Genomic DNA, 57,671 nt, shown 5'->3' with positions numbered 1-57,671 from the left:
CACCATCGACCGAGCCATCCTGCGCCTGCTGCGCACCGACGGCCGGGCCTCCATACGCTCCGTCGCCGAGCAGGTGCACGTCTCCCGCGCCAATGCCTACGCCCGGATCAACCGGCTGCTCGACGACGGCGTCATCCGTGGCTTCAGCGCCCTCGTAGACCAGGAAAGAGCAGGTCAGGGCGCCTCCGCCTACATCACGCTAAAGATCGTTCAGAACTCCTGGCGGACCGTGCGCAAGCAGCTCACCGCGCTGCCCGGAGCCGCCCACATCGCTCTGGTGAGCGGCGACTTCGACGTCCTGCTGCTCGTCCACACCAAGGACAACCGCGAGCTACGGGAGCTGGTCCTCACCCGCATCCAGTCGATCCCGGAAGTGCTCAGCACCCGCACCTTGCTCGTCTTCGAGGAGACCGATCTGGGGGTGGAGGAGGGATAAAGATAGGGGTGGGGGTAGGGGGTGCGGATACGGGTGGGGGTGGGGTGCTGGGCGGGTGTCGGAGGACGCTGGGCGGGCGTCGGAGGACGCTGGGCGGAACCTGCCGGACCGGTCCGGGCCCGCCACACCGGACCGGCTCGGGCTTTCCCCCGCCCTCTCCCCCTCTCCCCCTTCGGGGGAGAGGGGGAGAGGGGGTCGGGGGTGGGGGGAGGAAGCAGTCGCCGCGCTGCGACACGAACGCACGGCCATCGACACGGACGCGCGCCTATCGGCACCGGCGAACGGCTGCCGCAAACACGACAAGCACGACTGACGCCAAACACCAGACACCAGGCGCGAGGCACCAAACACCGGGGACAAGGCGCCAGGTACCAGGGGCACCAGGCACCAGCCTTCGCACCGCGCCAGCCATCGCACCACGACGCACAGAGCCGGTCAGCCGATCATCCGGCCAACCCCACCGCGGCCCCGGGCAAGCGACCAGCCCGCCCCACCAGGGCAGGCAACCAACTCGCCCCGGGGCAGGCGCTCAAGCCCACCCCACCCCTGGCGCGCGCTCAACCCACCCCACCCCGCGAAATTCCACCCGGGACGAGCATTCACCCGCCCTTCAGGCGCTCCGCAGCCCCCCGAACGCCGTGCGGACCACGGCCTCGGCGACCTCGTCACGGCTGGCCGCGTCGCCGCGTCCCGGGCGGTACCACTCGACGATCGAGTTGATCATGCCGAAGAGCAGCCGGGTGGCCAGCCGGATGTCCACGTCGTCCCGCAGGTCACCGTCGGCGGCGGCCTCCTTGAGCAGTTCGGCGACCCTGTGGTCGAACTCCCGGCGGCGCTCCATGGCCCACCGCTCGGTGTCCGTATTTCCGCGTACCCGCAACAGCAGCGTCACATAGGGGAGTTCGTCCATCAGCACCTCGGCCTCGCGCCTGGTGACGTACTCCAGTCGCTCGATGGCCCGTCCCTGGACGGCGCCAGGCTCTTCCAGGACCCCGAACAGCCCGTCCAGGGCGCGGGTTATCGCACGGCGCAGCAGCTCTTCCTTGCTGCGCACATGGTGGTAGATCGACGATTTCGAGATGCCGGCCGCCTTGGACAGGTGCTCCATGGACGTGCCGTCGTAGCCGCGCTCGATGAACACCTCCACGGAGACCGCGAGCAGCGAATCGGGCGTATAGGCGTCGCGCTTGGCCATGGTCATGATTAGAGCACCAATTCCTCGTGGTCCGCACGGCGCCGTAGCGCCCAGGACGGTGCGTAGCGTCCGCCGGCATTCTGGTGGTGCAGGGAATCCAGCAGATCCCATACCCACTGGGCGCCGAGCCGCTCGGCCCACTCCATGGGGCCGCCGGGGTAGTTCACGCCGAGCCGCATGGCCGTGTCGATGTCCTCGGGGGTGGCGACCCCGCGGGCCGCAGCGTCCACGGCGAAGTCGATGATCATCGCGACCGTACGGGCGACGATCATGCCCGGGACGTCGTCGATCACGCTGACCTCTTTACCCAGCGCCTGGAACAGGCCGACGGCCTCCGCGAGGTCCGCTTCGGAGACCGCCGCCGAGGGCGCGAGGGCGATCCGCGTCGCGGCCCGGTAGTCGAGCGAGAGATCGAAGCGGATGGAGGCGCCGCGGGCCGCGCTGGTGGCCGGGGAGCCGTTGGTCATCGCGAGGCGGGCACCGCCGGGCAGCCGGACGAAGCCCTCGGACTCCCCTGGTGCCCGGTCGCGGGTGATCTTGATGCCGGCCTCCTCGATCAGCTCGTGCAGCACCCGGGCCGGGCCGGGCAGCTTGGCGTGCAGGGCGACCGAGGCGGGAGCCGGGCAGGGCTCGGCGGTGTGCGGCGCGGGCCGGCGGGCGTCCTCGGCGTAGTCGAACCAGCCGCGCCCCGTCTTGCGGCCGTGCAGCCCGGACTCCACCAGCCGGCGCTGCGCCAGGGAGGGCGTGAACTTCGGGTCCTGGAAGAAGGCGGTCCACACGGAGTGAGTGACCGCTTCGTTCACGTCCTGCCCGATGAGGTCGGTGAGCTCGAACGGGCCCATCTTGAAGCCGCCGCCCTCGCGCAGCACGGCGTCGATGGTCGCGGGGTCGGCGGCCCGCTCCTCGTAGAGGCGCAGGGCCTCGGCGTAGAAGGGGCGGGCGATGCGGTTGACGATGAAGCCGGGGGTGTCGGCACAGCGCACCGGGGTCTTTCCCCAGGCCGCGGCGGTCTCGTACGCCGTGGTGGCGGCGGCCTCGTCGGTCGCGAAGCCGCTGACGACCTCGACCAGCGGGAGGAGCGGTGCGGGGTTGAAGAAGTGCAGGCCCACACAGCGGCCGGGGTGGCGCAGCGGGCCCGCGACCGCGGTCACGGACAGGGAGGAGGTGTTGGTGGCGAGCAGGCAGTCCGCCGCGACCACGTCCTCCAGGGAACGGAACAGCTCCTGTTTGGCCGGAAGTTGTTCCAGGATCGCCTCGACGACCAGCGCGGCGTCGGCCAGTTCGCCGAGAGACGCGGCGGGGGAGAGGCGTTCGCGTGCGGCATCCCGCTCCGCCGTCGGGATCCGGCCTTTCTCCACCAGCCGGTCGAGCCGTTGCCCGATGGCCCGGGCGGCCCGCTCCGCGCGGCCCGGGGCGGTGTCGTAGAGGCGTACGCGATGGCCCGCGACCAGCGCCACCTGCGCGATTCCCTGCCCCATGGTGCCGGTACCGACCACTGCAACCGTGCTGCTGGTTCCGATTGCCGTCATGGCAGCTGATCCTCCCCGACCGAGTTTTCCACAGGTTCGCCGGGCCCTCTTGCCCCGACCGATCGTTCGGTTACTCTAGCCCTGCTGCCCCGACAGCTCCCAGCCCTATCCACATCTCCGCCCAGCACCCGACGAGGAGTTGGTCACCGATGGCCGCCGAACCGACCGCAGCGCAGTTGATCGAGAAGCACCGCCTGACCCTCGACAAGGCGCTGGAAGCGATCCGCACCCGCGAGTACTGGTCCCCGCACCCCGAGCACCCCAAGGCGTACGGCGAGAACGCCGCGCCGGAGGGCCTGGCCGCCTTCGAGGCGCTGCGCGGCACCCGTTTCGCCGTCGACCAGCCCGGCACGGACGACTGGACGGGCGAGGAAGTCTCGCCGTACGGCCCGGAGTTGGGCATCACCTATCCGCATCCGGACGTCTCGGTGCTGCTGCCGGCCATGCGGGCCGCGATCCCCGCATGGCGGGACGCGGGCCCCGAGGCGCGCGCCGCGGTCTGTCTGGAGATCCTGGCGCGGATCAGCGCGCGCACCCATGAGTTCGCCCAGGCCGTGATGCACACCAGTGGGCAGGCGTTCATGATGGCCTTCCAGGCGGGCGGGCCGCACGCCCAGGACCGCGGTCTGGAGGCGGTGGCGTATGCGTACGCCGAGCAGACCCGGACGCCGGAGAAGGCCGCCTGGTCCAAGCCGCAGGGCAAGCGCGATCCGCTGGAGCTGGCCAAGAGCTTCACGGCCGTGCCGCGCGGTGTCGCCCTGGTGATCGGCTGCAACACCTTCCCGACGTGGAACGGCTATCCCGGCCTGTTCGCCTCGCTGGCCACCGGCAATCCGGTGCTGGTCAAGCCGCATCCGCGCGCCGTGCTCCCGCTGGCGCTGACCGTCCAGGTGGCCCGTGAGGTGCTGGCCGAGGCCGGCTTCCCCGCGGACCTGGTGTGCCTGGCCGTGGACAAGCCGGGCGAGGGGCTGGCCAAGACGCTGGCCGTGCGCCCCGAGGTGCGGATCATCGACTACACCGGCTCGACCGCCTTCGGCGACTGGCTGGAAGAGAACGCCCGCCAGGCCCAGGTCTTCACGGAGAAGGCCGGTGTCAACACCGTCGTCATCGAATCCACCGACGACTACAAGGGCATGCTCGGCAACCTCGCGTTCTCGCTGTCGCTCTACAGCGGCCAGATGTGCACCACCCCGCAGAATCTGCTGATCCCCCGGGACGGCATCGGCACGGACGCCGGGCCGAAGTCGTACGACGAGGTGGTCAGCGATCTGGCGGGCGCGGTGAGCGGCCTGCTCGGCGACGACGCGCGAGCCAACGCGCTGCTCGGCGCGATCGTCAATCCGCAGGTCAAGGAGCGGATCGACGCGGCCTCGGGGCTCGGCGAGGTCGGGCTGGCCTCCCGTGAGGTGGCCCATCCCGAGTTCCCCAAGGCCACGGTCCGCACGCCGGTGATCGTCAAGCTGGACGGCGCCAAGCCGGACGCCGAGGCGACGTATCTCTCGGAGTGCTTCGGCCCGGTGTCGTTCGCGGTGGCCGTCGACTCCGCGGCCGACGCGGTCGCTCTGCTGCGGCGCACGATCCGCGACAAGGGCGCCATGACGGTCGGCGCCTACACCACCTCGCCCGAGGTGGAGCGGCTGGTCGAGGACGCCTGCCTGGAGGAGTGCGCGCAGCTGTCGCTGAACCTGACCGGCGGGGTCTATGTGAACCAGACCGCGGCGTTCTCCGACTTCCACGGCTCGGGCGGCAATCCGGCGGCCAACGCCGTGCTGTGCGACGCCGCGTTCGTGGCGAACCGCTTCCGGACGGTGGAGGTGAGGCGGGAGGCGTGAGACCCGGGGCCCGGGCGGTACCGCCGTAACCGGGCCCCTGCCCGCGGGCCCCTGTCCGCAGGCCGCTGCTCGCGGTCCCGCAGAGCGGACCTCGGAGCCGGTCCCGGCGCGTGATCCGGGCGTGCATCGCGATGGCCGCCGCGGCCCCCGTTCGAGCGGGTCGATCCGAACCGGGCGATCGAGCAGACCGGGGAGGCGTGCCGCCGGGCCTCTTCGCCGAGCCCCGGCCCCTCCTGGCCGAAGTGCAGCACACAGCGGCGGCGCAGCTCGGTCGTCTCCAGCGGGGGGGAGCCGGGGAAGTCGTCGATCCCGATGGTCGCCAGCCCCTCGGCAGCGGCCCGGGCCGTCAGCTCGGCAATGACCGGGTGGGGGCGGACGTGCTGGTTGCGGTCCGGTCGCCATCGCGCCGCGCTGGTTCCAGCGCGGCTGCCCGACGGTGCGGACCTCCCTGGCCGGGAAGGCGTTGGCGGTCCGTACGGCCGAGCCGATGGTGAGGTGTCGGTTACCTGACGGGGTGGAGCGCCCCGCCATCCCGCCTGCTCACGGCGCTGGAGGCGGGCCTCCCCAGTGGAAGAGAGCCATGGCGACGCTCGTGGCCAGGTTGTAGCTGGACACCTGGGGCCGCATCGGGAGTGCCACGAGCCTGGTGGCCCGCTTGCGGAGTTCCGGCGATATCCCGTGCCGCTCGGATCCGAACGCCAGCAGCGCGTCGTCAGGAAGCACCACAGATCTGATGTCGTCTCCCTCCGGGTCCAGCGCGTACACCGGCCCCGGCGGTAGGTCGTCGAGCGGGAGACCTTCCACGGCAGTCGCGTAATGAAGGCCCGCTGCCGCGCGCACCACGTTGGGGTGCCACGGATCCATGTCGCCGGTCGTGACCACGCCGGTGGCCCCGAACCCCGCCGCAAGCCGGACCACGGCGCCGACATTCCCCAGGTTGCGGGGATTCTCCAGGACGACGACCGGTGCCTGCCGTGGGGCTCTCGACAAGTCGTCCAGATTCCGCTGCAGGCTGGGTCTGACCGCCAGAGCGGCCACGTGTGTGGGGTGCACCCTCGGCACAAGGTCCCGGTAGGTTTCGGCCGGCACCTCGGTCACAAGATCGTCGATGCGGTTCGTGAGGTCGTCGGCCAGCTCTTCCGCCAGTGCCAGGACAGAGCCTTTGTCGCCGGAGATCGCGAGGCGAACGTCCGCCTCAAAGCGAAGCGCGTGCTTCACGGCATGGAACCCGTCCAGCAGCACCGCCTCGGGCGCAGCGTCCCGCCACTGCCGTACGACTCTCGTGATCTCGTCCTCACTCACCACATCAGACTACGGCTCATGGCCGCTACCAGGGCCTTCGCCCAGGATCGCGCCCAACCGCCGGACAGCGCCGGAAGGGACGTCCATCAAGGCCCGGGGTGCCGCAGCAGCAGCGGACCGGGGGCCGGGGGCCGGCCGCTGGCGCCTGGGTCCGTGCTCCTCGTCGTACGGAAGGGGCTCGCGGGGCGGTGTTCTCGCTGCTCAGCCCACGACCGGCCGGCCATCGCCGGCGGAATGCGTACGGGTCTCGGGCTCGACGCCGCCGGATCCGGTGTCCGTACCGGTGCCGGCGCCGCGCGGGAACAGCCGCCGGCGCAGCCCGGAGAGTTTCCCGGAGAGCCAGGTCAGGAAGTTCGTGGGCAGGAAGACGGCGTCGGCGGTGATCATCGCGAGCGAGAAGAACGGCAGCCCGAGCAGGAACGCGATCGAGAGGTGCTCGCAGATCATCACGACGAGCAGCACGTTCTTGAGCCGGCGGTTGAAGAGCGTGAACGGGAAGGCGACCTGCACCATCACCGTCCCGTAGGTCACCAGCATGATCATCAAGCCGTTGCTGCCGAACATCTGGGACAGCGCCGGCCAGGGGGAGAAGTAGTCCAGGTGCATCGGGTAGAAGACCGCGGTGCCGTCCTGCCAGCGCGAGCCCTGGATCTTGTACCAGCCGGCGGTGGAGTAGATCAGGCAGACCTCGACCATGATCACCAGCAGTGCGCCGTTGTGCGCGAGCTTGGCGAGGGTGTCGAGGACGATCCGCGGCTCCCCCGGGGCGTGGCGCCGCACCGCCCACCACAGGCCGTGCGTCGCCCACAGACCCCACAGCACCAGGCTCCAGCCGACGTACGGGAACGGCCCGTGGCCGAACCAGGTCAGCGCGTAGCCTCCCTGCACCTGGGCCGCGGCCAGGCCGAGGCCGAGCACCGCCCACAGGACGATGCCGGGCAGGTCGCGGGGCGGTGTGGTGCCCGCCGCGCCCTCCTCGGTCGCCGCGGCGGCCGCCCGCTTGGCGCGGCGCGCGTCCAGCGACCACACCTGCCCACAGCGGGTCAGAACGAGATACATCGACATCAGGTGGATGACGTTGTCGCCGCCGTCTCCTATGAAGACGCTGCGGTTCTGCAGCGAGAGCACGCCCAACATGAACAGCACCGACATGGTGCGGGTGCGCCAGCCGAGCATCAGCAGGGCGCTGGCCACGATGGCGAGGAGGTAGACGCACTCGAACCAGCTCCGGCTGTCGGACCAGAGCAGGACGGAGAAGGCGTGGTTGCCGTGGAGGAGCTCACGCGCCATCCCGGCGTTCCAGGGGCCGCCGGGCCCGTAGAGCTCCTGGCGGTTGGGCCACTCCCGCAAGAGGAACAGCAGCCAGGTGGCGGCGAAGCCGATCCGGATGACGGCGGTCTGGTACGGGGCCATGGCCCGGCCGGTGACCCATATGAAGCCGCGGCCTATCGCGCGCTCGATGCGGGTCTCCTCGTAGGAGGTGGGGGCCTCCTGGACGGCGGCCTCCCCGGGGGTGCCGGGGGCCGGCGGGGCGGAGTGCGGCTGCTGCGGCGTCGGCGAAGTCACTTGTTCGTCGCCCCCTCGGGCAGGTCGTTTGCGGTGACCTGCCACCAGGGCAGCACGCGGTAGACGGGCTTGTCGCTGATCTTCTCGTCGCTCCACGGGGGCGGCTGCACCGCCGTCGTCTGCGACCGGACCTGGATCTCCTCGACCCGGCCGCCGCCCTTGGTCCACTCCGCGGACATCCGGAGCATCACGATCCGCCGGATGTAGCGCTCGGACAGCTCGCCGCGCCTGCCGATGGGGCGGTCCTGGGCGTCATGGGTGTTCGTGAAGAGCTCCCAGCCGCGGCGGAGTTGGTTCTGCTGGGTGTGGCTGGGCAGCGGGTTGTGGAGGATGGCTCGGCCGTCCTGGGCGGTCAGATCGGTCCAGCCGGTGGTCTGCAACGTGCCGTCCTGGGTGCGCACCCGGGCGCGGGCCTGGACCGCGATGTTCTGCTGGAGGGGGTTGGGCGCGAACAGCTTCCAGTTCTGCTCGTACTCGGGATAGACGTAGTCGCTGATCAGCTTGCTCTGCTGCTTGCTGAGCGTGTTCGACGGCGCGACGTGCAGAAACATCATGGCGAGATGCAGCGCGACGCTGACGGCGATGGCGCAGGCCGCTGCGCCTATGACGATCCGCGAGGGCAGCGACAGCGCGGCCAGTGGCCGCGATTCGTCCCCGTATGACTGCATTCCCGCCCCGTTCCGAGATTTTCCGCGGCTGACTCCGCCCCGGAACCGTACCTATGCCGCCGCACCGGGCACACCCTCCCCTGGCTTATCCACAGGCTTGACACCCGCGGTCCGGCCACTCACCATTGAACCGAACGATCGGTCGGTCGGGAGTGAGGGGGCAGTACATGACGACGATCGCGCTGGAGGAAACGGCCCGCGAGGCCGTGTTCGACGCCACCGTGGCCGCGGACGAGCGGATCGAACCACGGGACTGGATGCCGGACGCCTACCGCTCATCGCTGGTGCGGCAGATCGCACAGCACGCCCACTCCGAGATCATCGGCATGCAGCCCGAGGCGAACTGGATCACCCGCGCGCCGTCGCTGCGCCGCAAGGCGATCCTGATGGCCAAGGTGCAGGACGAGGCCGGCCACGGCCTGTATCTCTACAGCGCCGCCGAGACCCTCGGCACCGGCCGCGACGAACTGCTCGACAAGCTCCACTCAGGCCGCCAGAAGTACTCCTCGATCTTCAACTACCCCACCCTGACCTGGGCCGACGTCGGCGCCATCGGCTGGCTCGTGGACGGCGCGGCGATAACGAACCAGGTCCCCCTGTGCCGGTGCTCCTACGGCCCGTACGCCCGAGCAATGATCCGCGTCTGCAAGGAGGAGTCCTTCCACCAACGGCAGGGATACGAGCTCCTGCTCACCCTCAGCCGCGGCACCGAGGCTCAGCACGCCATGGCGCAGGACGCGGTGAACCGCTGGTGGTGGCCCTCCCTGATGATGTTCGGCCCGCCCGACGACGAATCGGCGCACTCCGCGCAGTCCATGGCCTGGAAGATCAAGCGGCACTCCAACGACGAACTGCGCCAGCGCTTCGTGGACATCTGCGTCCCGCAGGCCGAGGCCCTCGGGCTGACACTCCCCGACCCGGACCTGCGGTGGAACGAGGAGCGGGAGCACTGGGACTTCGGACCGATCGACTGGGCCGAGTTCCGCGAGGTGCTCAAGGGCAACGGCCCCTGCAACGAAGAGCGGATCGGCCGCCGGCGCCGCGCCCACGAAGAGGGCGCCTGGGTGCGCGAGGCAGCCGCCGCGCACGCCGCAAAGGCCGCGCACGCCACAACGAACGCCGGGCACACGGCCCGCACGGCCGGTACGGGAGAGGCGAACCGATGACGACAGCACGTCCCTCGGACACCCCGACGCCGTCCGCCGCAGCGGCATCCGCGGCGGCGACGGCGGACACCGGCTCCGGGGCGGCCCCCCGCCCCGCCGACTGGCCGCTGTGGGAGGTCTTCGTCCGCAGCCGCCGCGGCCTGTCGCACACCCACGCCGGCAGCCTGCACGCCCCCGACGCCGAAATGGCGCTGCGCAACGCCCGCGACCTGTACACCCGCCGCTCGGAAGGCGTCTCCCTCTGGGTGGTCCCCTCCGCCCAGATCACCGCCTCCTCACCGGACGAGAAGGACGAGTTCTTCGAACCGGCCGGCGACAAGCCCTACCGCCACCCGACCTTCTACGAGATCCCGGAGGGGGTGCACCACCTGTGACGCAGCTGACGGCCACCCCGGCCCTGCCCCTCGGGGACGACGCGCTGATCCTCTCCCACCGCCTGGGCGAATGGGCGGGCAACGCCCCCGTCCTGGAAGAGGAGGTCGCCCTTGCCAACATCGCACTGGACCTCCTCGGCCAGGCCCGCGTCCTGCTCTCCCTGGCCGGCGACGAGGACGAACTGGCGTATCTCCGCGAGGAACGGCAGTTCCGCAACCTCCAGCTGGTCGAACAGCCCAACGGCGACTTCGCCCACACCATCGCCCGCCAGCTCTACTTCTCCACGTACCAGGAGCTGCTGTACGCCCATCTCGCCACCGGAGACAGCGAGTTGGCCCCCCTGGCCGGGAAGGCCGTCAAGGAGGTCGCCTACCACCGCGACCACGCCGAGCAGTGGACACTGCGCCTGGGCGACGGCACCGACGAGAGCCACACCCGGATGCAGCGCGCACTGGACGCCCTCTGGCTCTTCACCGGCGAGCTGTTCGAACCGGTGGAAGGGCTGGAAACCGTCCCCTGGCCGGCGCTCTACGACCGATGGACCGCCCGCATCACCGCGATCCTGGAGCGCGCCACCCTCGGCGTCCCCGAAGGCCCCCAGCGCGGCGCCTGGACCGCCGGCGCCGGACGCCAGGGCCTGCACACCGAACCGTTCGGCCGGCTGCTCGCCGAGATGCAGCACCTCCACCGCAGCCACCCGGGGGCGACATGGTGACCCCCACCGCCCTCGAAGCGGAACTGCTCGCCCTGGCCGGCTCGGTCCCCGACCCGGAGCTGCCGGTCCTCACCCTCGCCGAACTCGGCGTACTGCGCGAGGTACGGCTCACCGCCCCGGACCGCGTCGAGGTCCGCCTCACCCCCACCTACACCGGCTGCCCCGCCATCGAGGCGATGTCCGCCGACATAGAACGCGTACTGCACGACCACGGAATACCGGAAGTCGAGGTCCACACGGTCCTCAGCCCGCCATGGACCACGGACGCGATCACCGACGAAGGCCGCCGCAAGCTCGCGGAATTCGGCATCGCCCCACCGCGCCCCACAGCCCCGGCCGGCGGACCGGTCACCGTCGACCTCACGATCCGCTGCCCGCACTGCGGATCGACCGACACCACCCTGCTCAGCCGTTTCTCCTCCACGGCCTGCAAAGCACTGCGCCGCTGCGAGTCCTGCCGCGAACCCTTCGACCACTTCAAGGAGTTGTGATGTTCCACCCGCTCCAGGTGCGGGAGATCGAGCGGCTCACGGACGACGCGGTGGCCGTCACGTTCACCGTCCCGCCCGCGCTGCGCACGACGTTCCGGCACACCCCCGGGCAGCACATCGCCCTCCGCAGAACGGTCGACGGCCAGGAGATCCGCCGGACCTACTCCATCTGCACCCCGGCCACCGGCGAACCCGTACTGCGGGTCGGAATCCGACTGGTCGAGGACGGCGCCTTCTCGACCTACGCGCTCAAGGAACTGGCCGTCGGCGACACCGTCGACGTCATGGCCCCGGCCGGCCGCTTCACCCTCGAACCGCGCCCCGGCCAGTTCGCCGGCATCGTCGGCGGCAGCGGGATCACCCCCGTCCTCTCCATCGCCTCCACCCTGCTCGCCGAGCAGCCGGACGCCCGCTTCTGCCTGATCCGCAGCGACCGCACGGCGGCCTCGACGATGTTCCTGGAGGAGGTGGCCGACCTCAAGGACCGCTATCCGGAACGCTTCCAGCTGATCCACGCCCTCTCCCGCGAGGAGCAGCAAGCCGGGCTGCCGTCCGGCCGCCTCGACGAGCAGCGGCTGCTCACGCTGCTGCCCGCACTGCTCCAGGTCGCATCCGTCGACGGCTGGTTCCTGTGCGGCCCCTTCGGTCTCGTCCAGGGTGCCGAACGGGCCCTGCGCGCCCTCAAGGTGCCACGTGGCCGCATCCACGAAGAGATCTTCCACATAGACAACGGCGCCGCGGCCCCGGCGCCCGCCGCCACCGCGCCCGCCCACAGCACGGTGACCGCCACCCTCGACGGCCGCTCGGGCAACTGGCCGGTGCACGACGGCGAATCGCTGCTGGAAGCGGTGCTCCGCAACCGCCCGGACGCGCCGTACGCCTGCAAGGGCGGCGTCTGCGGCACCTGCCGCGCGTTCCTCGTCTCCGGCGAGATCCGGATGGACCGCAACTTCGCCCTGGAGTCCGACGAGGTCGACGCCGGCTATGTACTGGCCTGCCAGTCCCACCCCGTCACGGAGAAGGTCGAGCTGGACTTCGACCGCTGAGAGGAGGCTCGCCGCAGCCGCAGCCCGGCCCGTGCACGCCGTCTTTCACCCACCGCGCCATTCCCCATTCCCGGAACATGTTCTACCTTGACGCTTCGTCAGATTCAGGCGGCGTGCGGGAGGACAGACCAGTGGACTTCACCTTCACCGAGGAGCAGCAGGCCGCCGTGGAAGCGGCCAAGGCCGTCTTCTCAGGCGTCGCACCGGACAGCGTGCCCAGCCCGGCACTCACCCCGGGCGCCGTCGCCGACGACTTCGACCGCCCACTGTGGCGCAAGCTCGCCCACGCCGATCTCCTGGGCCTGCCCATCGCACCCGAGTACGGCGGCTCCGGCCTGGACCCGATCGCCCTCTGCCTGGTGCTGCGCGAGTCGGCCAAAGTACTGGCCCGCGTACCCCTGCTGGAGTCCGGCGCCGCCGCACTCACCCTGCAGAAACACGCCACCGACAGCCTCCGGGCGGACGTACTGCCCCAGATCGCCACCGGCGATCTCGTCATCACCACCGCCGCGGCCGGACGCACCGGCCACGACCCGGCCGAACTCGCCGCAACCGCACGCCAGGACGGCGCCGACTGGCTCCTCGACGGCACCCACACCACCGTCCCCTGGGCCCACACCTCGGACCGGATCCTGCTGCCCGCCCACACCCCCGACGGCCACGCCGTCCTCGCACTCGTTCCGCCGACCCACCCCGGCGTCACACTCGCCCCCCAGATCTCCACCAACGGAGAGCGCCACGCCGAGATCCGGCTGGACTCCGTACGCCTCGGCAGCCGCGAAACGATCACCGACCCGGCAGCCTGGGAAACCCTGCGCAACCTGCTCACCACCGGCACCTGCGCACTCGCACTCGGCCTCGGCGAACGCGTTCTCGCCATGACCAGCGACTACACCGGCAAACGCGAACAGTTCGGCTTCCCCGTGGCCACCTTCCAGGCCGTCGCCGTCCAGACCGCCGACCGCTTCATCGACCTGCGCGCCATGGAAGCCACCCTCTGGCAAGCCGCCTGGCGCATCACCACCGACGCCGCCGGGCCACTCCCGCCCGCGGGAGACATCGCGATCGCCAAGATCTGGGCCGCCGAAGGCGTCCGCCGCGTCGTACAGACCGCGCAGCACCTGCACGGCGGCTTCGGCGCCGACACCGACTACCCGCTGCACCGCTACCACGCCTGGGCCAAACAGCTCGAACTCTCCCTGGGCCCGGCCGCCGCCCACGAGGAAGCACTCGGCGAACTGCTCGCGGCACACCCACCGGGCTGAGCCCCGGCCGAGGAGCGGAGCCGGTACCCCGTAAAGCGGAAGCAACTGCCCCGGAAGGCCGAAGGCACCATGCCCCGCGCCGACGGCAGACCGGTGAAAACGCCGGTGCGCACGCCGGGCCGACGCGCCGCGCGCGCCCGACGACGCGCGAGTCCGGCAGACGATCCGCCACCCACCGGATACCGGCCCGCCCGGCCGGACGGCCGTGGGTCGACCATGGGGACGGCTAGACGACCGTCCCCACGCCGCCCCTGCCGTCCGACACCGGACGCCCGGCCGCCTCCCACGCCTGCATACCGCCCGCGACATTCACCGCGTCGATGCCCTGCTGAAGCAGATACTGCGCCACCTGCGCCGAACGCCCACCGACCCGGCACATCACGAACACCTTGCCGCCCTCGGGCGCCGCCTCCGTCAACTCACCGTAACGAGCGACGAATTCACTCATCGGGATGTGCAGCGCGCCCTCGGCGTGCCCCGCCTCCCACTCGTCGTCCTCGCGTACGTCCAGCAGGAAGTCCCCGGGCGCGAGATCATCGACACCGACCGTGGGCAGAGAACCAAATTGCATACTCCCGACGCTACCCGACCAGCCGCGCGAGGTACGCCTCGCGTTCTGCGACGTCGGCGCGCAGCTTCTCCGCGATCTCGTCCAGCAACCCGTCCGGGTCCTCCGGCGCCATCTTGATCATCGCGCCGATGGCGCTGGTCTCCAGCTCCCCCGCGACAGCGGCCAGCAGCTCCTTGCGCCGGGCCAGCCACTCCAGCCGGGCGTAAAGCTCCTCGCTCTCGCTCAGCCGCTCCTCGACCAGCACCGGACCCGCCTCCCACTCCCGCACCAGCTCCCGCAGCGCCGCCTCGTCACCCCGCCCGTACGCGGCATTGACCCGCGCGATGAACCCGTCACGCCGCGCCCGCTCCGCATCGTCCCGCGCCAGATCCGGATGCGCCTTGCGCACCAGCTCGCGGTAGATCTTGCGAGCCTCCTCACTGGGCCGCACCTTCTGCGGCGGGCTCACCGGCTGATCCGTGAGCATCGCCTGGGCCTCCGGAAACAGCCCTTCCGACCCCAGCCAGCCGTGGAACAGCTCCTCCACCTCCGGCATCGGCAGCACCGACGCCCGCGCCTCCCGGGCCTTGCGGATGTCCTCGGGGTCGCCGGTACGAGCCGCCACCGCCTCGGCGATCTGCGCATCGAGCTCGTCCAGCCGCGCGTACATGGGGCCGAGCCGCTGATGATGCAGCCGGGAGAAGTTCTCCACCTCCACCCGGAACGTCTCCACCGCGATCTCGAACTCGATCAACGCCTGCTCGGCGGCCCGCACCGCCTTCGCCAGCCGCCGCGTGGCCTCGTCGTGCCCGCCCTGGCCGTCGGCCGCCGCGTCCGGCCCCCCCGGAACGCCCCCCTCCGGGCCTGCGGCAGCCGCCGCATCACGCCCCCCTTCGCCCCGCGCCTCCCCGCGGGCGTCCGCCGCCCGCGGTTCGGCCGGGGCACCGGGTGCCCCCGGTACGTCCGGTCGGTCCTGGCCGTCCTGCGCGTTCTCCGCGTGCGAGTTCGTCACCCGGTCAGCGTACGGCCCCCATCAGCACCGTCCCTCGGGCCGCACCGGGCGACGGAGGCGGGGGCGCGTGGGGGGGCGACCGCTTGGGGTGCCTGAGGGGTGAGGGTGGGGGGGGTGAGGGGGCTGGGACTGCGGGTGACCTTCAGGCTCTCCCCTCGGGGCCCTTCCCCTCCCCCCACCCTCCCCAGCCCCACCCCTCGCCCCCCTGCCCATGCCCCGGCCCCGTGCCCCCTTCCCCGCGCTCCCGTCCGCCCTTCGAGCCCCTCCGCCCCTCAGACGCCGCTCTCCGCCGCGATGCGTCCGCTCCGCACCGCCGCGACCAGTACCGCATGGTCCGCTTCCGTCCGGTCCGCGTACTCGACCGCGAAGCGCGCTATCGCCTCGTCCAGCTCCTCCCCCTTGCCGCAGTACCCGGCCAGCACCCGCGGATCGGCGCTGTGGGCGTGGGCGCGGGCCAGCAGCGCTCCGGTCATCCGGGCGTAGTCGTCCAGTTGCGCCGCGGAGAGCCGGGCCGGATCCACGCTCCCCTTACGGTTCCTGAACTGCCGTACCTGGAACGGCCGTCCCGGACCCCGGCCGTCCCGCGCGCCCGTATCTCCGGTACCCGGCCCGACGCCGGCGTCACCCGCGTCCGAAGACGCTATGCCCGGACCGTCCGCTTCCCCTCCGTCGTCCGGCACCGTCGCCCACCCCAGCAGCAGGTCGCTCACCACCTGCATCCGTTGCTGCCCGAGCACCACCCGACGTCCCTCGTGTGTGGCCGACGGGGCCGGGAAGCCCGCCTTCGTCACGAACGGTGCCAGCACCGAAGGGCGTGCCTCCTTCACCTGGAGCACCAGTGGCTCGCCTCGGTGGTCGAGCAGCAGCACGACGTACGACCGCAGTCCGACGCTTCCCGTGCCGACCACCCGGAAGGCCACGTCGTGTACCGCGTACCTGGCGAGCAGCGGGTGACGGTCCTCCGGAAGCGTCTCCAGATACCCGGCGAGCGCGGAGGCGACCGTCGCCGCCTCGGCGTCCGGCACCCGCCGCAGTACCGGCGGCGCGTCCACGAAGCGGCGGCCGCCGTCCGGTCCTTGCTCCGTCGACTTCGCCGCGAACCGTGCGCTGGTGTTCTTGCGGGCCTTGGCGGCGACCCGCTCCAGGGTCCCGAGCAGGTCCCGGGCGTCCGTGTGCGACACCAGTTCCTCGTCGGCGATGGCGTTCCACGCGTCGGTCACCGGCAGCTTCGCGAGCAGCCGCATCGTGCGCCGGTACGCGCCGGCCGCGTCCCGTGCCGCGGCGTGGCAGTCGTCCTCGCCGGCGCCCGCCTCCCGGCCGGCCAGCACTATCGAGGTCGCGAGGCGCTTCGCGTCCCATTCCCACGGCCCGTGGACGGTCTCGTCGAAGTCGTTGAGGTCGATGACGAGGTCGCCGCGGGCGTCGCCGTAGAGGCCGAAGTTGGCGGCGTGGGCATCTCCGCATATCTGGGCGCCTATGCCGGTGACGGGGCTTGCCGCCAGGTCCTGCGCCATGAGCCCGGCCGAGCCGCGGAGGAAGGCGAACGGGCTGGCGGCCATCCGTCCGACGCGGATGGGTGTCAGTTCGGGCAGCCGCCCCGCGTTGGACTCTTCGACCGCCGCCACGGCGTCGGGCCGGTCGGCCGCGATGCGCAGTGCGGCCTGTTCGGCGCGCGGCAGTCGTTCCCGCAGCGACCGGCCCCTGGCCTTGGCCGATGGTGTTTCCCTGTCCGCCCTGGCGAACCCCGGTACGTATGGCACACGCGACACGGCGGGCCACCTCCCCCTTCACGACGCTGCCTGCGCACGGCGTCCGGCATGCCCGACACACCCGCGCCCCCACATCCGTCCGGCTCACCGGCTGTTTCCGGTGCGCCGATCACGACGTTACCGAGACTCGTGCGAAGGCGGCAGGGCCTGTGGATAACTCTCCGTTCGCCCGGAACGGCCGGGTGGAGGTGCGGAGTTGAGGGACAGGGTGGAAAGGGGCCACGTCCGGCCCCCACGCCCGCACGTCCATGGCCCACACATCCACGCCCGCATATCCGCACACCCGCACACCCACGGCCCACACGCCCAGAGTCCCGGCCTACACCCCCACCGCTTCTTCCATCTCCTCTTCGGCGTCCGCCCGTTGCGCCTGTCGTGCCGCCGGCCGCCGCGGTGCCCGCTCCGGCACCGTTGCGGCGATCGCGGCCGCCGCCACTGCCGTCGCGTTGGCCACGGCATCGGCTTCGGCCGCGCGCCGCCGCCGTTCGGCGAGTGCGGCGACGGCGACCACGAGCAGGCCGACGAGCAGCCAGCCGACCAGCGTCCAGACGTGGCCGGCGAGGCCGTAGCCGTCGAAGTAGACGTGGCTGCGGGTGCCTTCCACGAAGCCGGCACCGTTCCAGAAGGAGTGGAGGGCGGCGAAGAACCCGTTCTGCATCTCGGGGCGGAAGATCCCGCCGGACGAGGTGAAGTTGAGCATCACGAACAGCGCCATGACTCCGAGCGTCGTCCAGCGCTTGAGGAAGGTGTGCAGGCCGGTGCCGATCAGCAGGATGCCCGCGGAGTACAGCCAGGCCATGCCCCACAGTCCCCACCTGCCGTGGTCGACGAGGTGGAAGACGGGGCCGGCGAACAGCGCTCCGATGATGCTGACCACGAAGGACGTGCCGATGGCCAGCACGGCCCGCAGCCGCATCGGGAGGGCGGCTCCGGCGCCGCCGATGACGGCGACGGAGGCGTACGAGCCGATGCTGATCGCGACGAGCAGGAAGAAGATGCCCTGTCCTGTGGGGTCGTCCTTGGTGGTCGGCGCCACGTCGGTGACCTTCAGGGGGGCGCCCTGCCGGGCGGCGAGCGGGGTGAAGATCTTCTGCACGACGGAGGCGCTGGTGTCGGATCCGGCGGTGGCGACGAGCAGTTCGGGGGCGGGCTTGGCGGCGGTGCCGCGGGGAGCCGCCGCCCCCGAGGCCGTGGTGCCCGGAGCGGTCCCCGACGCCGTGCCCGATGCCGCGGCTCCGCCGGCGGCGGGGCCGGTGCCGCCCATCACGTACGCGCCGAAGATCTCCTGGTGCTTCAGCTGCTCGACGGCCGCGGCGCGGTCGGGCACGGTGCGTGCCTCCAGGTCGCCGTGTGCCGTGTCGTTGATGGTCTGGGCGAGCAGCTGGGCGTGGGTGCCGGATCCGACGACCGCGACGGGCAGGTGGTGCGGTGAGGGGTGGGCGAATGCGCCGAGGTAGGCCAGTCCCATCCCGATGCACATCAGGAGCGGGGTGATCAGGTGTGTCAGTACGTGTCGCAGCTCGCCCCGTTGGGCGTCGCGCCGTTCGCTTCGGTGGTCGTTTCGGTGGTCGGTGCGTCGGACCGCGCTCATGGGCAAGCCTTCTCCGCTGGTCGTCTGGTCGTCGGGGGAGTTGTCGCCGGTCGGCGGCTCCGGGCGGTCGGGCCGCGCGCGGCCAGTAGGTGGCATGCGCGACTCATAAGGTTGGCAATTACAACTCTCAATCCACGTTGTACTGTACAACTACTTCTGCGAAAGGCAACCACGTGACCCACCGCGACGACTCCGTCGAGACCATCCAGCAGGAGATGACCGCCTTCGCCCGGCGTGCCCGTGCGACGGCCGCGCGGATGCACCCCGAGCTGTCCCTGGTCTCCTACACGCTGCTGGCGCACCTCGATGACCAGGGCGGATGCCGTGCCACCGACCTCGCGGCGCACTACCTCCTGGACAAGTCGACGGTCAGCCGGCAGATCGCCGCCCTGGAGAAGCTCGGGTTCGTCGAGCGCCGCGTGGACCCGGACGACCAGCGCGTCCAGGTGTTGCATCCCACAGCGGAAGGCGCCCAGGTGCTGGCCAACGTCACCGCCAGTCGCCGCCAGGCGTTCCACGAGCGGCTCGCCGACTGGGACGAGGCCGATCTCGACCGGTTCGCGTCGTATCTGGTGCGCTACAACGCCGCGCAGGAGCGGCTCGGCTGAACCCGCACGCCCTCGGGGGGCCGAGGGGCTACTTGCGGAACCGCTCCGGGCACTGCCCGCCGTCGGCCAGATAGGTCTCCGCCCAGCGCCCCAGTTCCTGGAGCGCGGACTCCATCGCGCGTCCGGCCTCGGTGAGCCGGTAGGAGACCCGCAGCGGGGGCCCGGCGTCGACCTCGCGCACGACCAGACCGGTCGCCGCCAGCTCCATCAGGCGGTCGGACAGCATCCGCTCGCTGATCCCGGGGATGGCCCGGCGCAGGTCCGCGAAGTGCACGGGTCCGGGCATCAGGGTCGCCACGATGAGGCCCGTCCAGCGCTTTCCGAACAGCTCGAAGACGCGCGTCATGCCGTCGTCGACCTTCCTGCACGTCGCCTCGCTGTGGTCCGCCATGCACCCAGGGTACCGCCCTCGGGTTGGCTGCTGAAAAAAAGTAAGCTCCTGTGCTATGAATAGTGACGTACGGATTTCAACCAGTGGCCGGGCACCGTCCGGCCGCGTACCGAAGGACGGGTCCCCATGGCCACGCTTCTGCTCATCGACTCCTCCGTGTTCCCCGAGGGCGGCTCCGCCTCCCGCTCGGTGACCGCGGCCTTCCGCAAGACCTGGGAAGAGCAGCACCCCGACGGCACCGTCATCCACCGCGACCTGGGCGCCGACCCGGTTCCGCACCTCGACGGCGTCGGCGCCTCCGCCGGCTTCTCCGACCCCGCCACCCACACCCCCGAGCAGCAGGCCGCCTTCGCGCTGCGCACCCAGCTCGCCGAGGAGCTGGAGCGGGCCGACGCGATCGTCATAGGCGCGCCCATGTACAACTTCACGATCCCGTCCACCCTGAAGGCGTGGCTCGACCAGGCGATCATCATGGGCCGTACGGCCGGTGAGAACTCGTCCCTCAAGGGCAAGCCGGTCACCGTCGTCGCCAGCCGCGGCGGTTCGTACGCGCCGGGTACCCCGCGCGAGCCCTTCGAGTACGTCCAGAACTACCTGGAGGCCGTGCTGAACGGCGGGTTCGGCCTGGAGGTCGACTTCATCGTGCCCGAGCTGACGATGGCGCCCGCCAACCCGGCGATGACCGAGCTGATCCCGCTGTACGAGGCCTCCCGCGAGAAGGCCCACGAGGAGGCGGCGACCAAGGCCAAGGCCCTCGTCGAGCGCCTCGCCGCCTGACAGGACGGCACCCCGACCGGCCGGACACCGCGCGCACATCCGGCCCTGACGCGCCCGCCCCGGGGGCCGCGGTCACGAGCCTGCCGCCCGTGCCCCAACACCCCCGGGCCCGCGCCCCGTTCAGCCCTCCCGGCCCTCCCCACCCGGTGCCCTCCCCAGAGCGACCGCCGCCGGTGCCCAGACGGCGAGCGCGCCGCCCGGCCCCGGCGCATCGACGGTCCCCCATCTGTCCACGCCCCGCCCGCCGGCCGGCACGCCCGGCGCGCCCAAGCCCGACGGCCCCGTTGAACGCCGCCACGAACAGCGCGGCGGCGGCCTCCGGGCGTCCGGCGCCGCCGCCGTCAGCCAGGTCCGCGTACCGGCCGGCACACCCCCGTAGGCCGGCCCCCGGACGGCCACCAGGACCGCCGCCCCGGCACCCACGCGTCGCGCCCCACCGCCGGCATCAGCAGCACCGCCGCCGGCACCGCTCCACCCGCGAAACCGCCCGGGGCCGCGTGTTCGGTGCGACGGTGACCGCGGCCACGGAATCCGCCGCCGGGATGCGCGAACAGCCGGGCGGCGGCACGAATGTGACGTAGGACTCAAGTTGCCCCCGTCACGCCCTGCGAGGCGGGTCGCGGGCATGACGAAAGACCCCCGGTCTCCGGATTTCTCCGAAGACCGGGGGTCTCATCTGTGCGCGAGGGGGGAGTTGAACCCCCACGCCCTTTCGGGCACTGGAACCTGAATCCAGCGCGTCTGCCTATTCCGCCACCCGCGCATGGGTGCTGTCGGTTTATTCTCTCACGCGATCCGGGTTGTTCCGTCCGGGTCTTGTGTGAGCGCCTTCCGACATGCAGAACACTAGCACGCTGTCGGGGGCGCCTTCACACGCCTTTCCCCCGGTCCCCGGCCTGCGGGGACCGGGCGGCACTCCGCGGCGTCCTCGTACGTTCGCCGGGAGGATCCCCGGCGCTGGCCGGACTCGGCCCCCGCCCCCTGGGACGGGTCGGCGGTTGCGGGACACTGTTAACGGGGCACATCTACGATCGCAGTGCACACGAGGCGACGACACGGAACGACGAGGAGGCCGGCGGGGACGACGACGGGCACCGGGCAACCCTGTGGTGGGCGACACTCGTCCTCCAGGCAGGAAAGGGGAACCAGCCGATTTCCCGGCGCGTGGATACGATCAGTAAGCAGTATCAGGACGACCCTGAGGAAGACTGAGGAAGGAGGTGCCCCGTGGGAGTACTGAAGCGCTTCGAGCAGCGACTCGAAGGTCTCGTCAACGGCACCTTCGCCAAGGTGTTCAAGTCCGAGGTGCAGCCCGTTGAGATCGCCGGCGCGCTGCAGCGCGAGTGCGACAACAACGCCACCATCTGGAACCGCGACCGCACGGTCGTCCCCAACGACTTCATCGTCGAACTGAGCACCCCGGACCACGAGCGGCTGAGCCCGTACAGCGGGCAGCTCGGTGACGAGCTCTCCGGCATGGTCCGCGACTACGCCAAGCAGCAGCGGTACACCTTCATGGGCCCGATCAAGGTCCATCTGGAGAAGGCCGACGACCTCGACACCGGCCTCTACCGCGTCCGCAGCCGCACGCTCGCCTCCAGCACGTCCCAGGACCACCCGGGCCAGGCCGCGGCGGCCGCCCGCACCGCGGTGCCCCGCGGCGGTCATGTGAGTCCGCCGCCCATGCCCACGTCCCCGCCCCCCGGCGGCGCGGCGCCCGTACCCCGTACGGCACCGCCCGGTGCGGGGCCGCAGCCCCCCGCGCAGACCAGGCGCTGGATCGAGATCAACGGCACCCGCCACCAGATCTCCCGCCCGACCCTGGTGCTCGGCCGCAGCACCGACGCCGACGTACGGATCGACGACCCGGGTGTCTCCCGGCGTCACTGCGAGATCCGGGTCGGAACGCCCCCCACGATCCAGGATCTGGGATCCACCAACGGCATCGTGGTGGACGGGCAGCACACCACCCGCGCTAGTCTCCGCGACGGCTCGCGGATCGTCGTGGGCAGTACCACCATCGTTTACCGGCAAGCCGAAGGGTGAAGCGGGGCCAATGTCAGAGCTGACCCTCACGGTCATGCGGTTGGGTTTCCTCGCCGTACTGTGGCTGTTCGTCATCGTGGCCGTCCAGGTCATCCGCAGCGACCTGTTCGGCACGCGCGTCACACAACGCGGTGCCGCGCGTCGCGGCGGGGAGCCGCGCACCCAGCGCCAGTCCGCGCCGCCGCAGCAGCGGCGCCAGGAAGGCGGTCGCGGCGGCAACCGCCAGCGGCGCGGTGCCCCCACCAAACTGGTGGTCTCCGAAGGCACGTTGGCCGGTACGACCGTCGCCCTCCAGGGGCAGACGATCTCCCTGGGGCGGGCGCACGACTCCACGATCGTGCTGGACGACGACTACGCGTCCAGCAGGCATGCCAGGATCTACCCGGACCGTGACGGCCAGTGGATCGTCGAGGATCTGGGTTCCACCAACGGCACGTACCTTGACCGGACCCGACTGACGACCGCGACACCCATTCCGCTGGGAGCCCCGATCCGCATCGGCAAGACCGTCATCGAGCTGCGGAAGTAGTACGACAATGAGCGAGCGGAGCGAGCGAGCCGTGACGGTCCACTCGGCGGACCCGGGCGTGCTCCCGACCGGAGGGTGGGCAGTGTGGCTCGACGAGACCGGCTGTACCCCGAGCCGACGGGTGAGGTGCGCATGAGTCTGTCGCTGCGCTTCGCCGCCGGATCGCACAAGGGCATGATCCGCGAGGGGAACGAAGACTCCGGTTATGCCGGGCCCCGTCTGCTCGCCATCGCCGACGGCATGGGCGGCCAGGCCGCCGGTGAGGTCGCCTCGTCGGAGGTGATCTCCACCCTCGTCCAGCTCGACGACGACGTCCCGGGCTCGGACATCCTCACGTCCCTGGGCACCGCCGTGCAGCGCGCCAACGACCAGCTGCGGGTGATGGTCGAGGAGGATCCCCAGCTGGAGGGCATGGGGACGACGCTGACCGCCCTGCTGTGGACGGGTCAGCGGCTCGGTCTCGTCCACGTCGGCGACTCGCGCGCCTATCTGCTGCGCGACGGGGTGCTGACGCAGATCACCCAGGACCACACCTGGGTGCAGCGGCTGGTCGACGAGGGCCGCATCACCGAGGAGGAGGCCACCACCCACCCGCAGCGGTCGCTGCTGATGCGGGCGCTGGGCAGTGGCGACCACGTCGAGCCGGACCTGTCGATCCGCGAGGTGCGGGCCGGGGACCGGTATCTGATCTGCTCGGACGGGCTGTCCGGGGTGGTCAGCCACCAGACCCTCGAAGAGACCCTGGCGAGCTATCACGGGCCGCACGAGACCGTGCAGGAGCTGATCCAGCTCGCGCTGCGCGGCGGCGGGCCCGACAACATCACCTGCATCGTCGCCGACGTCCTGGACGTGGACGGCAACGAGGCGATGGCCGGCCAGCTCAACGACACCCCGGTGATCGTGGGCGCCGTCGCCGAGAACCAGCACCAGCTCAACGACCCCAGCACGCTCCAGACGCCGGCCGCCCGCGCCGCCGAGCTGGGCCGCCGGGACGCTCCGCCGGCTCCCGGGGGTGCCTTCGGGCCGCCCGGAAGCGGTGGCCCGGAGGTCGGCGGGATGCCGCAGGGTTCGTTCGGCGCGTTCACCGACGAGGACTTCCTCAAGCCGCGGCGGCGCGGGCGGTGGATCAAGGCGTCGCTGTTCACCGCGCTCGCGCTGGCCGTGATCGGCGGCGGGCTCTACGCGGGCTACCAGTGGACGCAGACCCAGTACTTCGTCGGCGCCAAGGACGACCACGTCGCGCTCTACCGGGGCATCAGCCAGGACCTGGCCTGGATCAAGCTGAACTCCGTCGACGAGGACCACCCCGAGATCGAACTCAAGTACCTGCCGGTCTACCAGCGGAACCAGGTCAAGGAGACGATCGCGGTCGACAACCGCGGCCAGGCCAGCGACAAGGTCACCGAGCTCGGCAAGCAGGCCAGTGCCTGCCAGTCCATGCAGCAGCGGGAGGCCGCCGAGCGCGCCGCGGCCGCAGCCAAGGGCAAGGCGACGCAGCCCGCCAAGCCCGGCGGCAAGCCCACGGCCGGCGACAAGACGGGCAAGGCCGGCACGGGCAGCGGCCTGGCCGGGACGCTCTCGGCGACCACCACCCCCACCCCCACGCCCAGCCAGACGCCCTCAGAGGAGCAGCAGAAGCTGGAAAAGAATTGCAGCACCCAGTGAGGGCGTAGGGGGCCGTAGATTCATGAGCAGCATCACCACCACGACCACCATCGGCACGTTCGTGGCGCCGAGCCGGCGCAACACCGAAATGGCGCTGTTGGTCTTCGCGGTGCTGATCGCGGTGTTCGCGTATGTCAACGTGGGCCTGGCGAAGGACGGTTCGGTGCCGGCCGGTGCGCTGGGTTACACCGTGGGCCTGGGGCTGCTGGCGGGTGTGACGCATGTCATCGTGCGCAAGTGGGCACCGTACGCCGACCCGTTGATGCTGCCCGTGGCGACGCTGCTCAACGGCATGGGTCTGGTCTTCATCTGGCGCCTTGACCAGGAGCCTTCGCTCGGCAAGGCGATGGCGCCGAACCAGCTGCTGTGGTCGGCGCTCGGTGTCGCGCTGTTCATCGGCATGCTGATCCTCCTCAAGGACCACCGCGTCCTGCAGCGCTACACCTCCATCTCGATGGTGGTCGCGCTGGTGCTGCTGATCGCGCCGGTGTTCTTCCCCGGTGTGAACGGTGCGAAGATCTGGATCACGATTCCGGGGCTCGGATCGCTGCAGCCGGGCGAGTTCGCGAAGATCGTCATCGCGATCTTCTTCGCCGGGTACCTGATGGTGAAGCGGGACGCGCTGGCGCTGGCCAGCCGCCGTTTCCTGGGGCTCTACCTGCCGCGCGGCCGGGACCTCGGCCCGATCCTGGTGGTCTGGGCGCTGAGCCTGATGATCCTGGTCTTCGAGACGGACCTCGGCACGTCCCTGCTGTTCTTCGGCCTGTTCGTGGTGATGCTGTACGTCGCCACCGAGCGCACCAGCTGGATCGTGTTCGGTCTGCTGCTCAGCGCGGGCGGCGCGGTCGCGGTGGCCGGCTTCGAGTCGCATCTGCAGACCCGGGTCCACAACTGGCTGAACCCGCTGGAGCTGGTCAACGGCGGGGTGACCGAGACCGCGCAGGCGATGTACTCCTTCGGGTCCGGCGGCCTCCTGGGCTCCGGTCTGGGGCAGGGCTACTCCCGGCTGATCCAGGGCATCGCGCCGAAGAGCGACTACATCCTGGCCACCGTGGGCGAGGAGGTCGGCCTCGCCGGGCTGATGGGCATCCTGCTGCTGTACGGTCTGCTGATCGAGCGCGGTATCCGTACGGCGCTGGCCGCCCGCGATCCGTTCGGCAAGCTGCTGGCCGTCGGTCTGACCGGCGCCTTCGCCCTGCAGGTCTTCGTGGTGGCCGGCGGTGTGACGGGCCTGATCCCGCTGACGGGCATGACCATGCCGTTCCTGGCCCAGGGCGGCTCGTCCGTCATCGCGAACTGGGCGCTGGTGGGGATCCTGATCCGCATCAGCGACACCGCGCGCCGTCCCGCTCCCACTCCCGCACCGTCGACCGACGCCGAAATGACCCAGGTGGTCCGCCCGTGAACAAGCCCCTGCGCCGGGTCGCGATCTTCTGCGGCCTGCTCGTCCTCGCCCTGCTGATCCGCGTGAACTGGGTGCAGTTCGTGCAGAGCGACCAGCTCAAGAACGACCCGCACAACCGCCGGGTCGCCATCGAGCGCTACAGCACGCCGCGCGGCAACATCATCGTGGACGGCAAGGCCATCACCGGGTCGGCGACCACCGACGTCGGCGACTTCAAGTACAAGCGCACGTACAAAGACGGCAAAATGTGGGCGCCGGTCACCGGCTACGCCTCGCAGGCGTTCGACTCCAACCAGTTGGAGAAGCTCAACGACGCCATCCTCACCGGCACCGACGACCGGCTCTTCTTCAGCCGCACCGTGGACATGTTCACCGGCGGCAAGCAGAAGGGCGGCAACGTGGTGACCACCCTGGACGCCAAGGCCCAGAAGGCCGCCTTCGACGGTCTCGGCAACAGCAAGGGCGCGGTCGTCGCGCTCAACCCGGAGACCGGTGCGATCCTGGCGCTGGCCAGCACCCCGTCCTACGACCCGTCCACGTTCGCGGGGATGAGCAACAAGGACGCCGCGGCGTACAACGCGCTGCAGAAGAAGAACGACCCGGACGAGCCGATGCTCAACCGGGCGCTGCGCCAGACCTACCCGCCCGGCTCCACCTTCAAGATCGTCACCGCCTCGGCGGCCCTGGAGAACGGCCTCTACACCGACGTCGACGCCAAGACCGACTCCCCGGTGCCGTACACGCTCCCCGACACCGCCGGCGTGCAGCTGAAGAACGAGGGCGACATCCCCTGCGAGAACGCCAGCATGCGGGTGGCGCTGCAGTGGTCCTGCAACACCGTCTTCGGCAAGATCAGTGGGGATCTCGGCAACAAGAAGATGAAGGCCGAGGCGGAGAAGTTCGGCTTCAACAACGACATGATCGACACCCCGGTCCGCGCCGCCGAGAGCATCTTCCCCAAGGACAACCGGCCGCAGAACGCGATGGCCGGCATCGGCCAGGCGTCGAACCGCGCCACCCCGCTGCAGATGGCCATGGTCGCCTCGGCGGTCGCCAACGGCGGCAAGCTGATGAAGCCGTACATGGTCGACCAGCTGGTCGCGCCGAACCTCAACGTCGTCCAGCAGCACACGCCGCAGGAGATGAGCCGGCCGCTCAAGCCGGAGAACGCGCAGAAGATCCAGAGCATGATGGAGACCGTGGTCAAGGAGGGCACGGGAACCAACGCGAAGATCCCCGGCGTTACTGTCGGCGGGAAGACGGGCACCGCGCAGCACGGCGAGAACAACAAGGACAACCCGTACGCCTGGTTCATCTCCTACGCGAAGACCGCCAAGGGAACCCCGGTAGCGGTCGCCGTCGTCATTGAGGGATCGGACACGCTCCGGGACGACATCGCCGGTGGCAAGCTGGCCGCTCCGATCGCGAAAGGCGTGATGGAGGCGGTCATCTCGGGCGAGAAGTGACGCGGGTCATGCCCATACCGGTCACGTATCAGGTTGCGGCTCCGGCCCGGTCCGATACGGCGTGCCGGGTACGGTATGCCCGGACAGCACACCGCCGGACCACACACCGGTGCGGTCGGGACTGACGGAGAGGGCTGGAGAAGCTTATGGAAGAGCCGCGTCGCCTCGGCGGCCGGTACGAGCTGGGCTCGGTGCTCGGCCGTGGTGGCATGGCCGAGGTCTACCTCGCGCATGACACCCGCCTCGGCCGCACCGTAGCGGTGAAGACACTGCGGGTGGACCTCGCCCGCGACCCGTCCTTCCAGGCCCGGTTCCGCCGTGAGGCCCAGTCGGCCGCCTCGCTGAACCATCCGTCGATCGTCGCGGTCTACGACACCGGCGAGGACTACGTCGACGGGGTGTCGATCCCGTACATCGTCATGGAGTACGTCGACGGTTCGACGCTGCGTGAGCTGCTGCACTCCGGGCGGAAACTGCTGCCCGAGCGGTCGCTGGAGATGACGACCGGTGTCCTGCAGGCGCTGGAGTACTCGCACCGGGCCGGCATCGTGCACCGCGACATCAAGCCCGCCAACGTCATGCTGACCCGCACCGGCCAGGTCAAGGTCATGGACTTCGGTATCGCCCGCGCCATGGGCGACGCCGGGATGACCATGACGCAGACCGCGGCGGTGATCGGCACCGCGCAGTACCTCTCGCCGGAGCAGGCCAAGGGCGAGCAGGTCGACGCCCGCTCGGACCTGTACTCCACCGGCTGCCTGCTCTACGAGCTGCTGACCGTGCGCCCGCCGTTCGTCGGCGACTCGCCGGTCGCGGTGGCGTACCAGCACGTCCGGGAGGAGCCGCAGAAGCCCAGCAACTTCGATCCCGAGATCTCGCCCGAGATGGACGCCATCGTCCTCAAGGCGCTGGTCAAGGACCCGGACTACCGCTACCAGTCGGCCGACGAGATGCGCGCCGACATCGAGGCGGCGCTGGACGGCCAGCCGGTCGCGGCGACCGCGGCGCTGGGTGCGGTCGGCTACGACCAGGACCAGCCCACGACGATGCTGCGCCCGCAGGACCCGGGCGGCCCGAAGACGTCGATGATGCCGCCGATAAGCGCGGACGACGGGGGCTACGGCTACGACGACCGCACCGACCGGCGCCGGGGCGGCGGCCGGAAGAAGAGCAACGTCTCGACGATCCTGCTGGTCCTGGCGGCCGTCCTCGTCCTGGTCGGTGCGATCTTCATCGGCAAGGCGATGTTCAGCGGCGGCAACAAGGGCTCCAAGGTCCCGGTGCCGAACCTCGTCGGCAAGACGCTGGCGGAGGCCACGGCATTCGGTCACAACGGCTCCTTCAACGTCGTCAAGGGCGGCAGCAAGGCCTGCGACAACGCCAAGAAGGGCCAGGTCACCGAGCAGGACCCGGCGGCCGACTCGAACATCGACAAGGACGGCACGGTCACCGTCACGATGTGCTCGGGCACGGTGAAGGTCGCCGTCCCGGATGTGACGGGCTACACCTTCGACAAGGCCAAGACGATCCTGGCCGGCAAGGGCTTCACCAACGTCCAGCAGCAGCAGAAGGTCTCCGACGCCAAGCCGGGCACCGTCACGGACCAGGACCCCACGGCCCAGACCGAGGCGCCCAAGGACACCCAGATCACGCTGACCATCGCGCAGGCGACCCCGAAGGTGACCGTCCCGGACGTCAAGGGGCAGGACGTCAATGCCGCGACCAAGCAGCTGCAGGACCAGGGCTTCACGGTCCAGCGGGGGCCGGACCGGAATGTGACCGACCCGTCGCAGAACGGCAAGGTCGTCGGCGAGAGCCCGGACGGCAACACCCAGGCGGCGCCGAACTCCACGGTCACGCTGACGGTCGGCAAGGCAGCGGCGCAGACGCCGGTGCCGAACGTGGTCGGCCAGAAGGTGAAGGACGCGAAGAAGACGCTGCAGCAGGCCGGCTTCAACAACATCCAGTTCGCCGGCGGTAGTTCGCAGGACGACAAGGCCATGGTCATGTCGCAGGACCCGCAGCCCGGGCCCCCCGCGGACCCCGCGTCGACCACCGTGACGCTGACCACCGTCGGCGGCAACGGCAACGGCAACGGCGGAGGGTTCATCGGCGGGGACTTCGGAGGCAAGAACAACTAGCGGCCCGCACCGCGTCGTACGACGGAGCCCCGGCAGCCCCATGGAGGGCGGCCGGGGCTCCGTCGTGTGGGGGCCGGGTGTGCGGGTCCTAGCGGAGTTCCTCGGGGGGTGTGCGGTCCGCGTCGACCTTCTGGGTGCGTACCAGCTCGCCCCAGACGATGTAGCGGTAGTCCGAGGTGTAGACGGGAGTGCAGGTCGTGAGGGTGATGTAGCGGCCCGCCGTGTGCTTGCCGGACTCCGCGGGGATCTTGTCGAGGACGGTCACGTTGTACTTCGAGGTCTGCGGCAGCGTCGCGAAGACCTTGTAGACGTACCAGGTGTCCTTCGTCTCGAAGACGATCGGATCGCCGTCCTTGAGCTTGTCGATGTTGTGGAACTTGGCGCCGTGGCCGTCGCGGTGCGCGGCGAGGGCGAAGTTGCCCTTCGTGTCCTGCGGCAGCGCCGACTTGACCGGCTTGGTGTAGTAGCCGGCGACGCCTTCGTTGAGGACGTCGGTGTCGGTGCCCTTCTTGACCAGCACCTCGCCGTTGTCCATCGCCGGTACGTGCAGGAAGCCGATACCGTCCTTGGTGTCCAGCTCCCCCGGTCCCTTGGGGCCGGCGGGCGGCGGCGCCGCCCAGTGCTTGCGGACCTGGTCGCTCTGCTTGTGCGACTCGCGGTCGGCGAGGACGTTGGTCCACCACAGCGAGTAGGCGACGAACAGCCCCAGGATCACACCGGCCGTGATCAGCAGCTCACCGATGACGCTGACGACGGAGGCGACGGCCGCCCACCGCCGGCGCGGGTTCGGTGACCGCGCGGACCGGTCGCTGTCCTGGTCGATTCCGCTGGCAGTCACCGCGGCGCACCCTTCTTTAGTTTCGCTCAGCCGGCGAGCGCTTCCGGTTTGCCCTTGCTCCGCGGTCGCTCGTCGACCATCTTGCCCCAGACGATCAACCGAAAGGTACTGGTGAACTCCGGTGTGCAGGTGGTCAAGGTGATGTAGCGACCCGGACCGGTGAATCCCGAACCCGGCGGTACCGGACCGATCACGCTGGTGTTGCTGGGCGACGTCTGAGGGAGGACGCTCTCCATCTCGTACGTGTAGTACGCGCTCTGCGTCTCCACGACGATTTTGTCGCCCTTGGTGAGCCGGTTGATGTACCGAAACGGCTCACCGTGGGTGTTGCGGTGGGCCGCGACCGCGAAGTTGCCCTTCGGGTCCCACGGCATCGCCGTCTTGGTCCCGCTGCTGGCGTCGTAGTGGCCGATCATGCCGTGGTCCAGCACCGTGGTCTTGTCGATGCCCTCGGCGATCGGAGCCTTCACGTCGAGCTTGGGGATGTACATGATCCCGAAGCGCTCACCGACCGCGAGGTTCTTCTTCTCGCCGCCGCCCTTGTCCCACTGCTGCTGGAGGGTGTTGGCGGCGCCGCCCGCCTCCGCGTCGGCCCGCACGTTCGTCCACCACAGCTGGTAGGTGACGAAGAGCAGCATCAGCACGCCGAGGGTGATGAACACTTCGCCCAGTGCGCGGCTGGCGATCAGGCTGGGGCTGTCCTTGGCGGCGCGCTGGGCGCGGCGGGCCTCGACCCGGGTCATGGGGGCCTTGGGCGATTCGGCGGCCGTCACGGTGGCGGCAGCGGTGGCCTCGGCTGCCGCGGCTCCATGGCGGCCGTGGCGGCCACCCCGCCGGGTGGCCTGCTGAGCGGCCTTGCGGCGGGCCGCGCGGCCTTCCGGCGCCGGGTCGGTCCCGGTTTCACGTGAAACCACCGCGGCGGTGCCGGTTTCACGTGAAACGGCGTCCCGGTCGCCCTCCGCCTGGCGCAGGGCCATGGTCTCCTCGTCCCGCTGCGGTCCGGGAGCGGCGGGCGCGGCGGGTTTCGGGACCAGCGGCGGGATCGCGGGGAGCGGCGCCGTCAGGGCCTCGGCGACCGTGAACGGCGGAGGTATCGGCTCGGTCCGCGCGGCGTAACCTCCGCTGCCCAGGCCGCCGTTGACCTGCCCGTAGTCGTCGCGCTCGGGGCCGTAGGACTGCGGACGGCGCGGGGCGGGCGGGGTGGGTGGGGTGTCCTCGGGGGCGGGTTTCCGGTGCCGGGCCGCTGGCCGGGACTGGGGCTGGGCCGGAGGCCGGTTCTGGGCGGGCGGCTCGTGGTGCGGCCGGAACCAGGGGGAGCCCGGCCCCTCTTCGGTCCGCGGTGCCCGCTCCTCCGGTTCGTACGGGCCCGGCAGCGATGCCGTCGCCCCGCCCGGCAGGGGGTCGTTCAGCGGGTCGCTGAGCCGCCGTACCGCCGCCTCGAACGCGTCGGGGTGCCCGTCGGGGGCTCCCGGCCCGTAAGGATCCTGCGCCGAGTACGGCCGCTCCGGCTCGTACGGGTCGGAGGACTCGTACGGGTCGGAGGATCTGCCGTCACGCTCGGGGCGCAGGGCGGTCACGCGCCGGCCTTGCCGACCACCGGGGCCAGCCCCGCCGAACGCCCCACCGCTCCCTCGTCGCCGCACTCCACCAGCCAGTTGGCGAGCATCCTGTGTCCCCACTCCGTCAGCACCGACTCGGGGTGGAACTGCACGCCCTCTACCGGGAGTTCGCGGTGCCGCAGGCCCATGATGATCCGGCCGCCGGGGGCGTCCTCGGCCTCCGTCCAGGCGGTGACCGCCAGCGCGTCGGGGACGGTGTCCGGCTCGACGGCCAGGGAGTGGTAGCGGGTCGCGGTGAAGGGCGACGGCAGTCCGGCGAAGACCCCGGCGCCCTCGTGCAGGACGGGCGAGGTCTTGCCGTGCAGCAGCTCGGGCGCCCGGTCCACCACACCGCCGTAGGCGACGGCCATCGACTGCAGGCCCAGGCACACGCCGAACACCGGGACGCCGGTGTCCGCGCAGTGCCGGACCATGTCGACGCAGACCCCGGCCTGCTCGGGCGTGCCCGGACCAGGGGAGAGCAGGACGCCGTCGAAGCCGTCCTGAGCGTGGCGCGGGGCGACCTCGTCGTTGCGCAGCACCTCGCATTCGGCGCCGAGCTGGTAGAGGTACTGGACGAGGTTGAAGACGAAGCTGTCGTAGTTGTCGACGACGAGAATGCGTGCGGTCATCGGTTGGCTGCCATCCCTTGGTCGACAGTGACGTCATTGAAGGGGAGCAGCGGCTCCGCCCACGGAAAGACCCACTGGAAGAGCACGAAGACGACCGCCAGCACGAGCACCAGGGAAATCAGCGCCTTCACCCATGTGTTGCCCGGCAGCTGCCGCCAGATCCAGCCGTACATGCTGTCGCTGTCCCCTTGCCGATGCCCGATGACGATGTCGATTGGACACCAGAGTAAGGGGAGAGGCTGTGGGCAGGTGGGTCAGCCGGTCAAAGCCGACGGCCTTCCCTGCTCGACGGGTTGGGTGGAATCCAGGTGGGCCCAGGCGATCAGCCGGTGGCTGTGGCCCCACTCCGGCTCGCAGGTGGTCAGGGTCAGATAGCGTCCGGGCCCCCGGTAGCCGGACTTCTGCGGTACGGGGTCGATCACGCCGATGTCGCCGGGCAGCGTCGTATAGGGACGGTTGTCGATGCGGTAGGTGAACCAGGTCGTGCCGTCGGTGAGGACTACGGCGTCTCCGGGGCGGAGTTCGGGGAAGTCCTTGAAGGGATCGCCGTAGGTGCGGCGGTGGCCGGCGACGGCGAAGTTGCCGATCTCGCCGAGCCGGGCGGTGCGGTCGTAGTGGCCGAGGCCGCGCTGGAGGACGCCGACGGTGGTGCCTTGCAGGACGGGTTTGGCCCAGTCCGCCCCGAGCCGCGGGATGTACATGACGGCGAAGGACTTTCCGGGCTCGTAGGGGCGGGGCCCGGCGGTGGTCGGAGTGGCGGGCCGGCCGGCGGGGGCGGTGACCGAGCCGGCCGACCACTGGTCCTGGAGCCTGCCGATCTCACCGGCCATCGCGCTGTCGGCGCGTACGCCGGTCCAGAAGAGGAGGTAGACGACGAAGAGGACGATCAGCGTGCCGGCGGTGACGCAGATTTCGCTGACCGCCCGCACGATCCACCGCACCGTCATCCGGACCGCCCCTCCCCGCCCCGCGGGGTGCGGGCTACGGCTTCACAGGCTGTGCGTAGTGGAGATCCACTGTGCCGGAGTAGCCGGGAAGAGTCACCGCCTCGTGCTGGTCGACTTTCCAGCCGAGGCCGTAGGCGTTGACGTACTGCAGGTAGTTCTGGATGGCGGGGGACGCGGTCAGCGCCCGGTTGAGGGCGTCGCGGTCGCCGACGGCGGTGATCTTGTAGGGCGGTGAGTAGACGCGGCCCTGGAGGATCAGGGTGTTGCCGACGCAGCGGACGGCGCTGGTGGAGATCAGCCGCTGGTCCATGACCCTGATGCCCTTGGCGCCGCCGTGCCACAGGGCGTTCACCACGGCCTGGAGGTCCTGCTGGTGGATGACCAGGTCGTTGGGCTGCGGCTCGGGGATGCCGGGAATCTTGGCGGTGGCGTTCGGCGGGGCGTCCATGAGCGTGACGGTCAGGCCCGGGCCGGACAGCGGATCCAGGCCGGCGGCCTTCTCCAGTTCCTTGAGCCTGGTCTGCTCGGCCGTGGAGGCGCTGCTGGTCTCGCGCCGGGCCAGCGCGTCGACCTCCGCGCGCAGGGCGGCGTTGCGGCCGTCCTGGGCCCCGTTCTTGTGGCTGCGTTCCTGGATGAGGTCGGACAGCCGCAGCATCGAGTCGTCGGAGCGGAGGTTGGTGCCGCGGGCGGTGTCGAAGCTCAGCCAGAACAGCAACCCGGCGAGCGCGAAGACGACGAGGGTGAGGAGTCGGACGGGCCGCAGCCGCGGGCGGGCCGGACGCCCGGGGGAGTCAGCGGAATTGCTCAACGTACCCTTACTCCTTACGACGCCGCGGAAGCACTACGCTAACGGACGCCCGGGAAGGAAATCCGTTCCCATCGTGTCCGTACCCTGGCTCCCGTTCCGTACCGCCCCCGCACGGATGGGGGCACCGCCCGCTCGCCGTGGAGAGCGGGGGAGCAGCACATCGACAGGAGAGTTCCTCGTGCCGAAGTCACGGATCCGCAAGAAGGACGACTTCACGCCGCCGCCGGCGAAGACCACCGCCCTGAAGATGAACTCAGGCCGTGGCTGGGTCGCGCCGCTGATGCTGGCGATGTTCCTGATCGGCCTGGCGTGGATCGTGCTGTTCTACGTGTCCGAGGGCGATCTGCCGATCAAGGCGATGGGCAACTGGAACATCGTCTGCGGCTTCGGCTTCATCGCGGTGGGCTTCGGCATCTCCACGCAGTGGAAGTAGCGCAAGCCCTGCCCAAGGCCATCCACACAGTTATCCACAGCCGGGGAAAACTTCAGAAGATCTGTGGATAACCTTCGGGAGGTTGACGCCGGTGTGACCGGCGGTAGCCGTCCGCGGACCGCGTCTCCCCCTGTCCTTCCTGGGGAAACGCAGACCGGCGGGGCCCGGGAGGATCTTCCGCACAGCATGCACAAGATCCGCCACGCACTGTGGACAACGTGGCGCGGTGGTGTGGGTAGAGCCCTCAGCCCACCAGCTGAAGGGTCCGTACCCACACCACCGCGACGATCGCGAGCAGCGCCAGCACACACGTCCCGGCGTGCACCAGCGTCCGGCGGTCGCGCGGCGCGTGCACCATCCCGAACGCCACCGCGGCGCCCACGACCAGCCCGCCGACATGCGCCTGCCAGGCGATGTTCGGCCACAGGAACGTGAAGGCCAGGTTGAGGCCGAGCAGGATCAGCACCGGCTTCATGTCGTAGCGCAGCCGGCGCATCAGCACCGCCGTCGCGCCCAGCAGCCCGAAGATCGCGCCGGACGCCCCCAGCGAGGGCTGGTTCTGCGCGGCGAGGAGATACGTCAGGGCGCTGCCGCCGAGGCCGGCGAGCAGGTAGAGGGTGAGGTAGCGGAGCCTGCCGAGCGCCGCCTCCAGGGGCGGGCCCAGCCACCACAGCGAGAGCATGTTGAAGGCGATGTGCGGGATCTGCTGGTGCAGGAAGACCGCGGTCAGCAGGCGGTACCACTCGCCGTGGGCGACGCCGACGAGCTGGTAGTGGCTCGGGTCGACGGCCAGTCCGAGCATGTCCAGCCGGTCGACCAGGCCGCTGCCGGCCGCCAGGACCGCGACGAAGACGGCGGCGTTGACGCCCAGCAGGATCTTGGTGACCAGCCGCGGGTCGGCGGTGACCGTGCCGCCCGCTATCGTGCGCGGCGCGCTCGCACCCGGCGCGTGGCCGGTGCCGCCGCCGTTGCGTACGCAGTCCGGGCACTGGAAGCCGACCGAGGCACTGACCATGCACTCCGGGCAGATCGGCCGGTCGCAGCGGGTGCAGCGGACGCCGGTCGTCCGGTCGGGATGGCGGTAGCAGCCGGACAGGCCGTCGCGGCCGTGCGCGTCCTGCGGCTCCTGCGGGCTGCCTGGCACCTGGTCCATGTCCCCTTGTCCTTTTCTCGCCTGAGCGCGTGAACACACCGCCCCGCCCGGTGTACGACCGGACGGGGCGTAATGGTTCCCCCGGACGTCGCCGGGGCACAAGACGCGCCTCAGCGGGTCTCGACGACCACCGACTCGATGACGACGTCCTTCACCGGACGGTCGGTGCGCGGGTTGGTCTGCGTCCCGGCGATGGCGTCCACGACCTTCTTGCTGGCGTCGTTGGTGACCTCGCCGAAGATGGTGTGCTTGCCGGTCAGCCACGCGGTCGGCGCGACGGTGATGAAGAACTGCGAGCCGTTGGTGCCCGGACCGGCGTTGGCCATGGCGAGCAGGTACGGCTTGTTGAACGCCAGGTCGGGGTGGAACTCGTCGGCGAACTCGTAACCGGGGCCGCCGGTGCCGTTGCCCAGCGGGTCACCGCCCTGCAGCATGAAGCCGCTGATGACCCGGTGGAAGACGGTGCCGTCGTAGAGGCGGTCGGTGGACTTCTTACCGGTCGCCGGGTGGGTCCACTCCCGCTCGCCGTTGGCGAGTTCGACGAAGTTCTTGACCGTCTTGGGTGCATGGTTCGGCAGGAGCCGAATCTCGATGTCGCCCTGGTTCGTCTTCAGGGTGGCGTAGAGCTGCTCAGCCACGATCTACCTTCCATAGTCTTCACTGACGGTCCCTGATCCTCGCACGAAGCGCCCGCCGAGCGCCCGGCCGCCACCTCTTGACGGCGTTCGTACTCATTTCTCGCGCGGGATGCGGCGCAGCGTGGCATGGTCGTCACAAGGCTCCGGAAGGTCCCCGATGACCCGGATGCCCGCTCACACATGCCGTACGACGCCCGAGCGGGCATGCTCGTCAATCGGGTGGACAGGCGACAGAGCAGCAACGGGGCAGCAGCCCCCGCTACCCGGACACACCGCCGAGGAGGAGGATCCCCGTGACCCGCAAGGACAGCGTGCGCGCCGCGACCGGCACCGCCAAGGACAGCGTGCGGCACGCAGCGGAGGTGGTGGCTCCCTATGCCGGTACGGCCAAGGACGCCGCTGTCCAGTACGCACACGAGGCCCGTACGCGGCTGGCCCCCGTGGTGGTCGAGGCGGCGCACCAGGCCCGCTCCCAGTACGACGCCCATCTGTCCCCGCGTATCGAGCACGCCCGCGGCGCGCTGCCTCCCAAGGTGGACGAGGCGGCGACCCGGGCCGCCTGCCGCACCCGCAAGGCGGCCCGCCAGGCGGCCGACTACGCCGCCCCGCGGCTGGAGAACGCCGTGGACAGCGCCCGCGCGGCGGCCGAGCCGGTGCGCGAGGAGGCGCTCGCCCGCGGCACCGCCGCGCTCGCCGCGCTCCGCGGCCAGGTGACCGCCGCGGAGATCGAGAAGCTCCACAAGAAGCAGCACCGGCGGGCGGCCTGCGGCAAGGCGGCCAAGCGGCTGGCGCTGCTGGGGATCGTGGTGGCCGGCGCGGTCGCCGCCTGGAAGTGGTGGGACAAGCAGGCCAACCCGGACTGGCTGGTCGAGCCGCCGGCCCCCACCGAGGTCGGCGAGCGCGGCCATCTGAGCGCCGTCGACGGCAGCGAGGGCGCCCCGCTCGACCCCGAGGTCCAGGCCAAGCAGGCCGAGGCCGACGACGACGAACGGGGCGGCGGCTCCACGGCCTGATCCGCACCGCCATGGGCCGCGCTCCCCCACGGGGGCGCGGCCCATGGCGTGCGGCCGCTCAGGACGCCTCGGCCCGGTGCTCGGCCGCCGGCAGCGGATCGGCGCGCCGGGCCACGTCGAGGAGGGCGTGCAGCGGGCGCTCGGCGAGGCCGAGGCGGGGGCGCCACTGGGCGACGATGCTGACCGGGCGGAGCGGTTCGGTCAGCCGCAGCGCGACCAGCTCCCCCGTCTCCAGCTCCCGCGCCACCGCCAGCTCCGGCAGCAGCGAGACACCGCGGCCGTGCCCGGTCAGCCGCAGCAGCGCGGACAGCGAGCCGGTGATCATCGCGAGGTGCGCCCCGGCGAGCAGGTCGCGCCCGAAGCGGTCCACCAGCATCTCGGAGGTGCAGCCCGGCTCGGCGACCAGGAAGTCGTACGCCAGCAGCTGATCCGGCGTCACCTGCGCGCTCCCGGCCAGGGGATGGCCGCAGGACGCCACCAGCATCGTGCGGTCATGGCCCACGACCACGTGCGGACCGACCGACCGCCGCCCGTTGTCGTACTGGAACGTCACGTCCAACTCGCCCGCGCCGAAGGCCCGTTCCACCAGGCTGCGGCTGCCGACCGTCAGCTCGACCTCGACGTCCGTACCGGGGCCGCCGGCGCCGTACTCCAGCGCCGCCAGCACCTCCGGCATCCAGGCGTGCGCCAGCGACTCCTGGGCGCCGATGCGCAGCCGGGGCCGGTCGCCGAGCGCGGCCCGGCGCATCCGCTCCTCCAGCTCCAGCGCCTCACGGGCGTGCGGCAGCATCCGGCGCCCGGCGTCGGTGAGCGTCGCACCCGTGCCGGCGCGGACCAGCACGGCCGCGCCCAGCTCCGCCTCCAGGCGCTTGAGCTGTGCGCTCACACTCGACTGCGCATAGCCCAACTCCTGGGCGGCGGCGGATATTCCGCCGTGATCGGCGACGGCGACGAAGGCACGCAGATATCGGGAGTCCACCCCACCAGCATGCCACCGCCATCGGACATTCCGATGGGGCCATCGAGAGTGCGGCGTCGCCGAACCCCGGCCCGCCGGGCCACCGTTCCGCCATGACCACCGATGCCATGGCGCGCTGCGCCGCCGCCGCACCGCCGGCGCCCGTACGGTCCCGGCTCGCCTTCGCCGGGATCGCCGCCGGAAACCTGCTCGTCCTCCTGGACACCTCCATCCTCAACGTCGCCGTCCCCGACCTCCAGCACTCCCTCCACCCGGCCGCCGCCGCACTCCCCTGGACCGTCGACGCGTACACCGTGGTCTTCGCCGGACTGCTCCTCGCGGCAGGCGTGTTCGCCGACCGGTGGGGCGCACGGCGGGTCTACGTCACCGCCCTCAGCGCCTTCGCCGTGCTGTCCGTACTGTGCGCCGCGGCGCCCGACGCGGGGTCGCTGATCGCCGGACGGGCCCTGCTGGGAGCCGCCGGCGCCGGGCTGGTCCCCGCCTCGCTCGCGCTGCTGATCGCCCTCAACCCGGACCCCGCCCGGCGCACCCGCGCCATCGGGGCCTGGGCCGCACTGAGCGGCCTGGGCGCCGCCGCCGGGCCCGTACTGGGCGGCGGGCTGATCGAACTCGGCGGCTGGCGGCTGGTGTTCCTCGTCAACCCGCCGCTCGCGCTCGCCGCCCTGCTGCTCGCCCGCCGGCTCCCGGCGCCGGCCGCCCGGTCCGCGGGCACCGCCCTGGACCGCTCCGGGCTGCTGCTGTCCACCGCCGCACTCGCCGCGCTCACCTTCGGCCTGGTCGAGGCCGGCATCGCGGGCTGGGCCGCGCCGTACGCCTGGGGGCCGATCGCCGCTGCGCTGCTCGCCGGCGCCGCGCTGACCGCCGTGGAACGCCGCGCCGCCGCTCCCGTACTGCCGCCCGCACTGCTGGCCCTGCCCCGGGTGCGGGCCGCGATGCTGGCCGCCGCGGTGTCCTGCTTCGCCTACTTCGGCGCGATGTACCTGCTCGCCGTCCGGCTCCAGCACGCCTACGGGCTCTCCCCGTTGGCGGCCGGCCTGGCGTCGCTGCCGCTCACCTTCCCGGTGTGCGTGATGCCCTTCTTCACCGGCCGGCTGGTGGCCCGGCACGGGGCCCGTCCGGTACTGCTGACCGGGATGTCGGCCACCGCGCTGGCGGGGGCGCTGCTGCTCCTCGCCGGCGGCGGGCACGCCCCGCTCGCCGTGATCGTCGCGGCCGAGCTCGCCCTCGCCGCCGCGGGCACCCTCTCCATCCCCGGCGCCGCCGCGGAGATGGCCGTCGCCGCGCCGGCCGAGCTGGCCGCGACCGGCCAGGGCGCCCTCAACGGCATCCGGCAGGCGGGCTCGGCGCTCGGCGTCGCGGTCCTGGGCGGCCTGCCGGGCGCGGGCGGCGTGCTCGTCGTCATCGGATCGGCCGCGGTGCTGCTGGTCTTCCGCGCGGGCTCCACCGCCCGACGGTGACGGCGAACGCCGCCCGCCGCACCGGCCCGCGGGCCGCGGGCCGCGGGCCGCGGGCCGCGGGCCGCGGGCCGCGGGCCGCGGGCCGCCGCACTGAACACGCAGGCGCTCGGGGACGGCATGACGTACACCACCGCCCAGCGGCTACGGGCGCACTCGGACGTGCTGCACGGGATCCAGGGGACCCACCGGGGGAACAAGAGCCGCCTCGCACCCCGTGAACAGGGGGCCGCAAGGCTCTTCGTCAGCGCCGCCGTGCTGGCACGTCAGCACGGAAAACCGGGACAAAAAGACCCCCCCAACCGCGTTTCCGCAGGTCAGAGAGGTCTGATGGAGTGGAGCCTAGGGGAGTCGAACCCCTGACATCTGCCATGCAAAGACAGCGCTCTACCAACTGAGCTAAGGCCCCTTCGCGGAACAGGGTACCCGGTGTGGGCGTGCTTTCCCGACCGGGTATCGCCGCACACCGTGGCTCTCCGTAGGATGCTTCGCGAGATTCGCGGCAGCGAAGCGCGATCGGGGAGACAGGGGAGACGGCATGGACGCAGCACAGCAGGAAGCCACCGCGCGGGCCCGGGAGCTCCAGCGCAGTTGGTACGGGGAACCTCTGGGCGCGCTGTTCCGCCGGCTGATCGACGACCTCGGGCTCAACCAGGCCCGGCTGGCCTCGGTGCTCGGCCTGTCCGCCCCGATGCTGTCCCAGCTGATGAGCGGGCAGCGCGCCAAGATAGGCAACCCGGCCGTGGTCCAGCGGGTCCAGGCGCTCCAGGAGCTGGCCGGGCAGGTCGCGGACGGCAGCGTCAGCGCCGCGGAGGCCACCGACCGGATGGAGGAGATCAAGAAGACGGCGGGCGGCTCGGTGCTGAACAACACCGCGCAGACCACGTCCTCCACGGGAGCCACCACGGTGCGCCGGGTGGTCCGCGAGATCCAGTCGCTGCTGCGGTCGGTCTCCGACGCCGGGGACATCATCGAGGCGGCGACCACCCTCGCCCCCACGCACCCCGAACTGGCAGAGTTCCTCAGGGTCTACGGTGCCGGCCGCACCGCGGACGCGGTCGCCCACTACGAGGCGCACCAGAGTTAGCCGGGGAGCGTTGGCCAGCCGAGAGTCGGTCGCAGGGGACTCGTGAGCCAGAAGCGGACGGGGCGCAATGGGTGAGATCTTCGCCGGTCGGTACGAGCTCGTGGATCCGATCGGACGGGGCGGAGTGGGCGCGGTCTGGCGCGCCTGGGACCACCGGCGGCGCCGCTACGTGGCGGCCAAAGTGCTCCAGCAGAGCGACGCGCACACGCTGTTGCGCTTCGTCCGCGAACAGGCGCTGCGGATCGACCACCCGCATGTGCTGGCCCCCGCGAGCTGGGCCGCGGACGACGACAAAGTGCTGTTCACCATGGATCTGGTGCACGGCGGCTCGCTGGCCCATCTGTCCGGCGACTACGGCCCGTTGCCGCCGCGGATGGTCTGCACCCTGATGGACCAGCTGCTGGCCGGACTGACCGCCGTACACGCCGAGGGCGTGGTGCACCGGGACATCAAACCGGCGAACCTCCTGCTGGAGGCGACCGGCACCGGCCGCCCCCATCTGCGGCTCTCCGACTTCGGCATCGCGATGCGCAAGGGAGAGCCGCGGCTCACCGAGACCAACTACGTGGTGGGCACGCCCGGTTACTTCGCGCCCGAGCAAATGCTCGGCGCCGAACCGGACTTCCCCACCGACCTGTTCGCCGCCGGACTGGTCGCGCTCTCCCTGCTCACCGGCGTCAAGCCGGATGCGGAGGCGCTGATCCGGCACTTCGCGGACCACGGCATACCGAACGCCCCCGAAGGAGTACCGGAACCGCTGTGGCAGGTGCTGGCCTCACTGGTGCACCCGGATCCGGACGCCCGCTTCAAGACCGCGACGGGAGCCCGGAAGGCACTGCTGGCGGCGGCCGAGCTGCTGCCCGAGGCGACGATCGAGGACGAGGTCGTCGAGGTCTTCGACCACATCGGGCCGCTGCCCGCCGGATTCGGGCCGGACGGGCCGCTGCGCCCGGCCGGCGGCGACGGCGCGACCGGCAGCACGGCCGTGGCCGCCTCCGGGACCGGCGAGCCGGCCGCCGCCGGGCCCGGCTCCCTGTCGGACACCGGGAGCTTCCAGCTCGCGCCGCCGGAGCCGCAGATCCCGCCGCAGCCGAGCACCCCGCCGACCCCGGCGCCGCTGCCGCCGGGACCGCCGCCCGCCCGGAACATCCCGGCCCCGCCGAGCACCCCGCCGCGGACCCCCGCCCCGATGCCCCGCTACGAGCCGACCGCCGCCGGCCACCCGGAGGCGTCCGCGACCCGCCCGTACACCACCGGGCAGCCCCCGCTCCCCGGCCCGCCGCAGGGCGCCGCCCACGCCCCGGTGACGCCTCCCCCGGGCTCCGCCGCGGCGCCGCGTCCCGACGTCCCGGACCGCAGACCGGGACCGCCCCCGAAGGTCACGATCCCGGTGCTCGTCGTGGCGCTGCTGTGCATCGCGGTCGGCCTCTGGGCCCTGTTCGCCGCCTGACGCGGGGCCTGCGGGCCAGGCGCTGTCGATGGGGCAGGGCCGGGGCGCCGCGGCGACGGCTGTGTCGGCTGCGGCCTTGGTCCCGGGCCGCGGCGCGGCGGCCGCGGAGAAGTAGGCGTTGCCGGTGGCGCCGAGGGAGACGGCGTCGTACTTGGTCTCACCGCGCTTGACGGTCTCGGCGTGCTGCCCCGGCGCGAGCTGCGGGGCGTTGGCGGTGTCCGCGCTGCCCTTGACCGCCGTGCCGTCGGGCGCCATCGCCTGGCCCGGTAAGCCGTCGGCCGCGGCCGTGCCCACGGTGCCCGGTGCGAGCGCCGGCCCGGTCAGCACTGCCAGGGCCGCGAGCCCCCGGGCGGCGCCGCCCGCCCCTTCAGCACGAGCCGCTCTTCCGCGGATCCGCCGCCGCACCGGCCGGCCGCGGCTTCCGGCGGGCCCAGACGTACGACGTCCCGAGGCCGGCCAGCAGCAGGACGCCCACCACGCCGACGGACACCCCGGCCACGCGGATCGCAGGCCATCCGCCGCGGCCCGCCGCGGACCCCGAACCCCCGCCCGTGGCAAGGCTCTTGACCGCGGTCGCCGCCGCCTCCGGTCCGGCCTTCTCCTTGCCCAGGACGGCGACCCGCAGCACCAGGTCGATCTGCGAATTCTGGCTGATCTGGGCGGCCCTGGCGCCCAGCGTGACCGCGATGTAGAAGTCGCCCTTGGCGTGGACGGGGATGACGTCGGGGTGGGTCTCGTAGCGGTTGGCCCAGGAGACCGGCACGGTCCCCATCTTCAGCGACGCCGCCCGCCCGTTGTAGGGCACCTGCGGGATGAACTGGCCGGTGCCGCTGCCGACCGGCGCCCGGTACGGCGTGTAGACCTGGGTGCTGCCGAAGGACGTCCTGGTGACGGTGCCCTTGGCCTTGGGCTCTTTGGCGAACTCCACGTCGTAGCGCAGCTGCTGGCCCCAGCCGACCGGCACCTTGTACCAGAGCGTCCGGGCCGGAAGGATCCTGTCCTGCCAGACGCCCTGGTGCAGCAGGCGGGCGTCGTTGAAGCCGGTGCCGCCGGAGACCTCCTCGGGGGCGGTGGTGGGCAGCGTGGCGTCCTTGCCGCCGGCGCCGTAGTCCGGCTCGGACGGGGCGGGGGTGACGCCCTTCGCCAGTGGTGGTTCCACGTGAAACGTCAGCTCCAGCGGCCAGCGCGCGGCGCCCGCCGCCTTGGCCGCCGTGCGCTCGACGACCAGCCAGTACCGGCCCGCCTTGTCACAGCTGTTGGTACCGCGCTGCGACGGGATCCGGCTGACGGCCGAGGTCAGCGGTGCGCCTCCCTCCCGCTGCCCGAACATCGCCGTCGTGGACTCGCAGGAACCGTCCGTGCCGTACACGACCTTGGTGTGCAGCGCGTCCGGGGAGTCGACCGCCGCCCCGGGCGGCGGGACCGCCGTCGCCGAGAAGTCGGCCGCCGACGCCGCGTCCAGGTCGGTGGCGTAGTACCGCTCTTCGTTGGGGCCGATGCTGTCCAGATACTGCCCCGGCGCGATGGCCGGCGCGCTCTGCCGGTCGGCCGTGCCCTGGACCGGCTTACCGCTGAACCGGTAGCCGGGCGCGGAGAGTTGGCCGGATCGCTGCACATGGCGGGAGAGCGCCCGGGCGCCCGGGGCGTCGTACGCCCTGCCCGTGCCCTCGGCGGCCGGCGCAGCGGACGGTGCCGCCGCGGCCGGGAGGACCGCCGCGGTGAGGGCCACGAACAGCCCCCCGAACGCCGCCACCGCCCCGCGGCATGGTCGTCGTGCCATGTCGTCCCCCTCGCGTCCCGCCGATCACATCACAGACACCACCATCACGGACATGGACTTTGCTGCTGCAATCCAATACTGTGCGTTAGCAAACTCACCTGCCCGTCTGCCCGACCCCGGACATACGAAACCCCGGCCGCCCATCGGCAACCGGGGTCCCTGCGAACTGTGCTGTGCGTGTGGTCTCACACACCCGAACCTGCGGGCACGGAGTCGGTCGCCTCCGTCCACAGATCCTGCTCGGCGCGATCCGCCTGGATCTGGCGGTACACGAGGAGCCCGCCGATGGCGGCCAGTGCGACCAGGAGAAGCTTCTTCACCGCGCGACCTCGTCTTTCGTTGACGTAGGGGACCCTATGTCGGCCGATGATACACACCGGCCGATACCGATCGGTTATCTAGCCCGCACTCGGCGACACCTCTTCCGCGGGCGCCGAAGGGCCTCAACTTCCGTCCCTCTACAACGAATCGCCGGCGCCGCCGGTTCCCATCGCCCCGGCAAAAGCATCGGCCCGGCCGGAGAAGTCTCCGGCCGGGCCGATGGTGCGGTGCGGCTACCAGGACTTGAACCTGGGGCCTCTTCCTTATCAGGGAAGCGCTCTAACCGTCTGAGCTATAGCCGCTCGTTCGCTGCACCGAAAGATTAGCGCACTTCAGAGGCGTTCCCAAAATCGGTTCCCGAGGCTCCGGGACCGCCCGCCGGCCGAGGTCTCACTCGTCCTCCGCGAGGGTCAGCTCCACACCGCCGACGAAGCCGGCCGACAGGTTGTAGATGAACGAGCCGAGCGTGGCCAGCGCGGTCGCCAGCACCACATCGATCACCGCGATGACGGAGGTGAACAGCAGCACCCGCGGCAGCGACAGGAACGACTGGAGATCGAGGCCGCCGCCGTCCGCCGAGCCGGTCGCCTCGCTGATCGTCCTGCCGACGGTGGAGAAGACGCCCATCGCGTTCATCACCATCCACAGCACCGTCACCGCCACGACCGTGCAGATGCCCAGCGCGATGGACAGCAGGAAGCTCACCTTCATCACCGACCACGGGTCGGTACGCGCCACCCGGAGCCGGGCCTTGCGCGTCCTCGGGGCCGTACTGGCGCCCGTACGCGGCTTGCGCACCGCCTGCCCGGCGCCCTCCTGCCCGCCGCCCGTGCGGTACGCCTGAGGCGGCTGGTAGGGCTGCTGCGCGCCGCCCTGCGGCGTCACCTGGCCGCCGGTCCGGGCCTGCGGCGGCTGCGGCTGGGGTTGGGGCTGTCGGGTATCGGCCATGGGTCCTCCCTGGTGGGCACCGTCGTCCCCGGTGCCTTCGGACATGGAAGAGCCACGGGCGCCGTCTTCCGTCACGGTTGCGGGTCCCGCCGGGGAGTCCTCGCCGACTCCCGGTCCGCCCGCCGCAGCGCCCGTGGCTCCACTCACGACCTACTCCTCGGTTACTCCGCCGCGGGCTGCTCGCCCCCGGCCGCCACGGGCGCGGCGTCCTCCGCCGCACCGGTCTCGTCGGCCCCCTCGGGCCCGTCGACCTCCTCGGCTTCCCGGCCGGCCTCGGCGTTCCGTGCGATGCCGACGACGGCATCGCGCTTGCCCAGGTTGATCAGTTGGACGCCCATGGTGTCACGGCCGGTCTCCCGGACCTCGTTGACCCGTGTCCGGATCACGCCACCGCCGAGCGTGATCGCGAGGATCTCGTCCGACTCCTCGACGACCAACGCGCCGACCAGCGAACCCCGGTCCTCGACGATCTTGGCGGCCTTGATCCCCAGGCCGCCGCGCCCCTGGACGCGGTACTCGTCGACCCCGGTGCGCTTGGCGTAGCCGCCGTCGGTCGCGGTGAAGACGAACGTACCGTCCCGGACCACGTTCATCGAGAGCAGCTCGTCGCCCTCGCGGAAGCTCATGCCCTTCACACCCGAGGTGGCCCGGCCCATCGGGCGCAGCGCCTCGTCGGTCGCGGTGAACCGGATCGACTGCGCCTTCTTGCTGATCAGCAGCAGGTCGTCGGTGTCCGAGACCAGCTCGGCGCCGATCAGCTCGTCGTCCGTGCCGTCCTCCCGCTCGCGGAGGTTGATCGCGATCACGCCGCCGGAGCGGGGCGAGTCGTAGTCCTTGAGCGGGGTCTTCTTGACCAGGCCGGCCTTCGTGGCGAGGACCAGGTACGGCGCCGCCTCGTAGTCGCGGATCGCCAGGATCTGCGCGATCTGCTCGTCCGGCTGGAAGGCCAGCAGATTGGCCACGTGCTGGCCCCGCGCGTCCCGCCCGGCGTCCGGGAGTTCGTACGCCTTGGCGCGGTAGACCCGGCCCTTGTTGGTGAAGAACAGCAGCCAGTGGTGGGTGGTGGAGACGAAGAAGTGGTCGACGATGTCGTCTTCCTTGAGCTTGGTGCCCCGTACGCCCTTGCCGCCGCGCTTCTGCGAACGGTAGTCGTCGGTCTTCGTCCGCTTCACATAGCCGCCACGGGAGATCGTGACGACGATGTCCTCTTCGGCGATCAGGTCCTCGATGGACATGTCGCCCTCGAAGGGCACCAGCATGCTGCGCCGGTCGTCGCCGAACTTCTCGACGATCGCGGCCAGTTCCTCGCTGATGATCTGGCGCTGGCGCTCCGGGGAGGCCAGGATCGCGTTGTACTCGCTGATCTTGCGCTGGAGCTCGTCGTGCTCGGCGGTGATCTTCTGGCGCTCCAGGGCGGCCAGCCGGCGCAGCTGCATCTCCAGGATCGCGTTCGCCTGGATCTCGTCGATGGCCAGCAGGCCCATCAGGCCCTCGCGGGCGGTCTCGACCGTGTCGCTGCGCCGGATCAGCGCGATGACCTCGTCGATGGCGTCCAGCGCCTTGAGCAGACCGCGCAGGATGTGCGCCCGCTCCTCGGCCTTGCGCAGCCGGAACTTCGTCCGGCGGACGATGACCTCGATCTGGTGCGTGACCCAGTTGCGGATGAACGCGTCCAGGGAGAGCGTGCGCGGCACCCCGTCGACCAGTGCGAGCATGTTCGCGCCGAAGTTGGTCTGCAGATCGGTGTGCTTGTAGAGGTTGTTGAGGACGACCTTGGCGACCGCGTCCCGCTTGAGGACGATGACCAGCCGCTGGCCGGTACGGGAGGAGGTCTCGTCGCGGACGTCCGCGATGCCGCCGATCTTGCCGTCCTTGACCAGGTCGGCGATCTTCTGTGCGAGGTTGTCCGGGTTGACCTGGTAGGGCAGCTCGGTGACCACCAGGCACTGGCGGTTCTGGATCTCCTCGACCGCCACCACCGCGCGCATCGTGATCGAGCCGCGGCCGGTGCGGTACGCCTCCTCGATGCCCTTGCGGCCCACCACCAGCGCGCCGGTGGGGAAGTCCGGGCCCTTGACCCGCTCGATCAGCGCGTCCAGCAGCTCCTCGCTGGACGCCTCGGGGTGGGCCAGCGCCCACTGCGCGCCGTCCGCGACCTCACGGAGGTTGTGCGGCGGGATGTTGGTGGCCATACCGACGGCGATACCGGCCGAGCCGTTGATCAGCAGGTTGGGGAAGCGGGACGGCAGGACCGTCGGCTCCTGGTTGCGGCCGTCGTAGTTGTCCTGGAAGTCGACGGTCTCCTCGTCGATGTCCCGGAGCATCTCCATCGACAGCTGCTTCATCTTGCACTCGGTGTACCGCATGGCCGCGGCCGGGTCGTTGCCCGGGGAGCCGAAGTTGCCGTTGGAGTCGACCAGCGGCATCCGCATCGACCACGGCTGCGCGAGGCGGACCAGCGCGTCGTAGATGGAGGTGTCGCCGTGCGGGTGGTACGTACCCATGACGTCGCCGACGACGCGGGCGCACTTGTAGAAGCCCTTCTCGGGGCGGTAGCCGCCGTCGTACATCGCGTAGAGCACGCGGCGGTGCACCGGCTTGAGGCCGTCGCGGACGTCGGGCAGCGCACGCGACACGATGACGGACATCGCGTAGTCGAGGTACGAGCGCTGCATCTCCGTTTCGAGCCCGACGGGCTCGACGCGCATCCCGACGCCTTCGATGGTGGCGGGCGCGCCCTCGGCGGTCACGCCGTCAGGGGTCACAGGGGGGTTCTCGTCGGCCATGGTGGTTCAAAGTCCTTTCGAGCTGCGGCTGTTGTTCGGGCCGACAGGGCTCAGATGTCGAGGAAGCGGACGTCCTTGGCGTTGCGCTGGATGAAGGAGCGGCGTGCCTCGACGTCCTCACCCATCAGCACGGAGAACAGGTCGTCCGCGCGGGCCGCGTCGTCCAGCGAGACCTGGCCGAGGACACGGTGGTCGGTGTCCATGGTCGTGATGCGCAGCTCCTCGGCGTTCATCTCGCCGAGACCCTTGAACCGCTGGATGGAGTCCTCGCGGATCCGCTTGCCGTTCTGCTTGCCGAGCTCGATCAGCGCGTCCCGCTCGCGGTCTGAGTAGGCGTACTCGAAGTCGTCGCGGCCCCACTTGATCTTGTACAGCGGCGGGCGCGAGAGGTAGACGTGCCCGGCCTCGACCAGCGGACGCATGAAGCGGAACAGGAAGGTGAGCAGCAGGGTGTTGATGTGCTGGCCGTCGACATCGGCGTCCGCCATCAGAATGATCTTGTGGTAGCGGAGCTTCTCGATGTCGAAGTCCTCGTGGACTCCGGTGCCGAAGGCCGAGATCAGCGCCTGGACCTCGTTGTTCTGGAGGATCTTGTCGACCCGGGCCTTCTCGACGTTGAGGATCTTGCCGCGGATCGGGAGGATCGCCTGGTACTCCGGGTTGCGGCCGGACTTGGCCGAACCGCCGGCGGAGTCACCCTCGACGATGAAGATCTCGCACTTCGTCGGGTCGTTGGACTGGCAGTCGCTCAGCTTTCCGGGCAGCGACGCCGTCTCCAGCAGCCCCTTGCGGCGGGTCAGATCGCGCGCCTTGCGGGCCGCGACCCGCGCCGTCGCCGCCTGGATGCCCTTGCGGATGATGTCCGCGGCCTCGTTGGGGTTGCGGTCCAGCCAGTCGGTGAGGTGCTCGTGCACGACCTTCTGGACGAAGGTCTTGGCCTCGGTGTTGCCCAGCTTGGTCTTGGTCTGGCCCTCGAACTGCGGCTCGCCGAGCTTGACCGAGATGATCGCCGTCAGACCCTCGCGGATGTCCTCACCCGTGAGGTTGTCGTCCTTCTCGCGCAGCAGCTTCTTGTCGCGGGCGTAACGGTTGATCAGACCCGTCAGCGCGGCGCGGAAGCCCTCTTCGTGGGTGCCGCCCTCGTGGGTGTGGATGGTGTTGGCGAAGCTGTAGACACCCTCGCTGTACTGGGTGTTCCACTGCATCGCGATCTCGACCGAGAGCATCCGCTCCTTGTCCTCGGCGTCCACCCCGATCACGCTCGGGTGCACCAGCTCGCCCTTGCGCGAGTTCAGGTACTTCACGAAGTCGACGATGCCGCCCTCGTAGTGGTACCGGACCGAGAGCGGGTTGCCGTCCTCGTCGACGTGGTCCGTGCGCTCGTCCTTCAGCGCGATCGTCAGACCCTTGTTGAGGAACGCCATCTCCTGGAAGCGCCGGGACAGCGTCTCGAAGCTGTACTCGGTCGTCTCGAAGATGTCGCCGTCGGCCCAGAACGTGACCGAGGTGCCGGACTCCTCGGTGGCCTCGTGCTTGGCCAGCGGCGCGGTCGGCACACCGAGCTTGTAGTCCTGCGCCCAGCGGTAGCCGTCCCGGCGGACGTCGACGGCGACCCGCGAGGACAGCGCGTTCACGACGGAGACACCCACGCCGTGCAGACCACCGGAGACCGCGTAGCCGCCGCCGCCGAACTTGCCGCCGGCGTGCAGCACCGTCAGCACGACCTCGACGGCCGGCTTGTTCTCGGACGGCACGATGTCGACGGGGATACCGCGGCCGTTGTCGACGACGCGGACACCGCCGTCGGCCAGGATCGTCACGTCGATGGTGTCCGCATGCCCGGCCAGCGCCTCGTCGACCGAGTTGTCCACGACCTCGTACACGAGGTGGTGCAGACCGCGTTCGCCCGTCGAGCCGATGTACATGCCGGGGCGCTTGCGAACCGCGTCCAGGCCCTCAAGGACGGTGATCGCGCTGGCGTCGTACGACTTCTCCACCGAGGAGTCGCCCACGGCACCTGCGGGAACCCCTTCTTCGGTAGAAGCCATGTTGTTCTCGTTGAGGTCGCCGGAGTCGGCCACGAAGCGCCCTTTCTGGCACAGCACGAGCCCTTCCGCACCTGCGGGGAGGACCCCTGGGAAGACAGGCGGGAGCGGCTCGTCGTTCGACATGTTCCGCGAGTGGGCGGGATTGTCTACCAGTCTACCGGTAGCGCGGACACTCATGGGGGTTTGCAGGCGCCTGAGTCGTCATGTGCCGCCCTGAACTGACGTCCGCCGACTCCCCATATGCGAGAAGGGGCCCCAGGACGCTCAAACGGGCACTCAGCGCTTCGGGATGTCAACCGCCGGCTACCGTTTACGGAGTCTCATGCGTCACACGTGTTTACAAGCGCCCTACGCCCCGTCCCGCCGCCCGATCCGTTTCACGTGAAACGGCCCGGACAGCGAGGTGGGGGCGGTGTTTCACGTGAAACACCGCCCCCACCTCGCGCCGGGATCTCCTCGCGCCGGGATCTAGCCATAGGTGTCGCCGGGGCCCTTGCTGCCGGGCGCCCGCAGCGCCCCGTACCGGCGGGCGGGGCCGCCTGGCCCCAGCACCTTGATCATCTTGACCGTGCCATGGCCCAGGTCCTGATTCAGCCGGGCCACCAGCTGCGGCGCCAGCAGCCGCAGCTGCGTCGCCCAGGCCGTCGAATCGCACTGCACGGTCAGCACGCGGGCGTCTTCGTCGTACCTCTGCGGCTCGCAGTGCTGCGCCACCTCGGGCCCCACCAGTTGCGGCCAACGGCCCATCACCCCGCCGACCGCCGCCGGGGTCTCCCAGCCGCGCTCGGTGATCAGCCGGTTGATCGCCGCACCCAGCGACAGTGGATCGCGGCCGTCCGCCCGCGCACCCGAACGCAGCCCGCCGCGCCGGGCCTGCTTCTTCTGCTGCGCCGCGGCGCCCCGGGCGCGGGCCTGCTCCTTGGCGGCGACCAGCGCCTGACGAGCCAGATCCACACCTGACAGCTCAGGAGTCCTGGGGCGCTCCGGCTGCGGTTCGGTCACCGGTCCACCTTCTCCACGGCGCCGTCGGACACCGCGTAACGCGCCCCGATCAGCACCCCCGGCACATCGTCGTCCACCGCCGCCGTCACCAGCACCTGCTCGCCCGGCGCGACCAACTCCGCCAGCCGCTCCCTTCGCCGCGCGTCCAGCTCGGCGAAGACATCGTCGAGAACGAGCACCGGCTCATTGCCCTCGGCCCGCAGCAGCTCGTACGACGCCAGGCGCAGCGCCAGCGCGTACGACCAGGACTCGCCGTGGCTGGCATAGCCCTTCGCCGGCAACTGCCCCAGCTTCAGCAGCAGATCGTCGCGGTGCGGCCCGACCAGGGTCACACCGCGCTCGATCTCGCTCTTGCGGGCCTCGCCCAGCGCTGCCAGCAGCACGCCGTACAGCTCTTCGCGGTTCGCCGCGGCTGCCATCGCCTCGCCCGCGGAACCGCGGTACTCCAGCCCCAGCGGCCCGCCGCCCGGCGCCAGTTGCTCGTACGCCTTGTCCGCCAGCGGGCGCAGCGTGGCGATCAAGTCGAGCCGCTGCGCGAGCAGTTCGGCCCCCGCGCGGGCCAGATGCTGGTCCCAGACGTCCAGCGTCGACAGGTCCATCTGCCGGCCACCGTGCCGACGGGCCAGCGCCGCCGTCTTCAGCAGGGTGTTGCGCTGCTTGAGGACGCGGTCGTAGTCGGAACGCACCCCCGCCATCCGCGGCGAACGGGCGGTGATCAGCTCGTCGAGGAACCGCCGGCGCTCGCCCGGGTCGCCCTTGACCAGCGCCAGATCCTCCGGCGCGAACAGCACCGTCTGTACGATCCCCAGCACATCGCGCGGCCTGACCTGCGACGATCTGTTGATCCGGGCGCGGTTCGCCCTGCCCGGATTGAGCTCCAGCTCCACCAGCTGCTGCCGCTCGCCCTGGACGACCGCGGCCCGGATGATCGCCCGGTCCGCGCCCATCCGCACCAGCGGCGCATCCGACGCGACCCGGTGGCTGCCGAGCGTGGCCAGATAGCCGACCGCCTCGACGAGATTCGTCTTGCCCTGCCCGTTGGGGCCGACAAAAGCCGTGACGCCCGGGTCGAGCGGGACCTCGACCCGGGCGTACGAGCGGAAGTCGGCGAGCGACAGATGCGATACGTGCATAGCTACGCGCCGACCTCCCCCGGCTGCTGAGCTGGTTGCTGCTTACTTCTTGCTCTCGACCGCGTGGCCACCGAACTGGTTGCGCAGCGCGGCGATCATCTTCATCTGCGGGGAGTCGTCCTGCCGGGACGAGAAGCGCGCGAACAGCGACGCCGTGATCGCGGGCAGCGGTACGGCGTTGTCGATGGCTGCCTCCACGGTCCAGCGGCCCTCACCGGAGTCCTCTGCATAACCGCGGAGCTTGTCCAGGTGCTCGTCCTCGTCGAGGGCGTTGACGGCCAGGTCCAGCAGCCAGGAGCGGATGACCGTGCCCTCCTGCCAGGAGCGGAAGATCTCCCGCACGTCGGTGACCGAGTCGACCGCCTCCAGCAGCTCCCAGCCCTCGGCGTACGCCTGCATCATCGCGTACTCGATGCCGTTGTGGACCATCTTCGCGAAGTGGCCCGCGCCCACCTTGCCGGCGTGGACGGAGCCGAATTCTCCCTCGGGCTTGAGGGCGTCGAAGATCGGCTGCACCTTGGCGACGTTCTCCTTGTCGCCGCCGTACATCAGGGCGTAGCCGTTCTCCAGGCCCCAGACGCCGCCGGAGACACCGCAGTCCACGAAGCCGATGCCCTTGGCGGCCAGCTCCTCGGCGTGCTTCTCGTCGTCGGTCCAGCGGGAGTTGCCGCCGTCCACGACGATGTCGCCGGGCGAGAGCAGCTCCGCCAGCTCATCGATCGTCGCCTGGGTGGCGGCACCGGCCGGAACCATGACCCAGACCACCCGCGGGCCCTTGAGCTTGTCCACAAGCTCCTTGAGGCTGTCCACATCGGCCAGGTCGGGGTTGCGGTCGTATCCGATGACGGTGTGGCCGGCGCGGCGAATGCGCTCGCGCATATTGCCGCCCATCTTGCCGAGACCGACGAGACCGAGCTCCATCAGAGACCCTCTTTGCACGTAGTCGTTGCTGTCGTACCTGAGTCCGAGCCTACGCCCGCGGCCCCGTGCACAGCTGTGGGCTCAGCCGCTCATCAGGGCCTGTCAGCCAGTCGGCAGAAGGGCCCTGACGAGCGGCGCCGCACGGGTCAGCCCGAGAGCCGGACGGGCATGATCAGGTACTTGTACGCGTCGTCCGCCTCGGCGTCCTTGGCCGGGCGCCCGCTCAGCAGCGCGGGCTTGGTCGACGTCGTGAACGACAGCTGCGCCACAGGGGAGTCGATGGCCGACAAGCCCTCCAGGAGGAAGCCCGGGTTGAAGGCGATCGAGATGTCGTCGCCGTCCAGGTCGGCGTCCACCCGCTCCACAGCCTGTGCATCGTCGCTGGAGCCGGCCTCCAGGATCAGCACGCCCTGCTCGAAGCTCAGCCGCACCGGGGTGTTCCGCTCGGCGACCAGCGCCACACGCTTGACGGCCTCGACGAACGGGGCGGTCTCGATCACCGCGACCGAGTTGAACTCGGTCGGGAAAAGCGTCCGGTACTTCGGCAGGTCGCCTTCCAGCAGGCGGGTCGTGGTCCGCCGCCCGGCGCCCTCGAAACCGATCAGGCCCTCGCCCTGCCCGGAGCCGGACAGCGCCAGGGTGACGGTGTCGCCGCTGCTCAGGGACTTGGCGGTGTCCAGCAGCGTCTTGGCGGGCACCAGCGCGACCGCGGAGGCGTCCGGGCTCTCCGGCTTCCACAGGAACTCGCGCACCGCGAAGCGGTAGCGGTCGGTGGAGGCCAGGGTGACCGTGTCGCCCTCGATCTCGATCCGGACGCCGGTGAGCACCGGAAGCGTGTCGTCGCGGCCGGCGGCGATGGCGACCTGGGCGGCGGCAGCGGCGAAGACCTCTCCGGGAACCGTGCCGGTGGCGGTGGGCATCGCGGGCAGCGACGGGTACTCCTCCACAGGCAGGGTGTGGAGGGTGAAGCGCGAGGAGCCGCAGACCACGGTCACCCGTACACCGTCGGTGGAAATCTCCACCGGGCGGTTGGGCAGGGCCCGGCAGATGTCGGCGAGCAGCCGGCCGGAGACGAGGACCGTGCCCTCTTCTTCCACCTCGGCCTCCACCGAGACCCGCGCCGAGACCTCGTAGTCGAAGCCGGAGAGGCTCAGCGCGCCGTCCTCCGCCTTCAGCAGCAGGCCCGCGAGGACGGGCACCGGCGGACGGGCCGGGAGGCTCTTGGCCGCCCAAGCCACTGCCTCCGCGAGTACATCGCGCTCCACCCGGATCTTCACCGGAAACCGCCTCCTGCTGTTGCTGGCTCTCGCCCTGCTGGCTCTTCGTCGTCGGCTGAGTTGCCGGAGACCAGTCTGACGCACGCCACCGACACTCGGTGCGGCTCGGGGTCAAGTCGGCTCGACCGGTGCCGGGCGCTCCGGAGGCGAGTTGTGCACAGGCCCCGTTTCCGAGCGAATTCCCCGGTAGATATCCGTGGTCGTAGTAGTAGGGCCTGTGGAAACCGTGGACAACTGCCTTTGCGCAGGTCAACGCGGATTTTTTGTCCACTGCTCCTGTGGGTGGCAGCCGTGGATAAGCGGCCTCTTCTGTGGACCGCCCGAAGTTCTGCACACCCGATGCACAGGGCAGGGCTACTTCTCCCCAGTGCCGTCCCCAGGTTTACCCACGTTCCCCACAGCCCAACCCACCACCTTGGTGTGACCGCTTTCACTCGGCGCGGTGAGGCGGGGTGTCGCGTTGCCGAACAGTGGACAGGGGTGTGGAGAAGCCGGGGATCACTGGGGACAACCGCGGCTGACCTGTGGGTTGCCGGTGGACAAGCCGACCCCAGCCCTGTGGACGAGATCTCTGTCCACAACCTGTGGATCACGGTTGGCCACAATTCCACACGCCGCTGACCTTGTCCGATGGCCCGTCAGAACACCGGCCTGTGGATCCCACAGGGATAACTTTCCTCTCCCCAGGGTGTGGACGGAAGATTCTTGCCCAATCTGTGGAGAGAGGCCGTGACCGGGCCGGGAATCGAACAGAGACGGTGCGCTCCACAGGTTTGGGACGGCGGCGGACCGTGCCGGACAGTCCCGGAAAGCGGCCCGGAACCCTCGGGGCGGGCTTCATCAGGAGCTCACCGGGACCTCACAGCGGCTTGCGACCGCCCGAGCACCCGCGGCACGGCGCTCCCGTACAGCGGCCGCCGGCGTCCCGGCGCACCGCTGTCTCCCGTACGGCGAAGGGCGCTCCGGGAGCCGGTCCCGGAGCGCCCTGGCGCGCCTGTGGCAGCCGGCGGCGAGCGCCGCCCGTCAGCCGTTCTTGATGCGGTTGGTCAGCTCGGTGACCTGGTTGTAGATGGAGCGCCGCTCGGCCATCAGCGCGCGGATCTTGCGGTCGGCGTGCATCACGGTCGTGTGGTCGCGCCCGCCGAACTGGGCGCCGATCTTTGGCAGCGAGAGGTCGGTCAGCTCCCGGCACAGGTACATCGCGATCTGGCGGGCCGTCACCAGCACCCGGCTGCGCGAGGATCCGCACAGGTCGTCGATGGTCAGCCCGAAGTAGTCGGCGGTCGACGCCATGATCGCCGTCGCGGTGATCTCCGGCGCGGCGTCCTCGCCGCCGGGGATCAGGTCCTTCAGCACGATCTCGGTGAGCCCCAGGTCCACCGGCTGCCGGTTCAGCGACGCGAACGCGGTGACCCGGATCAGCGCGCCCTCCAGCTCGCGGATGTTGCGCGAGATCCGGGACGCGATGAACTCCAGCACCTCCGGCGGCGCGTTCAGCTGCTCCTGCACAGCCTTCTTGCGCAGGATCGCGATCCGGGTCTCCAGCTCCGGCGGCTGGACGTCGGTGATCAGACCCCACTCGAAGCGGTTGCGCAGCCGGTCCTCAAGGGTGACCAGCTGCTTGGGCGGCCGGTCGCTGGAGAGCACGATCTGCTTGTTCGCGTTGTGCAGCGTGTTGAAGGTGTGGAAGAACTCCTCCTGCGTCGACTCCTTGCTCGCCAGGAACTGGATGTCGTCGACGAGCAGGATGTCCATGTCCCGGTAGCGCTTGCGGAACGCGTCCGCCTTGCCGTCGCGGATGGAGTTGATGAACTCGTTGGTGAACTCCTCCGAGCTCACGTACCGCACCCGGGTGCCGGGATACAGACTCCGCGCGTAGTGCCCGATGGCGTGCAGCAGGTGGGTCTTGCCCAGCCCCGACTCCCCGTAGATGAACAGCGGGTTGTACGCCTTGGCCGGCGCCTCGGCGACCGCGACCGCCGCGGCGTGCGCGAAGCGGTTGGAGGCACCGATGACGAAGGTGTCGAAGAGGTACTTGGGGTTCAGCCGCGCGGTCGGCTCCCCGGGACCGGTCGCCGGCGCGGGCTGCGCGGCGAGCGGACCGGGCGCGCCACTGGGCGCGGGCAGTGTGCCGCCGGGGCCGCCCGGCCGGCCGTTGGGGCCGTGCGGCGGGATTTCGGAGTGATCGCGGCGCTGCTGGTCATAAGGGGAGCGCGGGCCCTCGCCGTGCCGCGGCGGCCCGCTGCGGTCGGGCGCCTGCGCGCGGTAGTCGTTCGGCTGCTGATGCTGTGGGTGCTGTGGGTGCTGGAGGTGCGGCGGCTGCGGGGAGGCGTACGGCTCGCGCCACTGCTCCGCGGACGGGTCGCGGTCGGGGTAGCCGCTGAGGTGCTGCTGCTGCCAGCCGTACTCCTCGCGCGGGCCGACCGCGTCGACGGCGGAGTGCTGGGGCCAGGTCCCGGGCTCGTGCCGGGGCTGCGGGTAATCGGGATACGCGGGACGCACCGAGGGCAGGTCGTCGCCTTGGCGCCCGTAGCCGTGCCGGGTCTCGTGCCGCCCGTCGTAGCCGTCGTACGCGTCGTGCTGGTGCTGCTGCGTCTGCGGGTGCTGTGGCTGCTGCGGCGCGGGCTGCTGGGCCGGGGGCTCCTCGGAGGAGTCGTCGACGGTGATCGCGATCCGGATCGGCCGGCCGCACTCATGGCTGAGCGCCTCCCCGATCAGCGGCGCCAGCCGGCCTTCGAGGACGCCCTTGGCGAATTCGTTGGGCACGGCGAGCAGTGCGGTGTCGGCGACCAGCGCCAGCGGCTGGGTGCGCTTGAGCCAGTCCTGGTCCTTCGGCTTGAGGCCGTCGGCCTCGGCCCGGAGGAGATGATCGAGTACGCGTGGCCACAC

General features: G+C 70.9%; 50 protein-coding genes, 3 tRNA genes and 1 pseudogene (1 of these 54 running past the window's edge). 21 read left to right on the top strand and 33 right to left on the bottom strand.

Going from position 1 to position 57,671, the window contains the following annotated elements; genetic code table 11:
* A protein-coding gene (locus tag GR130_RS00260) for an Lrp/AsnC family transcriptional regulator (protein WP_159502847.1) crosses the window boundary here: on the top strand, positions 1-436 show its 3' portion. It extends 83 nt beyond the left edge of the window; 436 of the gene's 519 nt are visible here — the last part of the coding sequence; its start codon lies beyond the left edge, outside the window; its stop codon occupies positions 434-436.
* A gap of 610 nt (positions 437-1,046) precedes the next feature.
* On the opposite strand, the gene GR130_RS00255 is transcribed toward GR130_RS00260, so the two are convergent.
* Entirely contained in the window at positions 1,047-1,637 is a 591-nt protein-coding gene (locus GR130_RS00255) for a TetR/AcrR family transcriptional regulator (protein WP_159502846.1), read from the bottom strand.
* Positions 1,638-1,639: 2 nt separating this feature from the next.
* Positions 1,640-3,160, bottom strand: a complete 1,521-nt coding sequence (locus tag GR130_RS00250) for a 3-hydroxyacyl-CoA dehydrogenase (RefSeq protein ID WP_159502845.1) — start codon at positions 3,158-3,160, stop codon at positions 1,640-1,642.
* A gap of 149 nt (positions 3,161-3,309) precedes the next feature.
* Between GR130_RS00250 and paaN the strand changes: the two genes are divergently transcribed.
* Positions 3,310-4,992, top strand: coding sequence for a phenylacetic acid degradation protein PaaN (gene paaN / locus GR130_RS00245; RefSeq protein WP_159502844.1), 1,683 nt, complete (start codon positions 3,310-3,312; stop codon positions 4,990-4,992).
* 85 nt (positions 4,993-5,077) lie between these two features.
* On the opposite strand, the pseudogene GR130_RS40155 reads toward paaN, so the two are convergent.
* From GR130_RS40155 to GR130_RS00230, 4 genes and pseudogenes are all read right to left on the bottom strand, one after another.
* A pseudogene (locus GR130_RS40155) lies at positions 5,078-5,481 on the bottom strand (TrmH family RNA methyltransferase); the annotation flags it as partial.
* Between the two features lie 51 nt (positions 5,482-5,532).
* On the bottom strand, positions 5,533-6,294 hold the full coding sequence (locus tag GR130_RS00240; protein ID WP_236572614.1) for a TrmH family RNA methyltransferase: 762 nt from the start codon (positions 6,292-6,294) through the stop codon (positions 5,533-5,535).
* A gap of 201 nt (positions 6,295-6,495) precedes the next feature.
* Entirely contained in the window at positions 6,496-7,860 is a 1,365-nt protein-coding gene (locus tag GR130_RS00235) for an HTTM domain-containing protein (protein ID WP_159502842.1), read from the bottom strand.
* Positions 7,857-8,528, bottom strand: coding sequence for a DUF5819 family protein (locus GR130_RS00230; protein WP_159502841.1), 672 nt, complete (start codon positions 8,526-8,528; stop codon positions 7,857-7,859). Before GR130_RS00230 ends, GR130_RS00235 begins: the two co-directional genes overlap by 4 nt.
* A gap of 167 nt (positions 8,529-8,695) precedes the next feature.
* Between GR130_RS00230 and paaA the strand changes: the two genes are divergently transcribed.
* The 6 genes from paaA to GR130_RS00200 all read left to right on the top strand — a co-directional run bounded on the left by paaA (position 8,696) and on the right by GR130_RS00200 (position 13,586).
* Complete coding sequence (paaA, locus tag GR130_RS00225; protein ID WP_159502840.1) at positions 8,696-9,694, top strand: 1,2-phenylacetyl-CoA epoxidase subunit PaaA; 999 nt, start codon at positions 8,696-8,698, stop codon at positions 9,692-9,694.
* On the top strand, positions 9,691-10,068 hold the full coding sequence (gene paaB, locus GR130_RS00220; RefSeq protein WP_236572611.1) for a 1,2-phenylacetyl-CoA epoxidase subunit PaaB: 378 nt from the start codon (positions 9,691-9,693) through the stop codon (positions 10,066-10,068). The genes paaA and paaB overlap by 4 nt, the downstream gene beginning before the upstream one ends.
* On the top strand, positions 10,065-10,784 hold the full coding sequence (gene paaC, locus GR130_RS00215; RefSeq protein WP_159502839.1) for a 1,2-phenylacetyl-CoA epoxidase subunit PaaC: 720 nt from the start codon (positions 10,065-10,067) through the stop codon (positions 10,782-10,784). The genes paaB and paaC overlap by 4 nt, the downstream gene beginning before the upstream one ends.
* Positions 10,778-11,275 carry a 1,2-phenylacetyl-CoA epoxidase subunit PaaD gene (paaD, locus tag GR130_RS00210; RefSeq protein WP_159502838.1) on the top strand — a complete coding sequence of 166 codons (498 nt, stop codon included), beginning with the start codon at positions 10,778-10,780 and terminating at the stop codon, positions 11,273-11,275. Before paaC ends, paaD begins: the two co-directional genes overlap by 7 nt.
* Entirely contained in the window at positions 11,275-12,321 is a 1,047-nt protein-coding gene (locus GR130_RS00205) for a 2Fe-2S iron-sulfur cluster-binding protein (RefSeq protein ID WP_159502837.1), read from the top strand. Before paaD ends, GR130_RS00205 begins: the two co-directional genes overlap by 1 nt.
* Before the next feature lie 131 nt (positions 12,322-12,452).
* Positions 12,453-13,586 carry an acyl-CoA dehydrogenase family protein gene (locus GR130_RS00200; RefSeq protein ID WP_159502836.1) on the top strand — a complete coding sequence of 378 codons (1,134 nt, stop codon included), beginning with the start codon at positions 12,453-12,455 and terminating at the stop codon, positions 13,584-13,586.
* Between the two features lie 226 nt (positions 13,587-13,812).
* Here the strand turns inward: GR130_RS00200 and GR130_RS00195 are convergent, their stop codons facing one another.
* The 4 genes from GR130_RS00195 to GR130_RS00180 form a co-directional block, all read right to left on the bottom strand.
* On the bottom strand, positions 13,813-14,157 hold the full coding sequence (locus GR130_RS00195) for a rhodanese-like domain-containing protein (RefSeq protein ID WP_201304761.1): 345 nt from the start codon (positions 14,155-14,157) through the stop codon (positions 13,813-13,815).
* Positions 14,158-14,167: 10 nt separating this feature from the next.
* Positions 14,168-15,148, bottom strand: a complete 981-nt coding sequence (locus GR130_RS00190) for a J domain-containing protein (RefSeq protein WP_159502835.1) — start codon at positions 15,146-15,148, stop codon at positions 14,168-14,170.
* Positions 15,149-15,420: 272 nt separating this feature from the next.
* Positions 15,421-16,917: a DUF2252 domain-containing protein gene (locus GR130_RS00185; protein WP_159502834.1), complete on the bottom strand. Its 1,497-nt coding sequence runs from the start codon at positions 16,915-16,917 to the stop codon at positions 15,421-15,423.
* Positions 16,918-17,236: 319 nt separating this feature from the next.
* Positions 17,237-18,508 carry an ABC transporter permease gene (locus GR130_RS00180; protein WP_159502833.1) on the bottom strand — a complete coding sequence of 424 codons (1,272 nt, stop codon included), beginning with the start codon at positions 18,506-18,508 and terminating at the stop codon, positions 17,237-17,239.
* A gap of 173 nt (positions 18,509-18,681) precedes the next feature.
* Between GR130_RS00180 and GR130_RS00175 the strand changes: the two genes are divergently transcribed.
* Positions 18,682-19,116 (top strand): MarR family winged helix-turn-helix transcriptional regulator, encoded by a 435-nt coding sequence (locus tag GR130_RS00175; protein WP_159502832.1) that lies wholly within the window; start codon positions 18,682-18,684, stop codon positions 19,114-19,116.
* Positions 19,117-19,144: 28 nt separating this feature from the next.
* Here the strand turns inward: GR130_RS00175 and GR130_RS00170 are convergent, their stop codons facing one another.
* A complete protein-coding gene (locus GR130_RS00170; RefSeq protein WP_159502831.1) occupies positions 19,145-19,507 on the bottom strand; it encodes a winged helix-turn-helix transcriptional regulator in 363 nt (120 codons plus the stop codon).
* Between the two features lie 126 nt (positions 19,508-19,633).
* Here GR130_RS00170 and GR130_RS00165 point away from each other — a divergent pair, with 126 nt between their 5' ends.
* The gene (locus GR130_RS00165) at positions 19,634-20,284 is read left to right on the top strand and encodes an FMN-dependent NADH-azoreductase (protein WP_159502830.1); all 651 of its coding nucleotides are present in this window, start codon (positions 19,634-19,636) and stop codon (positions 20,282-20,284) included.
* A gap of 679 nt (positions 20,285-20,963) precedes the next feature.
* Here GR130_RS00165 and GR130_RS00160 read toward each other — a convergent pair.
* Positions 20,964-21,047: transfer RNA gene (locus GR130_RS00160), tRNA-Leu, on the bottom strand.
* A 464-nt stretch (positions 21,048-21,511) separates the two neighbouring features.
* Here GR130_RS00160 and GR130_RS00155 point away from each other — a divergent pair.
* From GR130_RS00155 to pknB, 6 genes are all read left to right on the top strand, one after another.
* Positions 21,512-22,330 (top strand): FhaA domain-containing protein, encoded by an 819-nt coding sequence (locus GR130_RS00155; RefSeq protein WP_159502829.1) that lies wholly within the window; start codon positions 21,512-21,514, stop codon positions 22,328-22,330.
* Between the two features lie 10 nt (positions 22,331-22,340).
* On the top strand, positions 22,341-22,859 hold the full coding sequence (locus GR130_RS00150; RefSeq protein WP_159502828.1) for an FHA domain-containing protein FhaB/FipA: 519 nt from the start codon (positions 22,341-22,343) through the stop codon (positions 22,857-22,859).
* A 132-nt stretch (positions 22,860-22,991) separates the two neighbouring features.
* Entirely contained in the window at positions 22,992-24,524 is a 1,533-nt protein-coding gene (locus GR130_RS00145) for a PP2C family protein-serine/threonine phosphatase (protein WP_159509560.1), read from the top strand.
* A gap of 22 nt (positions 24,525-24,546) precedes the next feature.
* The gene (locus tag GR130_RS00140; protein WP_159502827.1) at positions 24,547-25,929 is read left to right on the top strand and encodes an FtsW/RodA/SpoVE family cell cycle protein; all 1,383 of its coding nucleotides are present in this window, start codon (positions 24,547-24,549) and stop codon (positions 25,927-25,929) included.
* On the top strand, positions 25,926-27,395 hold the full coding sequence (locus tag GR130_RS00135; RefSeq protein WP_159502826.1) for a peptidoglycan D,D-transpeptidase FtsI family protein: 1,470 nt from the start codon (positions 25,926-25,928) through the stop codon (positions 27,393-27,395). Before GR130_RS00140 ends, GR130_RS00135 begins: the two co-directional genes overlap by 4 nt.
* Positions 27,396-27,541: 146 nt before the next feature.
* Positions 27,542-29,536: a Stk1 family PASTA domain-containing Ser/Thr kinase gene (gene pknB, locus GR130_RS00130; protein ID WP_159502825.1), complete on the top strand. Its 1,995-nt coding sequence runs from the start codon at positions 27,542-27,544 to the stop codon at positions 29,534-29,536.
* Between the two features lie 88 nt (positions 29,537-29,624).
* Here the strand turns inward: pknB and GR130_RS00125 are convergent, their stop codons facing one another.
* The 6 genes from GR130_RS00125 to GR130_RS00105 all read right to left on the bottom strand — a co-directional run bounded on the left by GR130_RS00125 (position 29,625) and on the right by GR130_RS00105 (position 34,359).
* Positions 29,625-30,374, bottom strand: a complete 750-nt coding sequence (locus tag GR130_RS00125; protein ID WP_201304760.1) for a class E sortase — start codon at positions 30,372-30,374, stop codon at positions 29,625-29,627.
* A gap of 26 nt (positions 30,375-30,400) precedes the next feature.
* A complete protein-coding gene (locus GR130_RS00120) occupies positions 30,401-31,951 on the bottom strand; it encodes a class E sortase (protein ID WP_159502824.1) in 1,551 nt (516 codons plus the stop codon).
* Positions 31,948-32,604, bottom strand: coding sequence for an aminodeoxychorismate/anthranilate synthase component II (locus GR130_RS00115; protein ID WP_159502823.1), 657 nt, complete (start codon positions 32,602-32,604; stop codon positions 31,948-31,950). Before GR130_RS00115 ends, GR130_RS00120 begins: the two co-directional genes overlap by 4 nt.
* Complete coding sequence (locus GR130_RS39585) at positions 32,601-32,777, bottom strand: hypothetical protein (RefSeq protein ID WP_201304759.1); 177 nt, start codon at positions 32,775-32,777, stop codon at positions 32,601-32,603. The genes GR130_RS00115 and GR130_RS39585 overlap by 4 nt, the downstream gene beginning before the upstream one ends.
* A gap of 81 nt (positions 32,778-32,858) precedes the next feature.
* A complete protein-coding gene (locus GR130_RS00110) occupies positions 32,859-33,551 on the bottom strand; it encodes a class E sortase (protein WP_159502822.1) in 693 nt (230 codons plus the stop codon).
* Between the two features lie 34 nt (positions 33,552-33,585).
* The gene (locus GR130_RS00105) at positions 33,586-34,359 is read right to left on the bottom strand and encodes a DUF881 domain-containing protein (protein ID WP_159502821.1); all 774 of its coding nucleotides are present in this window, start codon (positions 34,357-34,359) and stop codon (positions 33,586-33,588) included.
* Positions 34,360-34,537: 178 nt separating this feature from the next.
* Between GR130_RS00105 and crgA the strand changes: the two genes are divergently transcribed.
* Positions 34,538-34,792: a cell division protein CrgA gene (gene crgA / locus GR130_RS00100; protein WP_043265204.1), complete on the top strand. Its 255-nt coding sequence runs from the start codon at positions 34,538-34,540 to the stop codon at positions 34,790-34,792.
* A 244-nt stretch (positions 34,793-35,036) separates the two neighbouring features.
* On the opposite strand, the gene GR130_RS00095 is transcribed toward crgA, so the two are convergent.
* Together GR130_RS00095 and GR130_RS00090 are read right to left on the bottom strand one after the other, a co-directional pair.
* Positions 35,037-35,945: a rhomboid family intramembrane serine protease gene (locus GR130_RS00095; protein ID WP_159502820.1), complete on the bottom strand. Its 909-nt coding sequence runs from the start codon at positions 35,943-35,945 to the stop codon at positions 35,037-35,039.
* A 110-nt stretch (positions 35,946-36,055) separates the two neighbouring features.
* Positions 36,056-36,583 (bottom strand): peptidylprolyl isomerase, encoded by a 528-nt coding sequence (locus GR130_RS00090; RefSeq protein WP_159502819.1) that lies wholly within the window; start codon positions 36,581-36,583, stop codon positions 36,056-36,058.
* 293 nt (positions 36,584-36,876) lie between these two features.
* On the opposite strand from GR130_RS00090, the gene GR130_RS00085 reads away from it, so the two are divergent.
* Complete coding sequence (locus GR130_RS00085) at positions 36,877-37,596, top strand: DUF5324 family protein (RefSeq protein ID WP_159502818.1); 720 nt, start codon at positions 36,877-36,879, stop codon at positions 37,594-37,596.
* Positions 37,597-37,654: 58 nt separating this feature from the next.
* Here GR130_RS00085 and GR130_RS00080 read toward each other — a convergent pair whose 3' ends face one another.
* Positions 37,655-38,575 carry a LysR family transcriptional regulator gene (locus GR130_RS00080; RefSeq protein ID WP_159502817.1) on the bottom strand — a complete coding sequence of 307 codons (921 nt, stop codon included), beginning with the start codon at positions 38,573-38,575 and terminating at the stop codon, positions 37,655-37,657.
* A gap of 92 nt (positions 38,576-38,667) precedes the next feature.
* Here GR130_RS00080 and GR130_RS00075 point away from each other — a divergent pair, with 92 nt between their 5' ends.
* Positions 38,668-40,032, top strand: coding sequence for an MFS transporter (locus tag GR130_RS00075; protein WP_159502816.1), 1,365 nt, complete (start codon positions 38,668-38,670; stop codon positions 40,030-40,032).
* A 333-nt stretch (positions 40,033-40,365) separates the two neighbouring features.
* Here the strand turns inward: GR130_RS00075 and GR130_RS00070 are convergent.
* Positions 40,366-40,438: transfer RNA gene (locus GR130_RS00070), tRNA-Ala, on the bottom strand.
* A gap of 129 nt (positions 40,439-40,567) precedes the next feature.
* Between GR130_RS00070 and GR130_RS00065 the strand changes: the two genes are divergently transcribed.
* Positions 40,568-41,116 (top strand): helix-turn-helix domain-containing protein, encoded by a 549-nt coding sequence (locus GR130_RS00065; RefSeq protein ID WP_043265208.1) that lies wholly within the window; start codon positions 40,568-40,570, stop codon positions 41,114-41,116.
* A 67-nt stretch (positions 41,117-41,183) separates the two neighbouring features.
* Positions 41,184-42,566, top strand: a complete 1,383-nt coding sequence (locus GR130_RS00060; protein WP_159502815.1) for a serine/threonine-protein kinase — start codon at positions 41,184-41,186, stop codon at positions 42,564-42,566.
* A 367-nt stretch (positions 42,567-42,933) separates the two neighbouring features.
* On the opposite strand, the gene GR130_RS00055 is transcribed toward GR130_RS00060, so the two are convergent.
* The 11 genes from GR130_RS00055 to dnaA all read right to left on the bottom strand — a co-directional run.
* The gene (locus tag GR130_RS00055) at positions 42,934-44,346 is read right to left on the bottom strand and encodes a hypothetical protein (protein ID WP_201304758.1); all 1,413 of its coding nucleotides are present in this window, start codon (positions 44,344-44,346) and stop codon (positions 42,934-42,936) included.
* 185 nt (positions 44,347-44,531) lie between these two features.
* The gene (locus GR130_RS40150; RefSeq protein ID WP_003958712.1) at positions 44,532-44,666 is read right to left on the bottom strand and encodes a DLW-39 family protein; all 135 of its coding nucleotides are present in this window, start codon (positions 44,664-44,666) and stop codon (positions 44,532-44,534) included.
* Positions 44,667-44,895: 229 nt separating this feature from the next.
* Positions 44,896-44,969 (bottom strand) — tRNA-Ile (locus GR130_RS00045).
* An 88-nt stretch (positions 44,970-45,057) separates the two neighbouring features.
* Positions 45,058-45,762, bottom strand: coding sequence for a DUF3566 domain-containing protein (locus GR130_RS00040; RefSeq protein WP_443043497.1), 705 nt, complete (start codon positions 45,760-45,762; stop codon positions 45,058-45,060).
* A gap of 14 nt (positions 45,763-45,776) precedes the next feature.
* Positions 45,777-48,401 carry a DNA gyrase subunit A gene (gyrA, locus tag GR130_RS00035; protein ID WP_159502812.1) on the bottom strand — a complete coding sequence of 875 codons (2,625 nt, stop codon included), beginning with the start codon at positions 48,399-48,401 and terminating at the stop codon, positions 45,777-45,779.
* 50 nt (positions 48,402-48,451) lie between these two features.
* The gene (gene gyrB / locus GR130_RS00030; RefSeq protein ID WP_159502810.1) at positions 48,452-50,482 is read right to left on the bottom strand and encodes a DNA topoisomerase (ATP-hydrolyzing) subunit B; all 2,031 of its coding nucleotides are present in this window, start codon (positions 50,480-50,482) and stop codon (positions 48,452-48,454) included.
* Positions 50,483-50,917: 435 nt separating this feature from the next.
* A complete protein-coding gene (locus tag GR130_RS00025; protein ID WP_159502808.1) occupies positions 50,918-51,451 on the bottom strand; it encodes a DUF721 domain-containing protein in 534 nt (177 codons plus the stop codon).
* On the bottom strand, positions 51,448-52,584 hold the full coding sequence (gene recF, locus GR130_RS00020; RefSeq protein ID WP_159502806.1) for a DNA replication/repair protein RecF: 1,137 nt from the start codon (positions 52,582-52,584) through the stop codon (positions 51,448-51,450). Before recF ends, GR130_RS00025 begins: the two co-directional genes overlap by 4 nt.
* A 42-nt stretch (positions 52,585-52,626) precedes the next feature.
* Positions 52,627-53,505: a phosphogluconate dehydrogenase (NAD(+)-dependent, decarboxylating) gene (gnd, locus tag GR130_RS00015; RefSeq protein WP_159502804.1), complete on the bottom strand. Its 879-nt coding sequence runs from the start codon at positions 53,503-53,505 to the stop codon at positions 52,627-52,629.
* Between the two features lie 146 nt (positions 53,506-53,651).
* Positions 53,652-54,782 carry a DNA polymerase III subunit beta gene (gene dnaN / locus GR130_RS00010; protein ID WP_030412281.1) on the bottom strand — a complete coding sequence of 377 codons (1,131 nt, stop codon included), beginning with the start codon at positions 54,780-54,782 and terminating at the stop codon, positions 53,652-53,654.
* Positions 54,783-55,805: 1,023 nt separating this feature from the next.
* A partial coding sequence (dnaA, locus tag GR130_RS00005; RefSeq protein ID WP_201304757.1) for a chromosomal replication initiator protein DnaA occupies positions 55,806-57,671 on the bottom strand: 1,866 nt, incomplete at its 5' end.

Source organism: Streptomyces sp. GS7, assembly GCF_009834125.1.
GTDB lineage: Bacteria > Actinomycetota > Actinomycetes > Streptomycetales > Streptomycetaceae > Streptomyces.
This window is presented reverse-complemented; position numbering and strand designations above follow the sequence as displayed.

Coding starts and splice junctions, on each gene's coding strand:
- GR130_RS00255 (WP_159502846.1), bottom strand. CDS start 1,637: ATGACCATGGCCAAGCGCGACGCCTATACGCCCGATTCGCTGCTCGCG.
- GR130_RS00250 (WP_159502845.1), bottom strand. CDS start 3,160: ATGACGGCAATCGGAACCAGCAGCACGGTTGCAGTGGTCGGTACCGGC.
- paaN (WP_159502844.1), top strand. CDS start 3,310: ATGGCCGCCGAACCGACCGCAGCGCAGTTGATCGAGAAGCACCGCCTG.
- GR130_RS00230 (WP_159502841.1), bottom strand. CDS start 8,528: ATGCAGTCATACGGGGACGAATCGCGGCCACTGGCCGCGCTGTCGCTG.
- paaA (WP_159502840.1), top strand. CDS start 8,696: ATGACGACGATCGCGCTGGAGGAAACGGCCCGCGAGGCCGTGTTCGAC.
- paaB (WP_236572611.1), top strand. CDS start 9,691: ATGACGACAGCACGTCCCTCGGACACCCCGACGCCGTCCGCCGCAGCG.
- paaD (WP_159502838.1), top strand. CDS start 10,778: ATGGTGACCCCCACCGCCCTCGAAGCGGAACTGCTCGCCCTGGCCGGC.
- GR130_RS00205 (WP_159502837.1), top strand. CDS start 11,275: ATGTTCCACCCGCTCCAGGTGCGGGAGATCGAGCGGCTCACGGACGAC.
- GR130_RS00195 (WP_201304761.1), bottom strand. CDS start 14,157: ATGCAATTTGGTTCTCTGCCCACGGTCGGTGTCGATGATCTCGCGCCC.
- GR130_RS00180 (WP_159502833.1), bottom strand. CDS start 18,508: ATGAGCGCGGTCCGACGCACCGACCACCGAAACGACCACCGAAGCGAA.
- GR130_RS00170 (WP_159502831.1), bottom strand. CDS start 19,507: ATGGCGGACCACAGCGAGGCGACGTGCAGGAAGGTCGACGACGGCATG.
- GR130_RS00165 (WP_159502830.1), top strand. CDS start 19,634: ATGGCCACGCTTCTGCTCATCGACTCCTCCGTGTTCCCCGAGGGCGGC.
- GR130_RS00150 (WP_159502828.1), top strand. CDS start 22,341: ATGTCAGAGCTGACCCTCACGGTCATGCGGTTGGGTTTCCTCGCCGTA.
- GR130_RS00145 (WP_159509560.1), top strand. CDS start 22,992: ATGAGTCTGTCGCTGCGCTTCGCCGCCGGATCGCACAAGGGCATGATC.
- GR130_RS00140 (WP_159502827.1), top strand. CDS start 24,547: ATGAGCAGCATCACCACCACGACCACCATCGGCACGTTCGTGGCGCCG.
- pknB (WP_159502825.1), top strand. CDS start 27,542: ATGGAAGAGCCGCGTCGCCTCGGCGGCCGGTACGAGCTGGGCTCGGTG.
- GR130_RS00115 (WP_159502823.1), bottom strand. CDS start 32,604: ATGACCGCACGCATTCTCGTCGTCGACAACTACGACAGCTTCGTCTTC.
- GR130_RS39585 (WP_201304759.1), bottom strand. CDS start 32,777: ATGTACGGCTGGATCTGGCGGCAGCTGCCGGGCAACACATGGGTGAAG.
- GR130_RS00110 (WP_159502822.1), bottom strand. CDS start 33,551: ATGACGGTGCGGTGGATCGTGCGGGCGGTCAGCGAAATCTGCGTCACC.
- GR130_RS00095 (WP_159502820.1), bottom strand. CDS start 35,945: ATGGACCAGGTGCCAGGCAGCCCGCAGGAGCCGCAGGACGCGCACGGC.
- GR130_RS00075 (WP_159502816.1), top strand. CDS start 38,668: ATGACCACCGATGCCATGGCGCGCTGCGCCGCCGCCGCACCGCCGGCG.
- GR130_RS00065 (WP_043265208.1), top strand. CDS start 40,568: ATGGACGCAGCACAGCAGGAAGCCACCGCGCGGGCCCGGGAGCTCCAG.
- GR130_RS00060 (WP_159502815.1), top strand. CDS start 41,184: ATGGGTGAGATCTTCGCCGGTCGGTACGAGCTCGTGGATCCGATCGGA.
- GR130_RS00055 (WP_201304758.1), bottom strand. CDS start 44,346: ATGGCACGACGACCATGCCGCGGGGCGGTGGCGGCGTTCGGGGGGCTG.
- gyrA (WP_159502812.1), bottom strand. CDS start 48,401: ATGGCCGACGAGAACCCCCCTGTGACCCCTGACGGCGTGACCGCCGAG.
- recF (WP_159502806.1), bottom strand. CDS start 52,584: ATGCACGTATCGCATCTGTCGCTCGCCGACTTCCGCTCGTACGCCCGG.
- gnd (WP_159502804.1), bottom strand. CDS start 53,505: ATGGAGCTCGGTCTCGTCGGTCTCGGCAAGATGGGCGGCAATATGCGC.